General features: G+C 69.5%; 50 protein-coding genes and 1 pseudogene (1 of these 51 running past the window's edge). 14 read left to right on the plus strand and 37 right to left on the minus strand.

Annotated elements, in window-relative coordinates; all coding sequences use genetic code 11:
* The first annotated feature begins 31 nt into the window (after window positions 1-31).
* Complete coding sequence (locus NKG98_RS16875) at window positions 32-1324, plus strand: glycosyltransferase family 2 protein (RefSeq protein ID WP_254767298.1); 1293 nt, start codon at window positions 32-34, stop codon at window positions 1322-1324.
* 18 nt (window positions 1325-1342) lie between these two features.
* Here the strand turns inward: NKG98_RS16875 and ppsA are convergent, their stop codons facing one another.
* The gene (gene ppsA, locus NKG98_RS16880; RefSeq protein ID WP_254767299.1) at window positions 1343-3676 is read right to left on the minus strand and encodes a phosphoenolpyruvate synthase; all 2334 of its coding nucleotides are present in this window, start codon (window positions 3674-3676) and stop codon (window positions 1343-1345) included.
* A 177-nt stretch (window positions 3677-3853) separates the two neighbouring features.
* Here ppsA and NKG98_RS16885 point away from each other — a divergent pair, with 177 nt between their 5' ends.
* Window positions 3854-4345 (plus strand): hypothetical protein, encoded by a 492-nt coding sequence (locus tag NKG98_RS16885; protein WP_254767300.1) that lies wholly within the window; start codon window positions 3854-3856, stop codon window positions 4343-4345.
* 6 nt (window positions 4346-4351) lie between these two features.
* Here the strand turns inward: NKG98_RS16885 and NKG98_RS16890 are convergent, their stop codons facing one another.
* Window positions 4352-5251, minus strand: a complete 900-nt coding sequence (locus NKG98_RS16890; RefSeq protein WP_254767301.1) for a PhzF family phenazine biosynthesis protein — start codon at window positions 5249-5251, stop codon at window positions 4352-4354.
* 161 nt (window positions 5252-5412) lie between these two features.
* Between NKG98_RS16890 and NKG98_RS16895 the strand changes: the two genes are divergently transcribed.
* Window positions 5413-6108 carry a phosphoribosyltransferase gene (locus NKG98_RS16895; RefSeq protein ID WP_254767302.1) on the plus strand — a complete coding sequence of 232 codons (696 nt, stop codon included), beginning with the start codon at window positions 5413-5415 and terminating at the stop codon, window positions 6106-6108.
* A gap of 79 nt (window positions 6109-6187) precedes the next feature.
* Window positions 6188-6418 (plus strand): annotated as a pseudogene (locus NKG98_RS16900) (HD domain-containing protein); the annotation flags it as partial.
* Window position 6419: 1 nt separating this feature from the next.
* Here the strand turns inward: NKG98_RS16900 and NKG98_RS16905 are convergent.
* Both NKG98_RS16905 and NKG98_RS16910 read right to left on the minus strand, forming a co-directional pair.
* The gene (locus tag NKG98_RS16905; protein ID WP_254767304.1) at window positions 6420-7625 is read right to left on the minus strand and encodes a sensor histidine kinase; all 1206 of its coding nucleotides are present in this window, start codon (window positions 7623-7625) and stop codon (window positions 6420-6422) included.
* A 100-nt stretch (window positions 7626-7725) separates the two neighbouring features.
* Window positions 7726-9240, minus strand: coding sequence for an MATE family efflux transporter (locus tag NKG98_RS16910; protein WP_254767305.1), 1515 nt, complete (start codon window positions 9238-9240; stop codon window positions 7726-7728).
* 142 nt (window positions 9241-9382) lie between these two features.
* On the opposite strand from NKG98_RS16910, the gene mtnP reads away from it, so the two are divergent.
* Window positions 9383-10237 (plus strand): S-methyl-5'-thioadenosine phosphorylase, encoded by an 855-nt coding sequence (gene mtnP / locus NKG98_RS16915; RefSeq protein ID WP_254767306.1) that lies wholly within the window; start codon window positions 9383-9385, stop codon window positions 10235-10237.
* A 137-nt stretch (window positions 10238-10374) separates the two neighbouring features.
* Window positions 10375-10548 carry a hypothetical protein gene (locus NKG98_RS16920; RefSeq protein WP_254767307.1) on the plus strand — a complete coding sequence of 58 codons (174 nt, stop codon included), beginning with the start codon at window positions 10375-10377 and terminating at the stop codon, window positions 10546-10548.
* 5 nt (window positions 10549-10553) lie between these two features.
* On the opposite strand, the gene NKG98_RS16925 is transcribed toward NKG98_RS16920, so the two are convergent.
* From NKG98_RS16925 to NKG98_RS16945, 5 genes are all read right to left on the minus strand, one after another.
* On the minus strand, window positions 10554-11030 hold the full coding sequence (locus tag NKG98_RS16925) for a DUF8108 domain-containing protein (RefSeq protein ID WP_254767308.1): 477 nt from the start codon (window positions 11028-11030) through the stop codon (window positions 10554-10556).
* Window positions 11027-11527: a DUF8108 domain-containing protein gene (locus NKG98_RS16930; RefSeq protein ID WP_254767309.1), complete on the minus strand. Its 501-nt coding sequence runs from the start codon at window positions 11525-11527 to the stop codon at window positions 11027-11029. Before NKG98_RS16930 ends, NKG98_RS16925 begins: the two co-directional genes overlap by 4 nt.
* A gap of 90 nt (window positions 11528-11617) precedes the next feature.
* Complete coding sequence (locus NKG98_RS16935) at window positions 11618-12631, minus strand: segregation and condensation protein A (RefSeq protein ID WP_254767310.1); 1014 nt, start codon at window positions 12629-12631, stop codon at window positions 11618-11620.
* Entirely contained in the window at window positions 12624-16199 is a 3576-nt protein-coding gene (gene smc / locus NKG98_RS16940) for a chromosome segregation protein SMC (protein WP_254767311.1), read from the minus strand. The genes NKG98_RS16935 and smc overlap by 8 nt, the downstream gene beginning before the upstream one ends.
* Before the next feature lie 66 nt (window positions 16200-16265).
* Entirely contained in the window at window positions 16266-16586 is a 321-nt protein-coding gene (locus tag NKG98_RS16945; protein ID WP_254767312.1) for a DUF7518 family protein, read from the minus strand.
* 343 nt (window positions 16587-16929) lie between these two features.
* Here NKG98_RS16945 and NKG98_RS16950 point away from each other — a divergent pair, with 343 nt between their 5' ends.
* A complete protein-coding gene (locus NKG98_RS16950) occupies window positions 16930-18042 on the plus strand; it encodes a lipid II:glycine glycyltransferase FemX (protein ID WP_254767313.1) in 1113 nt (370 codons plus the stop codon).
* Window positions 18043-18485: 443 nt separating this feature from the next.
* Here NKG98_RS16950 and NKG98_RS16955 read toward each other — a convergent pair whose 3' ends face one another.
* Window positions 18486-19235 (minus strand): DUF4897 domain-containing protein, encoded by a 750-nt coding sequence (locus tag NKG98_RS16955; RefSeq protein ID WP_254767314.1) that lies wholly within the window; start codon window positions 19233-19235, stop codon window positions 18486-18488.
* A complete protein-coding gene (locus NKG98_RS16960) occupies window positions 19219-20832 on the minus strand; it encodes a DUF7096 domain-containing protein (protein WP_254767315.1) in 1614 nt (537 codons plus the stop codon). Before NKG98_RS16960 ends, NKG98_RS16955 begins: the two co-directional genes overlap by 17 nt.
* Window positions 20833-21004: 172 nt before the next feature.
* Here NKG98_RS16960 and NKG98_RS16965 point away from each other — a divergent pair, with 172 nt between their 5' ends.
* Window positions 21005-22144, plus strand: a complete 1140-nt coding sequence (locus NKG98_RS16965) for a helix-turn-helix transcriptional regulator (RefSeq protein ID WP_254767316.1) — start codon at window positions 21005-21007, stop codon at window positions 22142-22144.
* Between the two features lie 77 nt (window positions 22145-22221).
* Window positions 22222-23706, plus strand: a complete 1485-nt coding sequence (gatB, locus tag NKG98_RS16970; RefSeq protein ID WP_254767317.1) for an Asp-tRNA(Asn)/Glu-tRNA(Gln) amidotransferase subunit GatB — start codon at window positions 22222-22224, stop codon at window positions 23704-23706.
* A gap of 170 nt (window positions 23707-23876) precedes the next feature.
* Here the strand turns inward: gatB and NKG98_RS16975 are convergent, their stop codons facing one another.
* A complete protein-coding gene (locus tag NKG98_RS16975) occupies window positions 23877-25349 on the minus strand; it encodes an MATE family efflux transporter (RefSeq protein ID WP_254769490.1) in 1473 nt (490 codons plus the stop codon).
* A gap of 120 nt (window positions 25350-25469) precedes the next feature.
* Window positions 25470-25739, minus strand: coding sequence for a YgaP family membrane protein (locus NKG98_RS16980; protein ID WP_254767318.1), 270 nt, complete (start codon window positions 25737-25739; stop codon window positions 25470-25472).
* 205 nt (window positions 25740-25944) lie between these two features.
* Between NKG98_RS16980 and NKG98_RS16985 the strand changes: the two genes are divergently transcribed.
* Complete coding sequence (locus NKG98_RS16985; protein ID WP_254767319.1) at window positions 25945-28467, plus strand: DNA topoisomerase I; 2523 nt, start codon at window positions 25945-25947, stop codon at window positions 28465-28467.
* 1 nt (window position 28468) lies between these two features.
* On the opposite strand, the gene NKG98_RS16990 is transcribed toward NKG98_RS16985, so the two are convergent.
* Window positions 28469-29074: a TlpA family protein disulfide reductase gene (locus NKG98_RS16990; protein WP_254767320.1), complete on the minus strand. Its 606-nt coding sequence runs from the start codon at window positions 29072-29074 to the stop codon at window positions 28469-28471.
* A gap of 206 nt (window positions 29075-29280) precedes the next feature.
* On the opposite strand from NKG98_RS16990, the gene NKG98_RS16995 reads away from it, so the two are divergent.
* The gene (locus tag NKG98_RS16995) at window positions 29281-31098 is read left to right on the plus strand and encodes a formate/nitrite transporter family protein (RefSeq protein ID WP_254767321.1); all 1818 of its coding nucleotides are present in this window, start codon (window positions 29281-29283) and stop codon (window positions 31096-31098) included.
* Between the two features lie 25 nt (window positions 31099-31123).
* On the opposite strand, the gene NKG98_RS17000 is transcribed toward NKG98_RS16995, so the two are convergent.
* Together NKG98_RS17000 and NKG98_RS17005 are read right to left on the minus strand one after the other, a co-directional pair.
* A complete protein-coding gene (locus tag NKG98_RS17000) occupies window positions 31124-31876 on the minus strand; it encodes a DUF7847 domain-containing protein (protein WP_254767322.1) in 753 nt (250 codons plus the stop codon).
* Between the two features lie 59 nt (window positions 31877-31935).
* Window positions 31936-32250 (minus strand): carboxypeptidase regulatory-like domain-containing protein, encoded by a 315-nt coding sequence (locus NKG98_RS17005; RefSeq protein WP_254767323.1) that lies wholly within the window; start codon window positions 32248-32250, stop codon window positions 31936-31938.
* A 161-nt stretch (window positions 32251-32411) separates the two neighbouring features.
* On the opposite strand from NKG98_RS17005, the gene NKG98_RS17010 reads away from it, so the two are divergent.
* Window positions 32412-33089, plus strand: coding sequence for a LysE family translocator (locus NKG98_RS17010; RefSeq protein WP_256558435.1), 678 nt, complete (start codon window positions 32412-32414; stop codon window positions 33087-33089).
* Here NKG98_RS17010 and NKG98_RS17015 read toward each other — a convergent pair whose 3' ends face one another.
* The 13 genes from NKG98_RS17015 to NKG98_RS17075 form a co-directional block, all read right to left on the minus strand.
* Window positions 33090-33764: an HD domain-containing protein gene (locus NKG98_RS17015; RefSeq protein ID WP_254767324.1), complete on the minus strand. Its 675-nt coding sequence runs from the start codon at window positions 33762-33764 to the stop codon at window positions 33090-33092.
* Between the two features lie 138 nt (window positions 33765-33902).
* Window positions 33903-34727 carry a CheR family methyltransferase gene (locus tag NKG98_RS17020; protein WP_254767325.1) on the minus strand — a complete coding sequence of 275 codons (825 nt, stop codon included), beginning with the start codon at window positions 34725-34727 and terminating at the stop codon, window positions 33903-33905.
* On the minus strand, window positions 34724-35239 hold the full coding sequence (locus tag NKG98_RS17025) for a chemotaxis protein CheD (RefSeq protein WP_254767326.1): 516 nt from the start codon (window positions 35237-35239) through the stop codon (window positions 34724-34726). The genes NKG98_RS17020 and NKG98_RS17025 overlap by 4 nt, the downstream gene beginning before the upstream one ends.
* Complete coding sequence (locus NKG98_RS17030; protein WP_254767327.1) at window positions 35236-36480, minus strand: chemotaxis protein CheC; 1245 nt, start codon at window positions 36478-36480, stop codon at window positions 35236-35238. The genes NKG98_RS17025 and NKG98_RS17030 overlap by 4 nt, the downstream gene beginning before the upstream one ends.
* Window positions 36477-37073, minus strand: a complete 597-nt coding sequence (locus NKG98_RS17035; RefSeq protein ID WP_254769492.1) for a chemotaxis protein CheC — start codon at window positions 37071-37073, stop codon at window positions 36477-36479. The genes NKG98_RS17030 and NKG98_RS17035 overlap by 4 nt, the downstream gene beginning before the upstream one ends.
* Window positions 37074-37227: 154 nt before the next feature.
* On the minus strand, window positions 37228-40704 hold the full coding sequence (locus tag NKG98_RS17040; protein WP_254767328.1) for an Hpt domain-containing protein: 3477 nt from the start codon (window positions 40702-40704) through the stop codon (window positions 37228-37230).
* Window positions 40701-41819 carry a chemotaxis-specific protein-glutamate methyltransferase CheB gene (gene cheB, locus NKG98_RS17045; RefSeq protein WP_254767329.1) on the minus strand — a complete coding sequence of 373 codons (1119 nt, stop codon included), beginning with the start codon at window positions 41817-41819 and terminating at the stop codon, window positions 40701-40703. The genes NKG98_RS17040 and cheB overlap by 4 nt, the downstream gene beginning before the upstream one ends.
* Window positions 41816-42178, minus strand: coding sequence for a chemotaxis protein CheY (gene cheY, locus NKG98_RS17050; protein WP_254767330.1), 363 nt, complete (start codon window positions 42176-42178; stop codon window positions 41816-41818). Before cheY ends, cheB begins: the two co-directional genes overlap by 4 nt.
* Window positions 42179-42288: 110 nt before the next feature.
* Window positions 42289-42864 carry a chemotaxis protein CheW gene (locus NKG98_RS17055; RefSeq protein WP_254767331.1) on the minus strand — a complete coding sequence of 192 codons (576 nt, stop codon included), beginning with the start codon at window positions 42862-42864 and terminating at the stop codon, window positions 42289-42291.
* A 52-nt stretch (window positions 42865-42916) separates the two neighbouring features.
* On the minus strand, window positions 42917-43690 hold the full coding sequence (locus NKG98_RS17060; RefSeq protein ID WP_254767332.1) for a DUF5803 family protein: 774 nt from the start codon (window positions 43688-43690) through the stop codon (window positions 42917-42919).
* A 4-nt stretch (window positions 43691-43694) separates the two neighbouring features.
* Window positions 43695-44369, minus strand: a complete 675-nt coding sequence (locus tag NKG98_RS17065; RefSeq protein ID WP_254767333.1) for a DUF2110 family protein — start codon at window positions 44367-44369, stop codon at window positions 43695-43697.
* The gene (gene tfe / locus NKG98_RS17070) at window positions 44369-44887 is read right to left on the minus strand and encodes a transcription factor E (RefSeq protein ID WP_254767334.1); all 519 of its coding nucleotides are present in this window, start codon (window positions 44885-44887) and stop codon (window positions 44369-44371) included. Before tfe ends, NKG98_RS17065 begins: the two co-directional genes overlap by 1 nt.
* 61 nt (window positions 44888-44948) lie before the next feature.
* Window positions 44949-45611, minus strand: a complete 663-nt coding sequence (locus NKG98_RS17075; protein WP_254767335.1) for a DUF6517 family protein — start codon at window positions 45609-45611, stop codon at window positions 44949-44951.
* 121 nt (window positions 45612-45732) lie between these two features.
* Here NKG98_RS17075 and NKG98_RS17080 point away from each other — a divergent pair, with 121 nt between their 5' ends.
* Window positions 45733-46281 carry a metallophosphoesterase family protein gene (locus NKG98_RS17080; RefSeq protein WP_254767336.1) on the plus strand — a complete coding sequence of 183 codons (549 nt, stop codon included), beginning with the start codon at window positions 45733-45735 and terminating at the stop codon, window positions 46279-46281.
* A 16-nt stretch (window positions 46282-46297) separates the two neighbouring features.
* On the opposite strand, the gene NKG98_RS17085 is transcribed toward NKG98_RS17080, so the two are convergent.
* On the minus strand, window positions 46298-46846 hold the full coding sequence (locus NKG98_RS17085; RefSeq protein WP_254767337.1) for a tRNA (cytidine(56)-2'-O)-methyltransferase: 549 nt from the start codon (window positions 46844-46846) through the stop codon (window positions 46298-46300).
* A gap of 136 nt (window positions 46847-46982) precedes the next feature.
* Here NKG98_RS17085 and NKG98_RS17090 point away from each other — a divergent pair, with 136 nt between their 5' ends.
* Window positions 46983-47207, plus strand: a complete 225-nt coding sequence (locus NKG98_RS17090; protein WP_254767338.1) for a DUF8119 family protein — start codon at window positions 46983-46985, stop codon at window positions 47205-47207.
* 2 nt (window positions 47208-47209) lie between these two features.
* Here the strand turns inward: NKG98_RS17090 and NKG98_RS17095 are convergent, their stop codons facing one another.
* From NKG98_RS17095 to NKG98_RS17125, 7 genes are all read right to left on the minus strand, one after another.
* Window positions 47210-47668, minus strand: a complete 459-nt coding sequence (locus NKG98_RS17095; protein ID WP_254767339.1) for a universal stress protein — start codon at window positions 47666-47668, stop codon at window positions 47210-47212.
* 2 nt (window positions 47669-47670) lie between these two features.
* Window positions 47671-49299: a sodium:solute symporter family transporter gene (locus tag NKG98_RS17100; protein WP_425504414.1), complete on the minus strand. Its 1629-nt coding sequence runs from the start codon at window positions 49297-49299 to the stop codon at window positions 47671-47673.
* Window positions 49300-49310: 11 nt separating this feature from the next.
* Entirely contained in the window at window positions 49311-49721 is a 411-nt protein-coding gene (locus tag NKG98_RS17105) for a DUF4212 domain-containing protein (protein ID WP_254767341.1), read from the minus strand.
* Window positions 49722-49782: 61 nt separating this feature from the next.
* Window positions 49783-51759 (minus strand): acetate--CoA ligase, encoded by a 1977-nt coding sequence (acs, locus tag NKG98_RS17110; RefSeq protein ID WP_254767342.1) that lies wholly within the window; start codon window positions 51757-51759, stop codon window positions 49783-49785.
* 245 nt (window positions 51760-52004) lie between these two features.
* A complete protein-coding gene (locus NKG98_RS17115; RefSeq protein ID WP_254767343.1) occupies window positions 52005-54158 on the minus strand; it encodes a bacterio-opsin activator domain-containing protein in 2154 nt (717 codons plus the stop codon).
* Window positions 54159-54309: 151 nt separating this feature from the next.
* Window positions 54310-56289, minus strand: coding sequence for an acetate--CoA ligase (gene acs, locus NKG98_RS17120; protein WP_254767344.1), 1980 nt, complete (start codon window positions 56287-56289; stop codon window positions 54310-54312).
* 72 nt (window positions 56290-56361) lie between these two features.
* A protein-coding gene (locus NKG98_RS17125) for a BsuPI-related putative proteinase inhibitor (RefSeq protein ID WP_254767345.1) crosses the window boundary here: on the minus strand, window positions 56362-56613 show its 3' portion. Its footprint extends 81 nt past the window's final position; the window shows 252 of its 333 coding nt (coding positions 82-333); its start codon lies off the right edge, out of view — the gene reads right to left on this strand; its stop codon occupies window positions 56362-56364.

Here is a 56613-nt window from a genome sequence, read left to right on the forward strand (position 1 = left end):
ATCCATAACGCGATGATTTCGAACGTGAAACATGCGCCTGCTTCCGTCTCGCCTCCTCGAACGCGCGGGGACCGCCGTCGGCGTCGCCGTCCTGTCGATCGTCGGACTCCTCCACGGGACGGACGTACAGCGGTTGACGATCGACCTGTTCGTCGTCACCGTTCGCTTCGTCTTCCTCGAAGCGCTCTCGGCGGTCGCCGCGTTCACGCTGTTCGTGGCGCTCACCGGCGCGTTGCTCGTCCGGGAGGTGTGGACGCCGCGGGACGCGGTCGAACCGGTCGCCGAGGGGCCGCCGCTGACGGCGATCGTTCCGGTCTACCGCGATCACCGGGTGCTGGATACGAGCGTCGAGAGCCTCGTCGAGAGCGCGTACGACCCCCTCGACGTGGTCGTCGTCGTCGAACCGAACGACGACGCGACCCGCGAGCGCGCTCGCGAACTCGCGAGCGCCCACGACGCGGTCGAGGTGCTCGTCAACGGCGACCCCGGCTCGAAAGCCGGGGCGATCAACTACGCCGTCCGCGAGACCGACGCCGAGAACGTCGCCGTCTTCGACGCCGACGAGTGGATCGCCCCGGCGTTTCTCGCTCACGCGATGGGCGCGCTGGCAGACGGGGCGGACGTCTTCCAGGGCCGGCGGGTGCCGCGCCCGAACGGGGTCGTCGAGACGGTCGCCTACTGCGAGCGGATCGTCTTCCACGCCAGCTACAAGCTGGTCGAACTGTTCGGCTTCACGAACTGCCGGAGTTCCTCGACGGTGATGACCCGGGAGGCGTTCGAACGGGTCGACGGCTACGACGACGTCCTCACCGAGGACCTCGACTTCGCGCACGCTTGCTACCGCGAGGGACTCGACGTGCGGCAGGCCCGCCAGTGTACGAACACGATGGAGGCGCCCCACACGCTGGCCGACCTCTGGGGGCAGCGAAAGCGCTGGCGCGTCGGTCAGATCGAGGTGCTGCACGCGACGGTCGGCGACCTGCTCCGCGGGCGGATCGGCCGGCGCGGCCTCCTCTCGCTCGGCCGGATGTGTTCGAGCCTGTTCGGCAGTCTGGTGACGCTCGTGCTCGCCTCGAAACTGCTCTTGCTGCTCGTCCTCGACGTCGAGTCCGCGTTCCTGATCCCGTTTACGGTCCTCGTCGCGACGATCGGACTCGTCGCGTGGCGCGACGCGAGGGACGTCCGCATCGACGGCCTCCGCTGGAGCGTCCTCCTCGCGCCGCTGCTGTACCCCGCGTTCGGCATCCTCACGCTGAAGTCGCTGCTCGAGTACGGCCTGACCTGGGACGGACGCTGGTACCGCGTCGAGAAGACGGGGGCGTGACGGTCGGCGCGGCCCCCGTCAGCGGATCGACTCTAACAGCAGTTTCTGCTCGACGCGTTTGACCTCGTGCTGGACGTCGCGGACGGCGTCGATGTTCGCCGAGATGGAACTGACGCCCTCGTTGACGAGAAAGCGGACCATCTCGGGTTTGGAGCCGGCCTGCCCGCAGATGCTCGTGTCGACGTCGTGTTCGCGGCAGGTCTCGATCACGTCGCCGATCAGCCGCAGGACGGCCGGGTGGAGTTCGTCGAACCGGTCGGCGACGTTCTCGTTGTTACGGTCGACCGCGAGCGTGTACTGGGTGAGGTCGTTCGTCCCGAAGGAGGCGAAGTCGATGCCCGCCCCGGCCATCTCCCCGACCGAGAGCGCCGAGGCCGGCGTCTCGACCATCACCCCCCAGGTGCGCTTGTCGGGGTCGATGCCGGCCTCGGTCATGAGGCGCCTGGCCCGGTAGACGTCCTCGGCGTCGTTGACCAGCGGGAACATGATCTCGACGTTGTCGTAGCCCATCTCGTAGAGGCGGCGGAACGCCTCGAGTTCGTAGGCGAAGACCTCCGGCCGGTCGAGCGAGCGGCGGATGCCGCGGTAGCCGAGCATCGGGTTGTGCTCGTCGGGTTCGTCGGCGCCGCCTTCGAGTTCGCGGAACTCGTCGGTGGGGGCGTCGAGGGTGCGCACGCGGACGGGCCGGGGGTAGAACTCGTCGGCGACCGTCCGGACTCCCTCGACGAGTTCGCCGACGTAGGCGTCCTCGCCCTCGTCGGCGACGAACTTCGCGGGCGTCTTGCCGAGCGAGAGGATCATGTGCTCGATCCGTAGCAGGCCGACGCCGTCGGCCCCGGTCGCCGCGGCGCGCTGGGCCGCCTCCGGGATCGAGACGTTCACCTTCACCTCCGTCGCCGTCATCGGCTTGACCGGCGCCTGCGGGCGGACCTCCTCGACGGGTTCGCGCTCCTCCTCGGGGGTCCGGACACCCTCGAGGACGGTCCCCCTGTCGCCGTCGATCGTGATCGGCTGGCCGTCTTCGAGGGCGTTCGTCGCGTTCTGCGTGCCCACGACGGCGGGCACCCCGAGTTCCCGCGAGACGATGGCGGCGTGGCTGGTCATCCCCCCTTCGTCGGTGACGATGCCCGCGGCGCGTTTCATCGCCGGCACCATGTCCGGCGTCGTCATCTCGGTGACGATGATGTCGCCCTCGGCGACCTTGTCGAGTTCGTCGAGTTTCCGGACGATCTTCGCCTCGCCGCCGGCCGTGCCCGGACTGGAGCCGAGGCCGTCGACGAGCACGTCGCCACGCGAGTCGCGAGCGCCGCGCTCGTCGCCCGCCTCGGCGGTCTGGACGCCGCTGCCGTCGGCGATCCCGCGGTCGGCCTCCTCGACGTCGAAGCCGACGTCGCCGTCGTCGGCGTCGCCGATCGTCGTGATCGGCCGCGACTGGAGCATGAACACGTCGTCGCCGACCATCGCCCACTCGACGTCCTGAGGGGTCCCGTAGTGGTCCTCGACGCGCTCGCCGAGGTCGACGAGGCGGTCGATCTCGTCGTCCGAGAGGACGCGCTCGGTGCGTTTCCCCTCGGACACTTCCCGCTCGACGGTCTCGCCCGTCTCCTCGTCTTTGACGTGCATCACCTTCTTCTCGGCGACGGTGGCGTCGACCGAGCGGTCCTCGCGGTCGACGACGTAGTTGTCCGGCGAGACGGCCCCGGAGACGACGGCCTCGCCCAGCCCCCACGCGGCCTCGAGGATCATCGTCGGGTCGCCCGTCGAGGGGTGGCTCGTGAACATCACGCCCGACTTCTCGGCGTCGACCATCCGCTGGACGACGACGGCGATGTCGACGACGGAGTGGTCGAACCCCTTCTCCTGACGGTAGTAGATCGCCCGCTGGGTGAAAAGCGAGGCCCAGCACCGGCGCACCCGGTCGAGCAGGTCCTCCTCGGTGACGTTCAGGAACGTCTCCTGCTGGCCGGCGAAGGAGGCGTCCGGGAGGTCCTCGGCCGTCGCCGACGAGCGGACGGCGACGAACGCCTCCTCGTCGTCGTCGCCGACCTCGCGGTAGGCCTCGAGAATCTCCTCGCGTACCTCGTCGGGGAACGGCGTCTCGAGGATCAGTTCCTGTGCGCGCTCGGCCGCCTCGGCCAGCGCGGCCGAGTCGTCGGCGTCCACGTCGACCGCCTCGAACAGCGCCTCGTCGACCCCCGCCTCCTCGATGAACGATCGGTAAGTCCCGGCCGTGACGACGAACCCGGGCGGGACGGGCAACCCGGCCGCTGTGAGTTCGCCGAGGGAAGCACCCTTGCCGCCGACGGTCTCGAGGTCGTCGGCGTCTATCTCCTCCAGCCAGAGTACAGCCATCTGTATCTGCGTGGACACCGCTGTGGCTAAAGAACTTTGCGAACGATGCATATAAATTCGAACTCGAAACCGAATCAACTCGAAATATTACATCGCCGACGGCGCCGGGTCGGGCCGCTTCTGGCTCGAATTCGTTCCGTCACAGGGGTTATTACAGTTCGCGGAGTGGTCGCTGACGTGAACGCACGCGAGGCGCTGAAGTGGATGGTACTGTATCGCACGATCGCAACCGGGTCGTTTCTGGCCGGTCTCCTGTCGGTCGCCGCCGGACTGGTTCTGGGGCTCGACGGCGGCCCCCTCGCGTTCGTCGCCGACCCGTCGGCGGCGCTCGCGGACGCCGACGGCACGGTCGTCGTGGCCTTCGCGCTCCTCGGCTTCGTCGTCTGGCAGGGCGGCAAGACGCTGGCGCTTTTCCTGACGCTCCCGCGGGCGGCCGGACGCGCCGCCGCCGAGGAGTTCGACGTCTCTCACCTCAAAAGCGACCTCCTCCAGGGGCTCGACGAGCGGCTGACGGCGATGGAAGAAGACGTCCGGGAGACCCGCCGGCACGTCGCCGGCCCCCGACGCGAGGGGACCGCCGACGGGTCCGAGTCGCCGTCCCGGCAGTCGGCCGGCGCGGGTGGGTCGACAGCGACCCGCGACGACGGACAGTCCGATCCCCTCCCCTGACCGCGTTCAGGCCTCCAGAATCTCGTCCTCGTCGTCCGGCGGCACGGCCAGCGTCCCGTCCAGCGACGTCACGCCGCGGCCGCCGACCCTGACGCCGCCGTCCAGTCGGACCCGGACGAGCCCCGGCCGGTCGACGTAGTGGCCCTGTTCGAGGCGGAGTTCGTCGGGCGCGTCGCCGTCGAACGCGCCGTAGCGGTCGAGGTAGGCCGCGACCGCGCCGCTTGCCGTCCCCGTTACCGGGTCCTCGGGGACGCCGGCCGCGGGGACGAACGCCCGCCCGTGTAGCGTCGAGTCGGCGTCGAGCGCGTCGAACGTGAACAGGTAGACGCCGACGGCGTCGACCGACTCCGAGAGGGCTTCGATCGCCCCGAAGTCGGGGTCGGCCCCCCCGACGTCCGAGAGGTAGGTGATCGGGACCGCGAGGAACGGCAGTCCGGTCGAGGTGACCGCCAGCGGGAGGTCGGCGCTCGCCCCTTCGAGGGCCACCCGGTCGACGCCCAGCGCAGCGGCGACGCGGTCGTACCCGAGGTCGACCTCGCGGATCGTCGGCGCGTCCTGGTTCATCCAGACCGTGCCGTCGGTCTCGACCTCGATTTCGAGGACGCCCACGTTCGTTTCGAGGGTCGTGGTGCCCGGTTCCAGCCCCTCGTCGTGGAGGTGAGCGAACGACCCGATCGTCGCGTGCCCGCAGAGGTCGACCTCCTGAGTGGGCGTGAAGTACCGGATCCGACGGTCGGCGCGGTCGCTCGACCGGAGGAAGGCGGTCTCGCTGACGGCCATCTCGGCGGCGATCGCTTGCATCTGTTCGTCGGACAGGCCGTCGGCCCCGGGGACGACGCCGGCGGGGTTGCCCGCGAGCGGTTCGTCGGCGAACGCGTCCACCTGCAGGGCGCGGATCGTCTGCATACCGTCGGCGTCGGCGGGGGAGGGCATCAATCCAGCGTCGTCGGCCGGGCGCGTCGACCGCCGGCCGCGAGGCGGGCGGTTACCGCTCCCGCGGCACAGGGGCGTTTCACCCCACTTAAGAGGGCGGCGGTCCTCGAACCCCACTAGGTGGAGACCAGACCATGTCCGAACTCCCGGACGATTTCAAGTGTACGATCACCAACTGGGAATACATCTACAGCCTGTGCCGGGACGTCAGCGGCGAGGTCAGACGCGACGCGTTCGAACCGGACGTCGTCGTCGCCCTGGCGCGGGGCGGGTGGTTCGCGGGCCGGTGTCTCTGTGACTTCCTCGGACTGGACGACCTGACGAGTCTGAAGATGGAACACTACGTCGGCACCGCCGCGAAGTCCGGCGAGCCGACGGTCCGCTACCCGATGCCCGAGGGGAGCGTCGAGGGAAAGGACGTCCTCATCATCGACGACATCGCCGACACCGGCGGCTCGATCGAGCGCGCCCACGAGTACGTGACCGACCGCGACGCGGGCGAGGTGCGCACCGCGACCCTCCAGTTGCTCCAGACGAGCGAGTTCGAACCCGACTACATCGGCGAACGCCTCGAAGACTGGACCTGGGTCGTCTACCCGTGGAACTTCATCGAGGACATGGTCGACCTGATCGCGGGCGTCATGGAGAAAGCCGACGCGGAGACGTTCACCGCCGACGACGTCCGATACTACCTCAACGAGTACCACCAGATCGAGCGCATCGAGATGGAGATCGCCCAGCCCAACCGCCTCCCCGAGGTGCTCACCGAGATGGAGCGCCGCGACGTCGTCGAGCGGGCCGCCTCCGGCGAGTGGACCCTCGCCGAGTGAGGACGCCGCCGCGAGCGCGTGCCGGATAGTAGTTCGCGCAAGATTCTCCTCCCGACCAGCGTGACGTCCGACGATGAACGTCCACGAGGTGGACCTCGTCGACACGTGCCTGCAGGCGGTCCGCTACGAGCGCGGGGAGCGGTACGACCCCGCGGCCGACGAGCACTTCGCGGCCTACGACGACCTCGACGAGTTCTTCGCGACCGCCGGGCCCCGGGTCCGGACCGACGTCGGCCGCGAACTGTTCGAGGACGCCCGCGAACGGTACGAGGCGGCCAAACGCGACCGCGACGGGGATCGCGACCGCTGACCTACCCGCTGGTGGGCGCCGGGAACGGGAACGGTCCCGGACCGTCGGGGATCGTAAAGGAGAACATCGCGCCCTCGCCGGGGACGGAGTCGACGCGGATCTCGCCGCCGTGGCGTTCGACGATGCGTTTGCACATCGCGAGGCCGATCCCCGAGCCCTCGTGCTCGTCGGCCGCGTGGAGGCGCTGGAAGAGGCCGAAGATGCGCTCTTGCTCGTCGGGGGCGATGCCGATCCCCCCGTCGCGCACCGCGATCAGCCACCGCGCCCCCGCGCGCTCGGCCGAGACGTGTACCCGCGGCGGCCCGTCGGCGTATTCGAGCGCGTTGCCCACGAGGTTCTGGAACACCTGCCGTAGCTGACCCGCGTCGCCCTCGACGGTGGGGAGGGGAGCGGCGACGACCTCGGCGCCGGTCTCCCCGATCTTCACCCGCAGGTCCGCGAGCGCCTCCGCGAGCACGCCGTCGAGGTCGACCGACTCGAACGGCTCGCCCTGCGTCTCCACGCGGGAGTACGCGAGCAGGCCCTCGACGGTCGCGCGCATGCGGTCGGCGCCGTCGACGGCGTACCCGAGAAACTCCCGGCCGTCGGCGTCCAGTTCGTCCCCGTACCGCCGGTCGAGCAACTGGAGGTAGCTCGACACCATCCGCAGGGGCTCTTGCAGGTCGTGGCTGGCGGCGTAGGCGAACTGTTCGAGGCGCTCGTTCGAGCGCTCTAGCTGGGTCACCGCGGCTTCGAGTTGCGCCTGCGTCCGTCGCAGTTCCTCGTTTCGCCGCTCGACCTCGTGGGCCCGCTTCAGCGTCTCGTTCTGCCGTTCGAGTCGCCGCGCGTGCGTGGTCGCCCGGGCCTCGTGGACGCCGACCAGCAGGCCGGCGACGGAGCCGGTAGCGAGCGAGACCTCGATCGTCCCGAGCGCGAAGTCGACGCTCACGCCCGGGTGGAGCACCCTGAGGACGATGACGGCGAACATCACGGCGACGCCGCCGACCCCCCACGCCACGATGCGCGCGTGGAGGTCGGTGTCGATGTCGCTGTCGGGTAACCACCGCCCGATGTACACCAGCGCGAGCCCCGGGCCGCCGATCAACACGAGGTCGAGGGCGACCCGGAGGGCCAGCCCCTCGTCGGCGAGTCCGCGCGCCGTCTGGCCCACCGCGATTGTGATCGACAGGAGCCCCAGCGCGGCGATGAGGTGGGGCCAACGGAACATCCTCCGCCGGTACGCGGTATCGGAGTATCAACTCCTCGGTCCGGGCCGACGAGGGCCGTTCTGACGTGTCGACGGCCCGACGCCGCCGGGGGCGGGCCGCTCAGTCGTCGACGGACGCCGCGGGAGCCGTCGGTTCGGGCTCCTCGGGCTCCTCGGGCTCCTCGTCGACGATCGACCCCTTCCACGTGCCGCGGGTGAACCAGGCCGTGGCCGCGATTGCGCCGACGACGTCGCCGACGACGACGCCGAGCCAGATGCCGGTCGTCGCCCAGCCGGCGACGAACACGAGCAGGTAGGTCGCCGGCACGCGGGCGACCCAGAGGGTCACGACCGAGAACGCCAGCGCCGTCTTCGTGTTGCCCGCGCCACGGAACGCGCCGAGGAGTACCTGCAGGACCCCCATGAAGACGAACATGGCCGCGGCGAACCGGAGGTAGGTACTCCCGTGGGCGAGCGTCGCGGCGCGGCCCTCGGTCTCGGCGGTGAGGAAGACGCCGACGATCGGTTCGGGGAACGCGAACGCGATCAGCGCGCCGCCGAGCATGATCGCCGCGATCGTTCCCGAGGCGAGCCACGTCGCCCGCTCGGCGCGGTCGGGTTCGCCGGCGCCTAAGTTCTGGCCGACGATCGTGTCGGTCGCCTGTCCCATCCCCATCGCCGGGAGAAACGCCAGCGAGATGAGTCGGTTGCCAAGCCCGTAGGCGGCGACGACCGCGGGCGGGAACGTCGAGACCATCGCCGTCAGCGTGATCATCGCCAGCGAACTCATCGACTGCTCTATCGCCGTCGGCACGCCGAGGCGAACGATCTTCGAGACGTACTCGAACCGGGGCACGAGGTGGTCGACCTCGATCACGGGGCCGGCGTCCGTGTAGAACAGGACGTAGAGTCCGATGACCGTCGCAACCGCCCGCGAGAAGACGGTGGCGATCGCCGCCCCCTCGACGCCGTAGCCCCCGAACCCGGTGACGGCGTACAGCGCCGCCGTCAGCGCGTCGAGGCCGAGCCAGCCGAACAGCGGGTTGTCGGCGAAGCCGAAGATGAGGATCGGGTCGATCAGGACGTTGACCGCGACGCTCACCGCCATCACGCGCATCGGCGCGCGGGTGGTGCCGTAGCCGCGCATCAGCGAGACGAAGACGAAGAAGCCAAACAGGAACGGCATCCCGAGGAAGAACACCCGCATGTAGTCGGCCGCCAGCGGCACGATCCGGGCAGCCGTCTCGGGGTCCGCCGGCAGCAGGTCGAGCATCAAGCCCGTGACGAGGAAGCCGACCAGCCCGAGCGCGACCGCGACCAGCGAGATAAACGAGAGCGTCTGGCCGGCGATCAGCCCGCCCTCGCCGCTGTCGGCGCCGGTGTGCTGGGCGACGAGGATGGCGCCCGCGGCCGTGAAGCCGCCGCCGATCGAGATCAGAAAGAAGATCAGCGGAAACGCGAGGCTCAGCGCGCCGACGGCGTCCGGCGAGAGCGCACCCAGCCAGAACGTGTCGCCGACGTTGTAGGCGACCTGCAGCAGCTGGATGACCACGAGCGGCCACGCCAGCCTGAACATCGGGCGGACGAGGTCCCCCTCCGTGAGGTCGGCCTCGCCCGCGTCCCCCGCGGAAGGCATTACGAACCGAAATAGTCCCCCAGCTACTTGAACGCTCGTAGTGGGTGATATCACTCCACACGGGAACTGTCACGATCGATTCAGTTACACGGCACCGACCGAACCCGCACCGTTTACGTCGCCTCCGGCGCGAGACGACGACATGACAATCGGCGTCATCGGCGGAAGCGGAATCTACGAGGCACTGCCGCTGGAGAACACCAGAAAGGAGACGGTCTCGACACCCTACGGCGATCCCAGCGAGGCGATCACGCTCGGCGAACTCGCCGGCCGCGAGGTGGCGTTTCTCCCCCGACACGGCGAGGACCACCAGCACCCGCCCACCGACGCCTCCTACCGGGCGAACATCTACGCGCTGAAGTCCGTCGGCGTCGACCGCGTCATCGCCACGAACGCCGTCGGCAGTCTGCGCGAGGACCTGCCCCCGCGGACGCTCGTGATCCCCGATCAGATCTTCGACCGGACCAAACACCGCCAGCCCACCTTCTTCGGCGACGGGATGGTCGTCCACATGGGCTTTGCCGACCCCTACTGTCCGGCCATGGTCTCCCACCTCGCCGCGTCGGCCCGCGAGGCGGCCGACGCCGACGTCGAGGAGCGCGGCACCTACGTCTGCATCGAGGGACCCCAGTACTCCACGCGCGCCGAGAGCGAGTTCTACCGCTCGCAGGGCTGGGATATCGTCGGCATGACCGCGATTCCCGAGGCGAAACTCGCCCGCGAGGCCGAACTGAGCTACGCGACGGTCGCCGGCGTCACCGACTACGACGTCTGGAAGGCGGACAGCGAGGTCACCCTGGAGGAGGTCCTCGAGAACGCCGCGGCCAACCAGGAGGCGATCAACGACGTGATCGAACACGCCGTCCGCACCATGCCCGCGGACTTCGAGAGCGAGGCGTGGTCGGCCCTCGAAGGGACGATCAACACCCCCGCGGAGGCGATTCCCGAGGAGACCCGCGAGCGCGTCGAGTTGCTGGCCGGCGAGTACCTGGAGTGAGCGGCGTCGCGGGACGCGAGAGCGGGCGTCGCTCCCCGCCCCGGTCACGCGGCGAGCCGACCGACGCCCGAGCGGCGGGCCCGCGCGGACGGCACAGGGGGTTTTTGCCCGCGGCGGTGGTCCATCGGTCCACCGGTATGACGACGGGCGACGGGACACGGCCGGGTGCGGCCAGATGCGACAACTGCGGTACGATCGGCGCCGTGCGCGTCCTCCCGGACGGTCGGCTCCGGTCGCTCGGCGGGTCGACCTTCTGTCCGTGCGAGACCCCCGAGTTGCAACTCCTCGAGGCGGACCTCGACGAGGAGTGACGCCGTCACGGCCCCGGTCGGGAGCGGTCGGTGACGAGGGTCGCGTCACCCTCGCTCTCGTCCGCCGCGTGCCGCCGACCGTCGCTCTCCCCGTCGAGACAGGCCGGACAGTACGCGTTCTCGCCCCACTCGGGGACGGCGACGGTCGTCCCGAACAGGACGCGTCGCTTCGCGTAGCGGCGGTACTCGCCGCCCTCGGCGGACCGCCCGCACTCGTCGCAGGTGCGACCGGGGTCCGCGATCCGCGCCCGGTCGACCTCGCGTCGGGTCCCGATCACGTACACCGGGTGGGTCGACGCCGCCGCGGCCTGCCAGCAGACCAGCAGGCCCGCGACGAACGCGAGCGCGCCGACCCACCAGTAGCCGAGCAGCGTCGGGGCGAAGAACAGCGAACTCAGGATCCACCCCCACAGCAGCGCGAAGCCGACCCTGTCGGCGACGCGACGAAGCCGCCGGTCGAGACTGCGCGGGCGCCCGCTCATCGGTCCAGCGCCCGGTCGAGTTCCCTGGCGGCGCTCTCGTCGGATTCGAACACGCGTCCGTTCGCGGACCGCGGGTCGACGCCCGGCCCGCCGCCCGGGCGGGCGCAGTCGAGGCAGTAGTCGTTGACGCCCCACTCCAGCGTGTACAGCGGGACGCCGAGGACGACGAACTGGCGGGCGTACCGTCGCCTGAGCCCCTGCGTCGTCCGCTTCCCACACTCCGTGCAGTGCTTCCGGGGACCGTCGAAGGTGTCCTCGTCGACGCGGTGCTCGACGCCGAAGGCGTCGGCCGGGTACAGCGGCAGGGTCCGGCCCGTCGCCGTCGCGACCGCGGCGATCGCCGCGAGGAGCATTCCGAGGGGGACCCCCCACCCGGGCCCCAGCGCGAGCGCCGGCGCGACGAGCAGGCCGACGAGGAGGGCGAACGCGAGCGCGATCCGGAGGACGGCGAACGTCGCCGCGCGGACGCGGAAGGCGACGTCCTCTGGTCTCGTCATCGGTCGTACAGTTCGAGGGGGCGGGCTATATCCTTTCGGTGCTCGCCGGCCCGTCGCCTCGGGGGCCGTGGCACCCGCGGCGCCGGCCGCTCAGTCCGCCAGCGCCTCCTCCGGGTCCGCCTCGACGGTCGCCCGCCGGACCCAGAGGTCGCCGAACAGTTCGTCCTGTTCGAGGACCACGCGGCCGCGGTGGGCGAGAAACAGCAGCGCCAGGTACGTCATCACCCGCGAGCCGCCGATACCCTCGATCTCGGCGTACAGCACCTCCTCGCGGCCGTTCTCGTAGTGGCGTTCGAGTTCGCCGTCGACGTCGTCGATGACGGCCTCGATGTCCTCCTCGTGGGCGGTGTGGGTGACGTCGTCGGCCGTCGGTTCGTCGTCGACGCGGAGGTCGTCGCCGGAGTGGTAGCTGAGTTCCTGCATCCCCCGGCCGTAGCCGTGCGGGGAGTCGCTCGTGTCGTAGCTGCGGGACTTCTTCCACCACGAGTTGCGTTCGGCATCGCGGAGTTCGTGGACGAGTTCGTCCAGCGTCTCGGGCTTCCCGCGGGCGTGCTTGCGTTCGAGGCGGCGCTCCATCTCCGCTTCGAGGTTCTCGACCGGGTCGAACCCCGACCCCGGGCCGGCGTCGTCGGCCGCGCCGTCGTCGACGAACGGCGCCTCCCACGGCGGCAGTTCCGCCTCCTCCTCGGGTTCGTCGGGGGTGAACAGTTCGTCGCTTTTCATCCGCAGGAGGACGCTCGCGTAGAACAGCGCCCGCCCCGACGTACGCAGGTCCGTCTCGTCGAGTGCCGCGAGGAACTTGTCGGTGACCCGCACGACGTCGATGTCCCACGGGTCGATCTCGCCGTCTTTCGCCAACTGGACGAGCAGTTCGACGGGTTCGACCTCCTCGTCGACTTCCGAGTCGTCGTCTTCCGGGTCGTCGTCTTCCGGGTCGTCGCCGACGAACGCGAACGTCCCGGACTCGGCCCCCGGCCGCTCGCGGTCCTCGTGGCCGGCGATCTGCAGCGGGACGTCGTCGCCGTCGTCGCCGTCTCGCGGGTCGCTTCGCTCCCCGCTCGCGTCCCCCGGGGCACGTCGCGGCTCGCTTTCCTCGCTAGTCATCCGCCGGCACCTCCGCCCCGTCGCTCAGGTCGATGCCCGTCACCGCCGAGACGTTGTCCTGTTGCATCGTCACGCCGATCGCCCGCTCGGAGCGGTCGAGCATCGCCGACCGGTGTGAGACGACGACGAACTGGGCGTCGCCGGCGAGTTCGTCGACCATCTCGCCGACGCGCTCGGCGTTGACCGCGTCGAGGAAGGCGTCGACCTCGTCGAGCGCGTAGAACGGCGCCGGGTTGTACCGCTGGATGGCGAAGATGAAGGCGAGCGCGGTCAGCGACTTCTCGCCGCCGGACATCGCGTCGAGGCGCTGGATGGGCTTGTCACCCGGCTGGGCCTTCATCGTCAGCCCGCCGTCGAACGGATCGTCCTCGTTCTCGAGGTGGAGGCTGCCGGTCCCCTCCGAAAGCTTCTCGAAGATTTCGGTGAACTGCTCGTCGATCTCCTCGTAGGCGGCCATGAACGTCTCCTTCTTCTGGGTCTCGTAGCGTTCGATCCGCTCGCGGATGCCGTCGGCCTCCTCGACGAGCGTCGCCTTCCCCTCTTCGAGTTCCTCGAGGTCGGCGCGGACCTCGTCGTACTCGTCGATCGCGAGCATGTTCACCGGTTCCAGGGCCTCCATGTCGGCTTCGAGTAACTCGACCATCTCGACGACCGTGTCGTGGTCGGGCACGTCCTCGGGGTCGTACTCGCCGACCTCCGCTTCGAGTGACTCGATCTCCCACTCCAGGGCCTCCGCGCGCTCGCGGGCCGACTCGAGTTTGCTCTCGACGCCGTTGACCCGGTCGGCCTGCTGGTCGCGGGCCGTACGCGCCTCCCCGAGTTCCTCCTTGAGGTCGGCGCGCTCGTCTTTCAGCTCCGTCAGCTCCGCTTCGAGTTCCTCGACGGCCTCGCGTTTCTCCGCGAGCGCCCCGCGGTGGTCTTCGATGGCCTCCTCGTACTCCTCGATGCGCTCCTCGTACTCGGCCGTGCGGTTCTGGGCCGTCTCGATGTCGTCGTGGAGCTCCTCGATCGCCTCCTCGGCGTACTGCTTCTCGAGGCCGAGTTCGTTCAGCTTCGCGTCGAGTTCGTCGATGCGCTCCTCGCGCTCGTCGATCTCGTCGTCGAGGTCCTCGATGCGCGCGGTCAGCTCCGGGATCTTCGAGTCGGCGAGTTCGGCCTCGAGGTCGGCGATGTCGGCCTCGATCCCCTCTATCTCCTCGGTCTTTTCCTCGATCTCCGCGGAGATCTCGGTCATCCGCTCGTCGACGTCCTCGCGTTCGGCCTCGAGTTCCGCCAGGTCGGCTTCGAGCCCCTCGATATCGCCTTCGATCCGCTCGCGTCTGTCGTCGAGTTTCTCGATCTCGGTCTCGATCGAGCGCACCTCGTCGGCGGCCGCCGTCCGGCGGTCGCGGGCGTCGTCGAGGCGCTCCTCGACGCCGCGGAGGTCCTCGCGGATCGACTCCCGCTCGTCCTGTAGCTCGGTGATCCGCGTGGCGACACGCTCCAGTTGGCCCTCCCCGCCCCCGGAGAAGGAGTACCGCGACCCCGTCCGGGAGCCGCCGGTCATCGCGCCGGACTTCTCGACGAGGTCGCCGTCCAGCGTGACCATCCGGTAGTCGCCCATGTACGCCCGGGCGGTCTCGATGTCCTCGACGACGAGGGTGTCCCCGAGGACGTACGAGAAGACGCCGGCGTACTCCGCGTCGAACTCGACGAGGTCGTAGGCGAAACCGACGACGCCCGGATCGGACGGCGCCGACGGCAGCCCCCGCTCGCGCATCTCCGTGAGCGGGAGGAACGTCGCCCGGCCGGCGTTGCGCGATTTCAGGTACTCGATGCACTGCTGGCCGATCACGTCGTCGTCGACGACGACGTTCGCCAGCCGGCCGCCGGCGGCCGTCTCGCAGGCGACGGCGTACTCGCCGGGGACGCTGCCCAGCTGGGCGACCGCGCCGTGGACGCCGTCGATCCCCGAGTTCAGGATCGTCGTCACCGCCCGGCCGAACGAGGAGTCGCCGCTCTCGCCCGCCTTCGCCTCGAGTTCGGCGTACTCCTGTTGTTTCGCCTGGAGTTCGTCCTCGACGTCCTCGAGGTCGGCCTGCAGCCGCCGCTTCTCCTCGGTGAGGTCCTCGACGACCGCGGCGATGTTCTCGCGGTTCGCCTCGGCCTTGCGGCGTTCGCGCTCCAGATCGGCCCGCTCGTTCTCGATCTCCGGCAGTTCGGCGCGTTTCTCCTCGATCGCGTCCTCGGTCTCGCTGGCCTCGTTCGACCGGCGGCGGGCCTCGTCGAGCAGGCGGTCCTGCTCGCGCTGGAGGTCGTTGCGTTCGGTCTTGGCCTCTTCGAGGGCCGCCTTGCGATCCTGCAGTTCGGCTTTCACCTCGTCGTACTCGGTGTCGACCGCCTCGATCTCGCGTTCGAGCTCCTCGCGTTTCGCCTCGCGCTCCTGGACCTCGGTTTTCACGGAGGCCTTCTCGAGTTTGAGTTCGCGCATCTCGTCGGCGAGTTCCTCGACGCGCTCTTGCTTGCGGTCGATCGCGACGAACGCCTCCCGGCGGTTCGACTCGGCCTCCTCGATGCGCTCCTCGGTCGCCTCGATGCGGTCTTCGAGCCGCGAAATCTCGCCTTTGACCTCCTCGATCTCGCTTTTGATCCGGAGCTGTTCGTCCTCGCCTTTGCGTTCGATCTCGGCGTTCAGGTCCTCGAGGTCCTCTTCGAGCCGGAGTACCTTCCCCTGGCGCTCGTCGAGTTCGCGCTGAAGCTCCGCGAGTTCGCCCTCCAGCGAGTCGACGTTCCCCTCGACGCGGGCGAGTTCGTCGCGTTTGTCCTTGAGTTCGCTCGCCTTCAGGAACCCCTCGTACTCCTCTTTCTCCCGGCGGAGCCGGCGGTAACGCATCGCCGTCCGCCGCTCGTCCGCTAACTGGTCGAGACGCTCGCGTTTCTCCTCGATGCGCAGCGTGGCCTCGTCGATGCGCTCCTGGACGACTTCGAGTTCCTCGAAGGCGTCTTCCTTCTTGTCGTCGAACTCCGCGACGCCGGCGATCTCGTCGACGATGCCCCGCCGGGAGCCCGGGGTCATGTTGATGATCTCGGTGACGTCGCCCTGCATGACGACGTTGTACCCCTCGGGGGTGACGCCGGCCTGCGCGAGCAGGTCCTGGATGTCCGAGAGGTTGACCGAGCGGTCGTTGAGGTAGTAGTAGGAGTAGTAGTTGTCCTCGGTGCGCTTGATCCGCCGGCGGATGCGGATCTCGTCGACGTCGCCGACGTCCTCGCTGCCGGCGGCGTTGACCACCTGTCCCCGCGAGAGCGTCCCGTCGGCGTTGTCGAGGACGACCTCGACGCTCGCCTCCCGGGGGCCGGCGGTCGCGTCGCCGTCTTCGTGACCGGGGTTGTAGATGAGGTCGGTCAGCTTCTCCGCGCGGATCCCGCGGGTCCGGGCGAGCCCCAGCGCGAACAGCACGGCGTCGATGATGTTCGATTTGCCCGAGCCGTTCGGCCCCGTGACGACGGTGAAATCCTCGTAGAACGGGATCTTCGTCTTGCGGCCGAAGCTCTTGAAGTTGTCCAGGACGAGCGACTTGATGTGCATCTTCGTTGCGGGCCCTCCGTGCAGCGTCGGTCGACGGATCGCAGCCGTCGCGGCGGTCCGCGGCGGTTAGGCGACGATAATGTCGTCGACGCCTGACTCTTCTTCGTCCTCCTCGTGGCGCTCGTCGCCTTTATGAGCTTCGGCCGTCGCCTCCGCCACGTCGTCCGGTTCGGCCTCCAGCGACTCGGCCACCTCGTCGGCCTCGTCGGCCTCGTCGGCCTCGCCCGCCCGCCGCTCGGGGACCCGCGTCGGCGTCTCGGCGTCGAGCGCCGCCTCGAGGACGCGAATGCGCTCTTTCGCCTCGACGAGTTCCTCGGTCAGCCCTTCGACCGTCGACTCCAGTTCCGCTACGGTGGACTCGAGTCGTTCGACGCGATTTTTCGACATACCTACTAGGGCCCCGTCTCGTCACTTAAACGTACGTCAGACAGATATACGTTCTCTGTCACGTACAGTTCTCCGGGGCGTGTGGCTTCGGCCCGTGCCGGGACCGTCACCGTATCGAGAACGTTACTCGCGAAAGCGGCGCGTACGGCGGGCCGGGGGAGTCGGAGGCGAGTTGCGGTCGCCCGCCGTCGCCGACACCGGTCGACGACGGTTCGGTTCTGACGACTGTCGTCCGCGCGGGACCGTCACGGCGAGTATCGACGTACTACGTTTCTGAGCTTCTTCGACGCCTGAGTTCACTCGGTAATGACTAAACTGGGCGTCCGGCGTGGACACGGGTACGATGGCTCGAGAACCCGCGCGCCTCCCGCGCTCGGACGGCCCGGACGCGACGACGGACCCACGCGAGACGAGTCGAACGCTGGCGACGACCGAGTCGGGCCACGAGGTCGCCGTCCTCGAGACGATCCAAGCGATCGAGCGCGAGCGCTGGAACGCCGTCGTCGACGCCTCCCCGCGCGGGACCGTCTTCCACCGCTACGAGTGGCTCGACGCGATCGAGACCGCGCTGGGGTACGCGCCGAACCACCTCGTGGTCAGGAAAGACGGGAACCCGATCGGCGTCTTCCCGAACTTCGTCGTCGACCTGCCGACGGTGCCGGTGCGGCGGCTGACGTCGATCTACCCCGGGTTCGGCGGGCCGCTGGCGACGACCGACGTGGCGGAGACGCTCTCGCTGCTGACCGACGCCGTCCCCGACCTCTGTACCGGCAGGACGGTCGTCCACGAGATCCGTGCGTCCAACGCGGACTACCTCCGGTACGGCGACCACCTCCGCTCGCGGGGGTACCGGCCGGCCCGTCTCGGCTGTCGGTTCGTGATCGACCTCACCCGGGGCTACGAGGCGATCCGCGACGGGATGAGCAGGACGCGACGGAAGGGCATCCGGCGGGGAACGGAAAACGAGTACGAAATCGTCGAGGAGGCGGTCACGCCCGAGAACCTCGCGCGGTTCCACCGGGTGTACGAGCGCCACATGGAGCGCGTCGGGGGCGAGACCTACCCGCTCTCGTTCTTCGAGGCGCTGCTGGGGATGGAGTCGCGGCTCCTGTTGCTCACGATCCGGATCGAGGGGGAGTACGCGGGCGGCTTCCTCGAACTGCTCGACGAGGAACAGTCGTCGGTGCACGGCTTCTTCGCCGCCGTCCCCGAGGAGTACTACGAGTACCACGCCTCGGAACTCCTGTACGACCACGTGATCCGGTGGGGGATCGACCGCGGCTACGAGACGTACGACTTCGGCGGCTCGGAGGCGGACTTCGAGAGCGGCGTGTTCCGGTTCAAGGAGAGCTTCGGCGGCCGACTGGTCCCCAACGTCTACTGGGAGCGCGACTGCAGTCGGGTGTGGAACCTGCTCGACGCCGGCCGCTCGCTCTACTGGCGACACTCGAAGTGAGCCCGAGTCGGGGTCGACGCGGTTCCGACCGGTAGACGATCGGGACGAGCGGCACCCAGTACGATCTCGCGTTGCTCGTCGACCTCCGTGATGGTCCAGTGAGGCGCTGTCGACGTCGTCGAGCACAAACACTCGAGCCAGTTTTCGACCGGCGAATCGCCGTACTGAGAAGGTAACGCCGCACCGACGGCGGGTATCGACGCAGTCGATCGTCGACTTTCGGTCTTCTATTGCCGGCGTGGCATGTTAGCGTCGCTCCACCCGTTTCAAGACGACGTTTTGCCGACGAACTCCCCCTCGAAGATGGGCCGACGATTCCGGAAGTCAGGCGTGATCGCGGCCACACGGCTGACGACTCGTTCAGCGACGACGGCCGTCCCGGTCCGCACCACCTCCGCGTCGGCAGTCGAACGTACGGCAAAAAGGACGAACCGCCAATCAGGTCAGTGGCGCCGTCTACCGAGCGCCGTTCCGACGATCGCGATCGCAGCGATCGCTGTCGCGATTCCGAATCCCGGCTGGGGCTCCACGCCGCTCGTCTCCGCCGGCGTGACGACGGCTTCGTACCCCTCGAGCGAGGTACTCGAGTTCCAGACGAGGCGCCGATCGTCTCGGTCGGTCGGCGCCGGTGTCGCGCTCTCGAGCGCATACCCCTCCGGGAGGTGCACGACGACGGTTCGGTCGGGCGCGAACCCGGTGGCGAACGGCTCGCCGAGGGTCAACCGATCGCCCTCGACCGCCGCGAGGGAACGCCAGGTCGCCGAAACGGTGACGATACCGCGCTCGTTCGCCTCGTCGACCTCGAACGAGACGTCGGCGTCTTCGAGCGTCATCTCGCGGTCCGTCTCCTCGGTCGCTTCCGCCGCGACGGCTCGCAATCGGCGTTCGGTTCGGTTTTCGAGTCGCTCCCGTTTCGTCTCGTTCTCTCGGAGTGACTCGAAGGCGTCCCGGTCGGTCTCGGATTCGAGGTCGAAGCCGACGGTGACGGAGGTCGTCGCGTCGCCGTCGGCTTCGAGATCGACCACGAACGCGGAGTCCGTCGGCTGTGACGCGTCGTCCGTGGTCGCCGCGCGAGCGCCGACGCCGCCGATCACGCTCCCGAGCAGGACGACCGCGACGAGCGCGGCGGTCAGCGTTCGCGGAACGAGCGACGGCGAATCGGTTCGCCGAGCCCGGTCAGTCCGCCGATTCATCGTCGTCTTCGTCGTCCGTCTCATCACCGTCGGATTCCGATTCGACTTCGGTCTCGTCGTCCTCGCCGTCTTCTTCGTCTTCGCCGTCTTCGTCGTCCTCGCCGTCCTCGCCGTCCTCGTCGCCGTCTTCGATCACCTCTCCGTCGGGGCCTAGTTCGAGTTCGGTCTCGAGTTCGCCGCTGACGACCTCGATCTCGAGTTCGTCCTCGCCGTCGGAAAGCTCGAACGGGAACGACGCCGTACCGCTCTCGTCGGTGGTGCCGTTCCAGCCGTCCGTGGTCACCGTGGCACCCGAGACGGGCTCCCCGTCGAACGTCACGGCGATCGTCACGGTTCCGTTTTCGACCGTCGCGTTCGCCCCGAACCGCGAGTCGTTCTCGCGCTCGTCGTCGACGTCGAATTCGAGTTCGGCGTCGGCGTCGCCGTACTCGGCTTCGACGTCGACGTCTCCGCTGGGCAGAGCGACGGTGATCGTGCCGTCGTCGTTCGTTTCGCCGACCGACTGGTCGTCGACCGTGACGGTCGCGCCGGGTGCCGGCCGTCCGTCGGCGAGCACGACGAGCGTCACCTGTTCGCCCGGGTTCGGCGTCCCCTCGTCGACGAGGACGACCAGCCGCGTATCGCCGTCTTCGCCGTCCTCGTCGTCATCTTCGTCGTCGTCCTCGTCGTCATCTTCGTCGTCGTCCTCGTCGTCACCTTCGTCGTCGTCCTCGTCGTCGTCACGCGCAGCGATCTCTTCCTCGAGGGCGACGACGGTTCCGCTCTCGCCGTCGACGCTCACTTCGGCTTCGCCGACCTCGGAACCCGTGAGGACGAACTCGAACTCGTAGAGTCCGTCGTCGGTCTCCCCCTCCTCGACGATCCAGGTTCCGTTCGCATCCGAGAGGGCGTCCTCGGCGACGGCGAGCGCGTCCGACTGGCTGATCGCCAGCGTCCCGTTGCCGTCGTGTGGCCGCTCGAACTCGCGGCTTCGCTCGCCGTCCTCGCTTTCGACCTCGATCGACACGCCGTCGTCGACTTCGACCTCGACTTCGCCGCGTTCCTCGCCGGTGAACTGCCGGAGGAGCGCCCCGGACCCAGCGCCCGTCAGTTGCGTCGCCGACGCTTTCTCGTCGGCCAGCGCCGTCTCGTTCACGCCGGCCGCGGCGAGTTCGTAGTCGTCGACCTCCGCGGCTCGTTCCTCGAGTCGGTCGTAACTCTTCACGATGCCCTGTGCGCGGGCGTTCAGCGACGCGAGCCGCTTGGCGTACGCCGACTTGTCGAGTTCGCCGTTCCGGTAGGCCTCCGTGGCGGCCTCGTACTCCGCCCGAAGCGCCGCCGAGCGGTTCTCGAGAGCCGCCGCGCGGTCCGCGATCGCCGCCGCACGGGCGCTCTCGTTGCCGCGTTCCATCCGTTCGTCGAACGCGGTGTTCTCGAATTCGGTACGAACTTCGTCGCTCGTGGCGGTGACGACCGTCGACAACTGCGCGCCGGCGGTGACGTCGACGCCATCGTCGCCCTGTCGATCGTCAGTCGACGCCCCGGCGACGACCGCCGGGCCGACCATGCTCGTACAGAGCAACGCGGCCATCGCGACGAGTAGGATTGATCGTCTCATCGTCGATCCGGTCTCTCTCCGGGACCGACATAAACCGTCGTCACCGTTGTCGCGATTTCCGTCGAGTTGCACGACTTCCCCGTCTCCGTCGGACGTTTGTGCCGGATTGCAGCGGTTTGCAAGCGGTCGGTCAGCACGCTTATACTGCCCCTCTCGAAACTGTCACGTGAGCGTGAGAGTCACGACTGATCGAGTCGTCGTGGTCGTTCTCGTCGTGGCGGCCGTCCTCTCGCTCGCTCCCGTCGGGACCTCCGCTGCTCCCGCTTCGGACGGGACCACCCGGGCTGCGGTCGAGGACGTACCCACGGCTGACACGACCGTCACACGAATCGAGGTCGCGGCCGACGGGTCGGCCCGCTGGTCGGTGACGGTCCGAACGCGACTCGAGGACGACGCCGACGTCGCCGACTACGAGGCCTTCCAGGAGCGATTCCGTGCCGACCGGGAGGCGTACGCCGATCGGTTCGAACGGCGCATGACCGGCGTCGTCTCGAACGCGGCGGACGCGACCGGGCGGAACATGACCGCAACGGAGTTCCGCGTGCGGACGTCGATCCAGGAGGTCCCGAGACGGTGGGGCGTCGTCACCTACTCGTTCACCTGGACGAACTTCGCCGCCGTCGACGGAGAGGCCGTCGTCGTCGGCGACGTGTTCGAGGGCGGGTTCTACCTCGACGACGACGACAGCCTCCAACTCGTGCCGCCCCAGGGGTACGTGGCGACGTCGGTCTCGCCGTCGCCGGACGAGGTCGACGGCACGACGGCAGTCTGGATCGGCCCGGACAACTTCGCCGCCCGGCAACCGACCGCCCGCTTCGAGCCCACAGAAGCGAGCGACGGTTCGGACGGTTTCGGCCTCGGTCCGGTCGGGTCCGCGATCGTCGATGGCGGGGCCGTCCCCGTCGGCCTCGTCTTGGCCGTCGTGATAGTGGCCGTCGGCGTCTCCTTCGCGCGGCAGCGTGGCGTCGTCGCCCCGGTCGCGTCTCGGCTCTCGTCACCCGAGTTGGCGTCCGAATCCGCCGACGCCGACGCCGACGCCGACGACGACGACGAGGCGGCGGGCGACGCCGGGCAGCCGAGCGAACCGATCGGGCGGGCGCCGTCGCCCGACCTCGCGACCGACGACGACCGGGTTCTGGCGCTGCTCGAACGCAACGGCGGCCGAATGCGACAGGCGACTATCGCCGAGGAACTCGAGTGGTCCGCCTCGAAGACGTCTCGAGTCGTCTCCAGGATGGCAGACGAGGGCACCGTCGAGAAGCTTCGAGTCGGTCGCGAGAACGTCATCGACCTCTGCGAGGGGGACGACTGACCCGACCGCCGAGCCGTCGATCGGCGGGCCGCCCCATCCCGTTACGCTTTACCCCGCCGAAGCCGAACCGGGGCGCAATGACCGCGCAAACCGCCCAGCGGGGCGACCTCGTCACCGTCATCGGCCTCGAGGTCCACGTCCAGCTGGAGACGAACACCAAGATCTTCTGTGGCTGTCCGACCGAGCCGGCCGAGGAGCCCAACGTCAACGTCTGTCCGGTCTGTCTCGGGCTGCCCGGCTCCCTGCCCGTGCTCAACGAGGCGGCCGTCGAGGCCGCGGTGAAAGTCGGCAAGGCGATCGACGCCGACATTCCCGAGGAGACCCGCTTCCACCGGAAGAACTACTACTACCCCGACCTGCCGAAGAACTTCCAGATCACCCAGTACGACGAGCCGATCTGTCGCGACGGCGAACTCGAGATCTCCGTCGAGGGCGAGCGACACACGGTGACGATCGAGCGCGCCCATCTGGAGGAGGACCCGGGGAGCCTCCAGCACGTCGGCGGCGGCATCGACGCCGCCGACTACACGCTCGTCGACTACAACCGCGCCGGCGTCCCGCTGATGGAGGTCGTCACCGCGCCGGACTTCCGCTCGCCGTCGGAGGTGCGGGCGTTCCTCGCCGAACTCGAGGAGGTACTCGAGTATCTCGGCGTCTTCGACGCCTCCCGGGACGGCAGCCTGCGCGTCGACGCCAACCTCTCGATCATCGACGCCGACGAAGTGGGCGACGACGGCGAGATCGGCTCCGAGGCGCTGGCGGCGGCCAACCGCACCGAGGTCAAGAACATCTCGAGCCACAAGGGCGCGGAGAAGGCGCTGGCCTACGAGGAGACCCGCCAGCGAAACGCCGTCCAGCGCGGCCGCGCGGTCGAACAGGAGACTCGCCACTGGGACGAGGCCAAGGGGGTCACCGTCTCGATGCGCTCGAAGGAAGCCGAGAAGGACTATCGCTACTTCGAGGAGGCCGACCTCCCGCCGCTGCGCGTCTCCGGCTGGAAGGAGGAGATCGAGATCCCGGAACTGCCGCGGGCCCGCCGCGAGCGCTTCAGCGAGGAGTACGGCCTGAGCGAGGAGGCCGCCTCGAAGCTCACCTCCACCAAGCAGGTGGCGGACTTCTACGAGGACGTCGCCAGCGCGTTCGACCCCGACCTCGCGGCGACGTGGGTCGCCGACGAACTGCTGGGCGAACTCAACTACCGCGACATGGCGATCACGGACCTCGAAGGTCGCCTCGACGAGGTGACCCGGCTGGTCGAACTCGTCGCCGACGACGAGATCACGGCCAAGAACGCGAGGGAGGTCGTCCTGCGGGGGATGCTCGACGACGGCGACGACCCCGATACGATCGTCGAGCGCGAGGGCCTCGGCAAGACCGGCGCGGACGAGGTCGAGGCGGCCGTCCGCGAGGCCATCGAGGAGAACCCCGACGCCGTCGCCGACGTCGAGGCCGGCGAGGACGGCGCGATCAACTTCCTCGTCGGTCAGGTGATGCAAAAGACCGGCGGCAGCGCCGATCCGGGCGACGTGAACCAGTTGCTCCGGGCGGAACTGGAGTCGTAGGCGTCGGACGCGAGCGGGTTACTTTTCGGCAGATCGGCCGCCAGCCGAGCGCGCGAGGTCGCCGCCGAGCGGGTGACGGGGTTCGACCACGCGGCGACCTGCTGGAGGCGGGCCGGGAGTCGGGCGACGACGGCCGGGCGAGCGACTCCGGCGACTGAGCGGCGGGTCGATCAGTCGTCGACCGTCTCCGACTCGCTCCCCGCCTCCGCGGCCGGGACGTCCGGCGGGCCCGGCGCCCGCTCTTCCTCGATCACGCCCTCCTCCCAGTCGCCGGCGCGGAACCAGACCGCCGCGACGACGAACGTGGCGTAGGCGCCGACGGCGAACGCCCACCAGATACCGGTGACGCCCCAGTCGAGCGCGGAGACGGGGCCGACGACCGGGAGCGTGGCGGTCCACGCGAACGCGAGGACCAGCGCCGTCGGCACCCTGAAGATCCACCGCGAGAGAACGGACAGGACCATCGCGACCTTCGTGACGCCGGCGCCCCGGAACGCCCCCTGAATCACCATCACGCCGCCGAAGAACGCCCACGACGGCGCGATGATCCGCAGGAAACCGATCCCCTCGGCGATCACCGCGGCGTCGTCGACGAAGACGCCGATCGCCGTGGCGGGGAACGCGACGACGAGGGCGGCGGCCGCGGCGAGTGCCAGCATGGTGCCGCCGGTGGCGACGTGGGTGACCGTCCGCGCGCGGTCGGGCGTCCCGGCGCCGAGGTTCTGGCCGACGCCGGTCGCGGTCGCCTGGCCGACGGCGCCCGAGACCGACCACGTCACCGACATCAGGCGGACGCCGATGCCGTAGGCGGCCGTGGCCGCCGGGCCGAAGCGGGCGACGAAGCCGGCCATCACGACGGCGGCGAAACTGCGCGCCCAGCCGTCGAGCGTCGCGGGGTAGCCGACGCCGACGAGGCTGTGCAACACCGGCGGGTCGGGGTCGAGGTCGCCGACGTGCAGTTTCACGCCGAACCCGCCCCGGAGCAGGACGTAGATCCCCGCGGCCGTAGCGAACCCGCGGGAGACGAACGTCGCGACGCCGGCCCCGCGGGTGCCCATCTCGGGGAAGAAGAACGTCCCGACGTACGGGATCGAGAGCCCCCACCCGAGGATGAGAAACGGGTCGAGGACGACGTTCAGCCCGGCCGAGAGCACCATCAGCCACATCGCGGTCTTGGTGTCGCCGGCGCCCTGCAGGGCGGCGCGAAAGGCGAAAAAGAGGAACGTGAACGGCAGCGCGAGGAAGATGACCTCGACGTAAGCCAACGCCTCGACGAACACCTCCCCGCGGGCGCCGATCAGCGCCAGCAGTTCGTGGCGGAAGGCGAGGCCGAGCGCGGCGAGGGCACCCGAGACGACGAGCGTGAGCAGGATCGTCTGGGCGACGACGTTGTCGGCCGCGCGGTCCTCGCCGGCGCCGACGTGCTGGGAGACGAGCGCGATGGTCGCGGCGGTGATCCCCATCGCCGTCGAGACGAACATCCACGACAGCGGGAACATCAGCGAGACGGCGGCGACGGCCTCGGCGCTCACCCGGCCGACCCAGAACATGTCGGCGAGGTTGTAGACCGTCTGCAGCAGGTTACCGAGCACCAGCGGCCACGCTAGCCGGAGGAGGTTCGGCGGGATCGCTCCCGTCGTCATGTCGACCCGCTTGCGCTCGGCGTCGGCCACTCGTGGGATCGTCGCGGGGCGGCCCCAAAAGAGCTCTCCCTCCCGTCCGGGGTTGCCGGGGGCCGCGCGGCGGTTCCCGGACCAGAACCCCTAGCTCGGCCGCCGCGCCGAGACCTCGTCTACCGGGTCGGACGACTCGTCGGCCGCGCCGCGGTAGGTGTCGATTCCCAGCAGCCGGCTGAGGACGCACGTCCGCAGGAGGCCCGTCGCGAGGACGACGGCACCCGCGACGAGCGCGACTGCGGCGGGGACGGTTCCAATGGCGACGACCCCGGCGAGGGCCGCTACTCCGACGACGATCAGGACCGGCCCGACGACGAGGCGCCAGGTCCGGTCGAATCCACCGACGTTCTTCTTCACGGGTATCACTCCGCGTCCGAGAGACGCGTGAGGGGGGTACGCCGCCGCGGGAGATAACCTCGCCGCCGCGACGGCCGCCTCGCGAGCGCGACGCGCACGCCGCGCACACCCGCGCTGTCGTGTGATTTCGTGCGAAAACGTTATCCGACCCTCGGCCGTAGCCGGCGACGATGACCGAGGCTCGAGGAGCGCGAGGTGACCCGCCGTGGAGCTGATAATCACGGAGAAGGACAACGCCGCGCGGCGGATCACGGACATCCTCAGCGGCGGGTCGATGGACGCCAGCCGGGAGAACGGCGTCAACGTCTACGAGTGGGGCGGCAAGCGGTGCGTGGGGCTGTCGGGCCACGTCGTCGGCGTCGACTTCCCGCCGGAGTACTCCGACTGGCGGGACGTCGAGCCGGTCGAACTGATCGACGCCGAGATCGAGAAGACGCCGACGAAGGAGAACATCGTCGCGACGCTGCGGATCCTCGCGCGGCAGGCCGACGCGGTCACCATCGCGACCGACTACGACCGCGAGGGCGAACTCATCGGCAAGGAGGCCTACGAGATCGTCCGGGACGTCAACGAGGACGCCCCCATCCGGCGGGTGCGCTTCTCCTCGATCACGGAGAACGAGGTCCAAAACGCCTTCGCCGAACCCGAGGACCTCGACTTCGACCTCGCGGCCGCCGGCGAGGCCCGCCAGATCATCGACCTGATGTGGGGGGCGGCGCTCACGCGCTTTCTCTCGCTGTCGGCGGGGCAACTCGGCGAGGACTTCATCTCCGTCGGCCGGGTCCAGTCGCCGACGCTGAAGCTGATCGTCGACCGCGAACACGAGATCGAGGCGTTCGAGCCCGAGACCTACTGGGAACTGTTCGCCGACCTCGTCAAGGAAGGCGAGTCCTTCGAGTCCCAGTACTTCTACCGCGACGGGGACGACAACGAGGCCGAGCGCGTCTGGGACGGAGACGCCGCCGAGGCGGTCTACGAGACGCTCTCGTCGGCGTCGGCGGCGACGGTCGTCGACGTCAACCGCCGGACGCGCACCGACGCGCCGCCGGCGCCGTTCAACACGACGCAGTTCATCCGCGCGGCAAGCGCCGTCGGCTTCTCGGCCTCGCGGGCGATGTCGATCGCCGAGGACCTCTACACCGCCGGTTACATCACCTACCCGCGAACGGACAACACGGTCTACCCCGACGACCTAGAGCCCGAGGACCTGCTCGACGAGTTCGTCGGCCACCCGACGCTCGGCGAGTCCGCCGAGTCGCTGCTGGAGGCCGAGGAGATCGTTCCCACGGAGGGCGACGAGGAGACGACCGACCACCCGCCGATCCACCCGACGGGCGAGATTCCCGTCCGGGGCAACGACGTCGACGAGGACGAGTGGACGGTGTACGAACTCGTCGTTCGGCGTTTCTACGCCACCGTCGCGGAGGCGGCCGTCTGGGAGCACCTCAAGGTCGTCTCCGAGGTCGACGGCGAGCGGCTGAAGGCCAACGGCAAGCGCCTGCTCGAGGCGGGCTACCACGAGGTCTACCCCTACTACAACACCTCCGAGAACTACGTCCCGGCCGTCGAGGAGGGCGAGGAACTGGCGATCACCGACGCCGAGATCGAGGAGAAGGAGACCCAGCCGCCCCGCCGGTACGGCCAGTCGCGGCTCATCGAGACCATGGAGAAGATGGGCATCGGGACGAAGGCGACCCGCCACGAGACCCTCCAGAAGCTCTACGACCGCGGCTACGTCGAGGGCGACCCGCCGCGGCCCACCCGGCTCGCGATGGCGGTCGTCGAGGCCGCCGAGAACTACGCCGACCGCGTCGTCAGCGAGGAGATGACCGCTCAGCTCGAAGCCGACATGAGCGCCATCGCGGGCGGCGAGGCGACCCTCGAGGACGTCACCGACGAGTCCCGGGAGATGCTGGAGACGATCTTCGAGGAACTGGCCGACTCGCGCGAGGAGATCGGCGACCACCTGCGGAAGTCGCTCAAGGAAGACAAGCGCCTCGGCCCCTGCCCCGAGTGCGGCGAGGACCTGCTCGTCCGGCGTAGCCGCTACGGCTCGTACTTCGTCGGCTGCGACGGCTACCCCGACTGCGAGTACACGCTGCCGCTGCCCTCGACGGGCAAGCCGCTGATCATGGACCGCGAGTGCGAGGAGCACGGTCTCAACGAGGTGAAGATGCTCGCCGGCCGCAACACGTTCGTCCACGGCTGTCCGCTCTGCAAGGCCGAGGAGGCCGGCGAGGGGCCGATCCTCGGCGACTGTCCGGAGTGTGGGGAGAGCGCAACGTCGGAGACGTCACGAGACGGTGACACAGTCGACGAAGGCGGCGAACTCGCGATCAAGACCCTCCGGAGCGGCTCGCGGCTCGTCGGCTGTACGCGCTACCCCGACTGCGAGTACTCGCTGCCCCTGCCCCGTCGCGGCGAGATCGAGGTCACCGACGAGCGCTGTGAGGAACACGACCTGCCCGAACTCGTCGTCCACAGCGGCGACGAGCCGTGGGAACTGGGCTGTCCGATCTGCAACTACCGGGAGTTTCAGGCCCGCGAGAGCGAGTCGGGGTCGGACCTCGAGAGCCTCGACGGCATCGGCGCGAAGACCGCCGAGAAGCTGGCGGCGGTCGGCATCGAGAGTATCGATGATCTGACCGACGCCGATCCCGAGACGGTCGCCGCCGACGTCGACGGGATCAGCGCCGACCGCGTCCGGAGCTGGCAGGCCAACGCCTGACTCAGCCGTCGAGGACGCGCTCGACGGCGTCGACGAACTCCTCCGGCTCCTTCACGCCGATCTCCTGCCACCGCTTCTCGCCGTCCCCGTCGACGACGAGCGCGACCGGGTAGCCGACGACCCCGTGCTGGCTCGCCAGCCCCGGCGTCGGATCGTAGCCGACGGGCCAGGTTCCGCCGTGGCGGTCCCACCAGTCGGCGAGTTCGGCGGGCGGGACGGCGTCGGGGGTCTGGTAGGTGACCGAGAGGAACTGCACCTCGTCGTCGATGCGCTCTCGTGCCTCCGCGAGGCGGGGCATCTGTGCCTGACAGTTCCCACAGCCGGTGACGAAGAACTCGACGAGGGTGGCGGGGGCGTCCCCGGGAACGCGCACGAGCCCGCCGTCGCTGCCGGGGGCCTCGACCGTCTCGACCGCGACCGAGCCGTCGGCTTCGATCCCGCCGCCGACTGCGGTCTCGTCGTCGGTCCCGTCGCCGTCGTCGCCCCCGCCGTCCGGGTCCGACGCGGCGCCCGTCGCGAACGAGGGGAGCCCGCGGACCATCACCGCGCCGCCGCCGACGAGGACGCCGGCGCTGGCGAGGCCCGCGAGCGCGTCGCGCCGTCTCACGGCCGCTCACCTCCCCCGCTCGTCGGGGCCGTCCCCGCGGCGGGACGCGTCGATCGACCTCGGCGGACGTGCATACACGGCCCTACGACGTCCGATCAAAAGTCTCCACTGGTTCGGCCGCCGTCGCGGCGGGGTCGGTCGGGATCGTTCGTGCGGAACGTCGTAGATGGCAAACGCTTAGGCGTTCGGCCCGTCTGATCCCGACAATGATCGAATCCGAGGACCCCGACGAGGAGACGTCCGTTCGGGACGCGGTCGATCGGTCCAGAAGCGGCGCGCCCGCCGCCGGCGCGGTCGTCCGCGACCGGTTCTCCTCGGACGAGGTCTTCCAGCGCATCGTCGCCGCGGCCGACGAGGAGATCACCTCCGGCAGCCGCGAACTGTTCTTCAGCGGCCTCGCCGCCGGCTTCGCGATCACGATCACGTTCCTGCTGTACGCCTCGCTGTACGCCTCGACCGGGGGCGACCCGATCCTCAGCGCGCTGCTGTACCCGCTGGGGTTCGTCTACATCATCATCGGCGGCTACCAGCTCTACACCGAGAACACGCTGCCGCCGGTGGCGCTGACCCTCGAACGGCTGGCGAGTATCCCCGCGCTGTTGCGCCACTGGTCGATCGTGCTCGCCGGCAACTTCACCGGCGGCGCCCTCGGCGCGGCCACCCTCTCGTGGGGCGGGGTCTTCTCGCCGGAGGCGGCGACTGCGGCGTTCGACATCGCCCAGCACGGCGTCGAGACCGGCTGGTGGGACCTGTTCTTCAAGGCCGCCTTCGCCGGCCTGATCGTCGCCGGCGTCGTCTGGGTCGAGTACGCCGCCCGCGACACGATCTCGCGGCTCGTCGTCGTCTACCTCGCGTTCCTCGCGATCCCGCTCGGGAACCTCTTTCACGTCGTCGTCTCGTTCACCGAGATGCTCTATCTGGCGTTCGCGGGCCAGATCGCGGTCCACGTCGGACTCGTCGAGTTCGTCCTGCCGGTGTTGCTCGGGAACACGCTCGGGGGCATCGTCCTCGTGACGGTCGTCAACTACTTCCAGACGAGCGAGCGTCGCCTCGAATCGGCCCGCTTCGACGGCGTCGACCGACAGCTCTCGCCCCGGGAGTGGGTGTTCGGCAGCTTCGCGGGTCGCTCGTACGTCCCGCTGATCGACACCGCGGAGTCGAGCGGCCACGACGACACCGGTCCCTACCGGATCGTGGTCCCGATCGCGAACCCGCGCACCGAGACCCACCTCGTCGACCTCGCCTGCACCCTCGCGCGCGACCGGGAGGGGGCGACCGTCCACGCCGTCCACATTATCCAGATGCCCAATCGGGCGGCGATGCGTTACGACGCCGGCCAGAGCCAGCGGATCGTCGCCGAGTCCGAGGAACTGATGGAGGGCATCCGCGAGACGGCACGCAGCTACGACGTCGCCTGCGACACCTCGACGATCGTCTCCCACCGCTCGTTCGAGGACATCATCGACACCGCCGAGCACCAGGACGCTGATCTGGTCGTGATGGGCTGGGGCAACGACCGGCCGTGGGGCGCCGCCCGGGCCGAGCGCCCGATGGACGAGTTGACCAGCCAGCTTCCCTGCGACTTCCTCGTGCTGGAGTCCCGGGGGCTCGACGTCTCGCGAGCGCTCCTGCCGACCGCCGGCGGGCCGGACTCGGACCTGAGCGCCGAGGTCGCGGAGACGCTCCGGACGGTCGTCGGCACCGAGGTCACCCTGCTGCACGTCGTCGACGGCCCCGAGGAGCGCGAGGCCGGCGAGCAGTTCCTCTCCGAGTGGGCCGCCGAACACGGCCTCGAAGACGCCACGTTCGTCGTCGACGACTCCGGCGACGTCGAGGGGGCGATCTGTCGCGAGGCCGACGACCACTCGCTGATCCTCATCGGCGCCACCGAGGAAGGGTTGCTCTACCGGCTGGTGACCGACTCGCTGCACATGGACGTCGTCAACGAGGTCGACAGCTCCGTACTGCTCGCCGAGCGGCCGGGCGAGCGCAGCCTGATCCAGCGGCTGTTCGGCCACTGGTAGCGTCGAAAACGGAACCCGGTCGCGGCTAGTCGCCGGGTTCGACCGTCACGGTCGAACTGGCCGAGGGGCTGGCGTCGCCGTCGCGCAGTTGCAGGTACGCCGCGGCCATGATCCCGTAGACGAAGACGAACAGGACGCTGTTGAGGAGCACGGAGGCGAGGTCGCCGAGGGACGGCGCGCCGGCCGCGGCGAACAGCGGCGGAACGATCCCGGCGACCATCCCGGTGCCGGCGAGGAAGAGGACGACGAGCCCCAGCCTGAGCCGGTTCCCCCGCGCGAGGGCCCAACTGCGCCGAAGGCCGCCGACGACGCCGCGGTCCTCGACGCCGACCGCGAAGATGAAAAACAGGAACGAGACGGCGAGGAACAGCCCCGGAACGACGAGCACGAGGGTGCCGACCGCGACCGCGACGCCGACGACGACGCCGCCGACGAGCGTTCGGAGCGTCGCCCGGCCGACGTGGCGGGTGTACAGCTCCGAGGGGAACGTCGACAGCGCCGACAGCGGCCGCGCGAACCCCCGGGCGACGAGCACGCCGTAGACGCCGGTGAAGGCGTACGTCGCGCCAAGCAGGACGGCCGCGGCGGTCCCGGAAAGCGGGAGCGTCAGCCCGACCTGAGGGGCCGCCTCCGCCGGCAGGGCGTCCTCGATGAGCGTGTTCGTCGACGCCACGGTCAGCAACTGCGTGAGGAGCAAGAGCCCGAACAGGACCCCGCCGGTTCGCGTCGGTACGCGTCTGATACCGTCTCCGATCGCACGCGATAGCTGGAGGGCCATCGCTACCGTCTCTCGTTCACCAGCTCTTATATGTTTCTGAAATGATCTATCGGGGCCGCCTAGTCGGACCGCGCGTCCATCCGGCCCGCGAGCCGTCGCGTGGACGCGGGGACGGCCCGCACGAGCGCCGAGGTGGGCTCGTAGGCGACGCGCTCGCCCGGTTCCTTGGCGGCGACGACGCGCCTGAATCCGGGCGCCCGGAAGGTGAGCCGACACCGGCCGTCGGGGCCCGTCCGCGCCTCCGAGCGGGCGCTGGCGACGAGGGCGTCCGCGACCGGTTTGCCCCGGCCGTCGCGGACGCGGACGGCGAGCGGTTCCCCCACTGGCACGTCGTCGCGGTCGAGGTCGAGAACGAGCGGCCGGACGGTTTTCATGCGGGCCGTTACCACGGGAAGGGGAAGAAAGTACGACCTGCCGTTTCAAGCGTCGCGCTCGCGTCGCCCGTGTCGGCTCCAGTCGACGGCGGAACCGGTGATACCGCCCTGCCGACTCCGGAGCGTTTTTCTTCCTCCCCCGCCGACTCGCGTACCGACTCGTGACCTCCGCCGTGACATCGCTGTTCGCCGGCGTCGTCTTCGGCGTCGCGCTGGCGGCCCCGCCGGGGCCGATGAACGCCATCATCGCCGGGGAGAGCGTCGTCCGCGGGTGGGGCGCGGGCTTTCGCGCCGGCGTCGGGGCCATGCTCGCGGACGTGGTCTTCTTCGTCCTCGCGTTCGCGGGCGTCGCCGCGGTCGTCGGCGAGAACCCGACCGTCGAGCACCTGCTGTACGTCTGCGGGGGCGTGCTCATGCTTGCGTTCGCCGTCGACGCCGTCGGCGAGGCCCGCGAGGCGTCGTTCACCGGCGGCGTCGACGACGCCTCGACGGGCTTCCGGAAGGCGTTCGCGCTCTCGCTGACGAACCCCTACCAGATCGGCTTCTGGCTCACCGTCGGCGTCGGCCTGCTCCAGCCGGGGGTCGTCGACGTCCTCTCGCGGGTGCCGGCCGTCGGCGCGAGCCTCGAAGGTCTGCTGGTCGTCCAGACGGGGAGCCCGGCGCTGCTCGTGGGCTTCTTCGCGGGCATCCTCGTCTGGATCGTGACCTACCCGGCCGCGCTCGTCGCCGCCGGGCGGCGCGTCGACGCGTTCGCGCCGGTCGTCGCGCTGCTGAGCGGGGTCGTCCTCGCGGGGTTCGGTGCGCTCTTTCTCGCGCTGGGCGCCCGCGGGTTCGTCTGATCAGTCCCCGAGTTCGGCGATCTCGTCTTCGAGCCACTCCCCGAACCACTTCACGCGCTTGAGTCGCTGGTGGGCGATGCTCTCGGCCGTGTCGCTCTCGACGCGCGAACCGGCCTCGCGGCCCCGTTCGAGGACGCGCTCGATCATCTCGTCGGCGTCCATGTGCGTCCGGGCCTCGTAGCCCATCCGCAACAGCATGAGCGCCGTGCCGTTGGCGCCGACCTTGTCGAGCAGGTCGGCCTCGATGAGAGACTGCGTCTCCAGCGAGACGTCCGACAGATCCCCCTGATAGGAGTGGTTCTCGACGGCGCGACACACCTGATCGACGAACGACTCGGGGTACTCCCCGCGCGATTCGAGGTACTTGCGGGCGACGCGAGCGCCGGCCTCCGCGTGCAGTTCCTGGTCGGCTTCGAGTTTGGCCACGTCGTGAAAGAGCGCGGCGACGCGCGTGACGTCGACGTCGGCGCCCTCCTTGCGGGCGATCTCCTCGGCGAGGGAGACGACGTTGAGGATGTGGTTGTGCCGGTACTCCGCGGAGTGCCACGGGTACCAGCGCATCCGTCCCCCCTCGTCTTCCTTCTCGACGCTGGCCGCGAGGTACTCGAAGACGAACTCGGTCATCGCCTCGAACTCGGCGTCGGAGACTCTGGTCTCTTTTATCTCGACGCCCACGATAGATCCCTCCGCAGCAAACGAGCGATAGTCATTGGGTACTGGTTCGGTTGTTTCGCTCTTTAGCCTTTGGTTCGACCGAACGAGCGCGCGAGTCGGCCGTCAGGACGCCGCTCACGGTGTCGCGGCGCCGTCCCGTCAGCGCCGCCGCCGACGGGCGTCGGGGTCGCGCCGGTAGATCCGCAGGCGGCTGTCGTGGATCTCGAACTCCGAGCCCGTCTCGGGCGGGATCGTCTCGGCTTTCCCGATGACGAGGTACCCTCCCGGGAGCAGCGACTGCGAGATGGTATCCAGCATCGAGCGCTTGTAGTCGGCGTCGATGTAGATAAACAGGTTCCGGCAGATCACGAGGTCGAACCCGGCCCGGGGCTCGTCGTTGATGAGGTCGTGGCGCTCGAACGTGACGTTCCGGCGGACCGCCCTGGAGACGTGGTAGCGCCGGTCGTCGCGCTCGACGTACCGTTCGGGGTCGTCGAGGAACGCGAGCTGGTCGCGGAGGTCGACGGTGCGTGACTCCTCGTAGACGCCGCTGCGGGCGGTTTCGAGGGCGGGTTCGCTGATGTCGGTCGCCAGCACGTGGACGGACGTCTCGTCGATCTCGGGGTCGTCGTGGGCGAGCATCGACAGCGAGTAGGGCTCGCGGCCGTCGGCGCAGGCGGCGCTCCAGACGTGGACGCTCTCGTTGGCCGCCGAGAGGTCGCGCATGACCTCCCGGATGCCGGCCCAGACGTCCGGGTTGCGAAAGAAGCCGGTGACGTTGATGCTCAGCGCACCCAGCAGCGCCTCCCGCTCGTCGGGGTCCTCGCGGAGCAACTCGAGGTAGGCCTCGTAGCTCGGGGTGTCGGTCCGTCGCATCCGCGAGGTGACCCGCCGGTCGAGGTAGCTGTCGTTGTAGTGGCTCGTCGCGAACCCCATCTCCGATTCGACGTACGCGAGCACCCGCTCGAACGCGTCGTCGCTCACAGCTCCGTCACTCCGCCGCCGTCGCTTGCGGTCTTGACCACGAGGAGTCCGGTTCCGGGGGTGAACTCGACGGTCCGGCCGTGTTCGCCGCCGACGTCCTCGGCGACGAGCGGGACGCCGAGTTTCTCGAGTTCCTCCTTGGCGGCTTCGACGTTGCGCTGGCCGACGCCGTCGCCGAAGCTGTCGAACTCGAACATGTCGCTACCGCCGGCGATCTTCGCCTCGACGTCGGTGTAGGTGGCCCCGCGTTCGACCATCCGGCGCAACAGCGCGCGGATGGCCGTGTCGGCGTACTTGCCGGGTTTGGCGTCGCTGCTCTCGGACTCGTCGCCGTCCGGAAGCATGACGTGGGCGAGGCCGCCGACGTCCGTCCCGGGATCGTAGAGGGCGATGGCCAGACAGGAGCCGAGGCCGTAGGACTTGAGCGTGTCCTCGCCCTCGCTGACGACGAGTTCGGAGATCCCGACCTGTACCGGTTCGGGGGCGCCCGGTTCGGAGCCGTAGGTTTTCATGTGCCTTCGATTTCGTCGAACTCGGCGGTCGTCGGCGTCTCCTCGATGCGGCCGACGTCGAGGTTGTTCAGCGCTCGTTCGAGGTCCTCTTCGTCGGGGATCGCGTACACCTCGCAGTCGAACTGGCGGCCGGCGGCGGTGATGACGGTGTCGAAGACGAACGCGAACTCCTGGTTCTGGCCGAGGCCGACGACGACGGGGTCGACCGCCGCGGCGCCGATGTCGTGGATGAACTCCGGCGTCGAGTGGTCGATCGTCGTGTCCAGCACGTTCGCCCAGCCGTCGAGGAAGCCGCTTGCCATGATGTTCCCGAGTTCCATGATGGCGCTCTTGCCCATCTCGTCGAAGCCCTCCTCCTCCGGACTCTCGGTCCCGGTCGGCACCATCGCCTTGACGACCTCGCGGGCGGACTCCTCGTCGAACATGAACAGGAGGTAGCCGCTTGGGGTCCCGTCGAACTCGAAGGCGACGCCGACGAGTTTCCCGCCGACGAACTCCTGGGGGATGGCCTCCAGCGAGACGAAGTTCAGCCGCCGGATCTCGACGCCGGTCTCGATCCCCGTCAGCGACGTCGCCGTCTTCGCGACCTCCTCGGCACCCTGTTCGGCCATCCGGTCGAAGCCGTCCAGTTTGTCGTACTCGATGCCGTCGTTCTCGCGCAGGCGTTCGAGCAACTGGGCCATCGACTCCCGTTCCGGGAAGAGGTAGTGGCTGAAGGCGATTTCGGTGCCGACGGCCTCGATCTGGCTCTCGAAGAGCAACGCGAGGTCGCCCTCGTCGGGCGTCTCGTCGACGTCCGCGAGGAACGGTTCGGCGGAGGTCCCCTCGATGAACCCCGGCGTCGAGACGTCGATCACCGTCTCCAGAACGTCGGCCCAGCCGTCGATGAAGCCGTTGTTGATCACCTGACCGACCTCCTTGGCGGCGCTGCGGCTCATCTCGTCGAACGCCTCCACCTCGTCGTCGGCGACGAGCATCTCGACGATCTCGAGGGCGCTCTGGCGGTCGAAGACGACCACGGCGTGGCCCTCGAGGCCGCCGGAGATGTCGACGCGGATGCCGACCTTCTCGACGCCGTCCTCGAAGTTGCGGCGGATCTCCGAGCCGCGCATGAAGTTGAGCTTCGTGACGCCTACCCGGGTGTCGACGCCGGCCATCTTCGTGAGCCGGCCGGCCGACAGGCCCGCTCCCTCGCGGGCCATGCGGTAGAACGTCCCCAGCGCGTTGACGTCCAGCCTCATGCCGCGTTCGATTCCATTCCGTTGATCATCCGGACGAACTCTTCCAGGTCGGGGAAGGCGTAGATCTCGGCCTCGATCTGGTAGCTGGGCACCGTCAGGTCCGAGTCGAAAAACAACGCGAGGTCGTCGCTGCCGAGGCTCGCCGTCCGGACGACGACCTCGCTGGCCTGCGCGTAGACGAGCTGGGGCGCGGCGGTGTCGATCGCCCGGCCGAGGACGTCGGCCCAGCCGTCGATGAAGCCGCTTGCCATCATGTTGCCCATCTCCTCGACGGCGCTGCGGGCCATCTTGCTCGAGACGTTCGACATGTCGTCGACGACGTCCCGGAGCATGATCGCCGTGATCTTCTTCGCGCTGTCCTCGGGGAACAACACGAGGATGTGGCCGTGGGGCGGGTCCAGCAGCCGGACGCGGACGCCGACGCGCTTGCCGGGTTCGACGCCCGATTTGATCTCCGCGACGTCGACGAAGTTCGTCTTCGTCACCTCCATCTGGGCGTCCTGACCCGTGAGTTTGCTCATGTTGTCCGCGACGCCGTTCGTCCCGACTTTCGCCATCTCGTCTACGAAGCTCAGCTTCCGGATGTCGACCATCATGCTCGTTCGCTCCTCCGTGATCGTGCGTTCTCGTTCGCGGTGTCGTCTCGAGCCGATGCGTTCGTCGCGTCCGTTCGCGGGGACGACGCGGACGCCGTGTGGATGTGAGTGGGTCGAATCATGGGTGTGTCTCGAAGTAGTACGGATGCGGTCATAGTGTCGTTACGTCGAGGATGGTGACGACCTCGCCCCGGCCGCGGACGGTCGCGCCGCTGAGGCCGGGGATGCCGCCCATGAACCCCTCGAAGGGCTTGACGACGACCTCCCGCTGGTCGTGGACCTCGTCGCAGCGGAGCGCGATCGGTCGGACGTCGTCGCGGATGCGGACGACCATGCCGACGTCCGCCTCGCCGCCGTCCGTTCCGAGGGCCTCGTCGAGGTCGACGACGGGAACCTCCTCGCCGTCGTCGCCGACGAAGACCTCCCGGCCGTCGACGCGCTCGACGGCGGTCGAGTCGCCGATGTCCCGGACGGCCTTGACCGGGACGCCGAACTCCTCGCCGCCGCTCTCGAGGAACAGGATCTCGTCGATCGCCACGGTCACCGGCAGGGACATCGTCACCGTCGTCCCCTCGCCGGGTTCGCTGTCGATCTCGATCGACCCGTCGAGGTCCTCGATCGTCCGCTCGACGACGTCCATCCCGACGCCGCGGCCGCTGACGTCGGTGACCTCCTCGGCCGTCGACAGCCCGGGGTGGAAGATCAGTTCGTAGGCCTCCGCGTCGTCGAGCGCGTCGGCCTCGTCCTCGTCGAGGACGTCCGCCTCGACGGCCGCCTCGCGCAGCGCGTCCGGGTCGAGGCCGCGGCCGTCGTCCTCGACGTCGATTGTGACCCGGCCGCGCTCGCGCGCCGCCCGGACGGCGACGGAGCCCGTCGCCGGCTTGTCGGCGGCCTCGCGCTCCTCGGGCGCTTCGATGCCGTGGTCGACGGCGTTTCGCACGAGGTGGATCAGCGGGTCGCCGATCCGGTCGAGGATCCCGCGGTCGAGTTCGACGTCCTCGCCGCGCAGGTCGAACTCGACGTCTTTCCCCTGGTCGCGCGCGATGTCGCGGACGACCCGCGGGAGCCGGTTGGTGACCGACCCCAGCGGGACCAGCCGGACGTCCATCACGGCCTCCTGGAGGTCCGTGGTGATGTCCTCGAGCTGGTCGAGTTCGTCGTCGAGCGTTCCGTAGTCGGCGCCGGAGTCGACCGCGTAGCGGAGCCTGACGCGGCTCGTGACCAGCCCTTCGACGAGGTTCAGAAGCGAGTCGATCTGTTCGGCGTCGACCCGGATCGACCCCGGTCGGTCGTCCTCGTCGTCGCCGGACTCCTCGTCCGGGATCGCCGGCACGTCGACGTCCGGAACCTCCATCTCGGGGACGTCCTCGTAGACGCGCTCGGCCGCGGCGTCGCCGCCGCTCGCGTCGCCGAAGCCGTCGTCCGTAGCGGCGTCGGCCTCGGCGGTCTCGAGGGCGCCGAGGGCTCCGGCGTCCGCCTCGAACTCGCCGACGTCGAAGTCGTCGTCCGCCTCCACGTCGAGGTCGCCGAGGTCGTCGTCGTCGAAAGAGTCCTCGAAGTCGTCGTCCGCGTCGCCGAAGTCGTCGTCCGCGTCGCCGTCGAACCCGTCGAGGTCGTCGTCGAAGTCGGCGGCGGCGCCGCGCTCGAACGCGACCTCGTCCGCGCCGGGGTCGAACCCGGCGTCGGCAGTCCCGGAGTCGGCGTCGGACTCGAACCCGGCCTCGGGCTCGGCGCCCTCGTCGGTCGGTTCGGGCTCGTCGACGCCCTCCGCGTCGGCGGAGACGCCGTCGCCGGCCGGTTCGTCGGGCTCGATTGCCCCCTCGTCGACCTCGGAATCCGGCTCGTCGGTCCCGTCGGTCGACTCGTCGCCGGCCGCCTCATCGACCTCGGCGGTCGATTCGTGGCCGTCGCCCGCCGGTTCGGGTTCGTCGCTCGCTTCGGTCTCGTCTGCCTCGGCCGCGTCCGCGGGCTCCTCGACCGTCCCGACGGCCTGTTCGTCCGTCGCCCCGTCGTCTCCCGCCGACGTCGAGGAGACGTCGGGTTCGTCGTCCGCGGCCGGTTCGGCCGTCGCCGCGCCGTCGTCCGACCCTGACGCGGGGGTGGCGACCGACTCGAACGAGAACGTCTCGTCGACCGGGGGGTCCGGTTCGTCCGCGTCGGCCGCGCCGTCGTCGTCCGCCGGGTCCGGTTCGTCCGCGTCGGCCGCGCCGTCGTCGACCGGGGGGTCCGGTTCGTCCGCGTCGGCCGCGCCGTCGTCGACCGGGGGGTCCGGTTCGTTCGCGTCGGCCGCGCCGTCGTCGACCGGGGGGTCCGGTTCGTTCGCGTCGGCCGCGCCGTCGTCAACCGAGAGGTCGGGCGACGAGTCGACGGCGGTCCCGGCGTCGGCGGCGGTCGAGTCGGCGGCTGGCGACGCGTCGGCGTCGCCGCCATCGTCGGGGTCGTCGGCCGCGTCATCGCCGAGAAACGAGCCGTCGTCGTCGAAGTCGTCGCCGAGGAGTTCGTCCATGCCGACCTCCTCCTCGTCGAACTCGTCGAACTCGAGTTCCTCCAGTTCCTCCTGGAGTTCGTCGAACTCGACCATCTCGACTTCCTCTTTCAGCTCCGCGAAGACGGCGCTGGCGTCGTCGACCTCGTCGGCCTCCTCGTCGGGTTCGTCGTCCGGCTCGTCGTCGGCCTCCTCCTCCTCCGTGAGGTCCTCCTCGTCGAGCAGGTCGTCGAACGAGCCGGCCTCGCCCATGTCGTCGAACGCCTCGAGGTCGTCGTCGTCCTCGACGTCCTCGACCATCGCGTCGAGGTCGTCGAACGCCTCGAACTCGTCGAGCAGTTCGTCGACCGACAGCTCCTCGGCCTCGTCGGGCGAGATGTCGACGTCGGCGTCGGGCTGGCCGATGGTGATCCCGCCGTCGCGCTCGATGCGGTCGGTGACGCTGACGATCTCGTAGTCGGCGACGGCGTCGATCGGGTCGAACGCCGCCGCGATGGCGGCCTCGCCGACGGCGCTGCCGAAGACGGCGTCGAACGTCCAGTTGTACTCCTCGTTCTCGATCGCCTCGCGCGAGGGTTCGGTCCCGATGAGGTCGAAGGCGTCCGCGAGCGCGTCGGCGACCAGCCTTCCGTTGTTGACCTCCTCGTCCGGCTCGATCGAGAGGCGAGCGAGGAACGCGTCGTGGTCGTCGTCGGTCGGCGCCTCGAACCGCGCGAGCGTGGCGTCTATCTCGTCGTCGGTCGGCGCGCGGATCGCCGGGGCCTCCGTCGCCTCTTCGAGGTGGTCCCGGAGCGCCTCGATCGTCGCCGTCGGGTCGGTCCGGATCTCCTCGTGGACCGCGACCTCGTCGACCATCCCTTCGAGTTCGTCGACGGCGTCGAAGACGACGTCCATGAGTTCGGGGGTCACCGGCACCCCGCCGGCGCGTACCGCGTCCAGCAGGTCCTCGATCGCGTGTGCGAGGTCGCTCGCCCGCGTCAGCCCCATCGCCCCGCAGTTGCCTTTCAGGGTGTGGGCGATGCGGAAGATCTCCTCCATCGCCGCCTCGTCGCCGGGGTCGCGCTCGAGCGCGAGTAGCGCGTTGTTCAGTTCCGTGATGTTCTCCTCGCTCTCCTGAACGAACTCCGTCCAGTAATCGGTCATCGTTCTCCCTCCGTGTCGAACGCGTCGACGATGCTCTCGGCGACCCCCTCGGCGGGGACGACCTCGTCGACGCGACCGGTCTCGATGGCTTTCGCCGGAATGCCGAAGACCGGGCTCGTCCGCTCGTCCTGGGCGATGGTCCGGCCGCCGGCCTCCTTGACGGCCTCGATCCCCGCCGCGCCGTCGCGGCCCATCCCCGAGAGGACGACCCCGCACAGCGGGTCCGACACCCGCTCGGCCGCCGTCCGCATCGTCACGTCGATCGCCGGGCGAACCCCGTGGATCCGCTCGCCGTCTTCGAGGCCGACCCGGACGCGGCCGCCGACGTTGTTCCGCACCGCGAGGTGGTAGCCCCCGCGGGCGACCAGCGCCTCGCCGGGGCCGATCCGGTCGCCGTCGCGGGCCTCGCGCACCTCGTACTCGCTGATCGCGTCGAGTCGCTCGGCGAACCGCGCGGTGAACTCCGAGGGCATGTGCTGGACGACGAGCAGTTTCGCCCCGAGGTCGGCCGGCAGCGTCGCGACCAGTCGCTCGACGATCCGCGGCCCGCCCGTCGACGCGCCGACGACGACCGTCGGGTCCCCGCTGGGTTCGCCGTCGAGCGCGACGGTCTCGGCGTCGCCTTCCCGCGCGACCGTGCCGGCGACCCCTCGCCGGTCCGCGGTCTCGGCGGCGACGCCGGCCGCGTGGGCCGCCGCCGTCGTGCGTGCAAGCGCCAGCGAGGAGATACTCGCGGCCGCGAGGTCGTCGACCTTCTCGACGACCGCCGCCGCGAAGTCGTCGATGTCCCGGCCGTCGGTGTTCGCCTTGGGGAGGAAGTCGACGGCCCCGCGCTCCAGCGCGTCGAGGGTGGCCTCCGCGCCGTCTGCGGTGTCGGCGCTGAGCATCAGCACGGGCGTCGGGGCCGCGGACATGATCCGTGCGACCGCCTCGATGCCGCTCATCCCGGGCATCTCGACGTCCATGGTCACGACGTCGGGGTCGTGTTCGTCGACCGCCTCGACCGCCGTGGCGCCGTCGGCGGCGGTCACGACGTCGTAGCCGGCGTTCGTGAGCGCGTCGTCGACGACCCGGCGGATGAACCGCGAGTCGTCGACGACGAGTACGCGCGTCATGCGGGAACGACGTCTGCCAGGGCCTTCCGAACGCTGGGTTCTTCGAACGGCTTCGTGACGTATCCGTCCGCACCGGCTTTCACGGCCAGTTTCATCTTCTCGCGCTGGCCGACGCTCGTACACATGATGACCCGCGAACCGGGATCGAGTTTCTTGATCGCCGCGGTCGCCTTGATGCCGTTGCACTTCGGCATCACGATGTCCATCATGACGATGTCGGGCCGGTGTTCCTTGTACAGCTTAACGGCCTCGGCGCCGTTGGCCGCCTCCCCGACGATATCGTACTCCTCTTCGAGAATCTGTCGGAGGAGGTTCCGCATAAAATGTGAGTCGTCTACGATGAGGACCCCTGTCGACATTCAGTTGTACACCAAGGTTCGATACCGATACGACTACCATAAATGCTGTCTCTCGGTTATCAGACGTGATAACCAACGAACTCGACGCCGGCTCTCGATCCGACCGCCGCTCAGGCCGGCCGCCCGGCGGCCAGCAATAACCGGTCGACGTCGACCAGCGGGGTGACCTCGACGACGATCCGCCCCGCGTCGGTCCCGTCCGCTCGCTCCCGCTCGACCAGTCCGACGACCAGCGGGTGTTCGAGCGCGCCGCCGGCGACGTCCGCCGCCACCTCGTCGGGGTCGCGGACGTCGCTTTCCGGAACGGACTCGACGCCGCGGACCTCGTCGACGATCATCGCCGCCGGCTGGCGGTCGGTCGGCCGGTCGAAGACGACGAGGCGGGGTTCGTCGCTCGGCGCCGCCTCGGCCGGGAACAGTTCCCGGGGCTCGATCACCGCGGTGATCTCCCCGCGGAGGTCGACCACGCCCGTAATCGCCTCCGGCGAGCGGGGGACGCGCGTCGGCGACGTCGGCGGGTCGACGATCGTCTTCACCTCGTCGACGGACACCGCGAGCCGTCGCTCGCCGATCGAGAAGAACAGGAAGCGTTCGAGTTCCTCCTCCGGTTCGTCGTCCCCCTCTCGTTGCTCCTCGGAGTCGTCGATGTCGATCCCGAGGAGTTTCTCGGGAAGGTCCGCGGACATGTTCTCAGCTGAGTATCTCAGCCCTCGGATAAAACGTTGACCCCCGGCTCGCTCAGCCGAACCCCGGCGGCCCCCGGTCGGAGTCGTCCTCGATCTCGACGTCGAGGCCCATCTCCTCGCGTCGCCGCCGCAGGCGCAGGATCTGGCGGTAGTAGTAGGCGATCCCGGCGCCGCCGAGGGTGAGCGCGACGGCGATCAGGCCGGCGAACAGCCTGAGGTCCCGTGTGGCGTAGTACTGCAGGGTGATCGTCGAGTCGACGTGCTCCCACGCCAGTCGCTCGCGGTCGTCGACGACCTCCCGCTCGTAGCCGCCGGGGCTCGCGTCGCCGATCAGGAAGTTCGAGGTCCGATAGCCCGCCGGGAGGGTCACCTCGTAGGAGCCCTCGACGTACGCCGGCAGCTGGAACGTCTTCCCGTCGGCGGGGCCGGAGAACGCGAGCGTCCCGTTGCCGTCCGGGACGCGGACCTCGGTGGCCGACCGGCTCCGATCGATCTCGAGTTGCGAGCCGGTCAGTTCGGTCCCGTTCGGGTGCCAGTAGCGGACGGCGCGGATATCGAGGGGCTCGTCGCGGAAGAAACCCGACCGGTACAGCGACAGCTCCTCGGTGTCGTTGAGGTCGTAGACCGCCCGGAACTCCCCGCTGCTCAGGAGGCCGCCGCTCTCGACGTCGACGACGACGTCGGCGTCACGCTCCCTGAGGTCGGCGTAGTCGGCCTCGCTGTCGAGTTCCTCGTCGGGAATGTCGCCGTCGAATAACGCGGCACAGCCGGCGCTGGTCACGAGCAGGGCGGCCACGACCGTCGCGAGGGCGAGTCGACGATTCATACGGTCAGGGGACGACGGCGCGCAGTTCCGCCGGGAGGTACTCGCCGACGCTGGCGATCAGCCCCGGCGGGTCGGTGTCCTCGGTACAGATCACGCTCTGTTCGAGCAGGCCGAGTCGCTCGACGGTGACGTAGTCGCGGGCGTGGCCGGCGCGGTTGAGCGTCGCGCGCACCTCCGCGCGGGTCGCGCTGTTGACGTTCAGTCGGCCGTTCCCGCGGGACCACTCGTAGAGCCGGTCGCGCTCCTCGTCGGCCAGCCGGGCGGGCTCGTCCTCCCCGCCCCGGACGAACCGCAACGGCAGGTGCTGGACGAGGCCGAACCGCTCGCGGATCTGGGCCGGGGAGCCCGGGCCGAGGCCGAGTTCGTCCGCCGGGATCCGGACCGGCTCCCCGGCGTCGAGGGTGAACCCCTCCTCGTCCCACGATTCGAGGGTCCCGACGTAGGTCTCGCCCGGTTCGAGGTCGGGGACGACCTCGCCCCACTCCTCGCGGAGGACGTTGCGGGCGACGACGGCGTCCTCGCCTTCGACCGTCACCGACGGGAAGTCGTCGTGGCGGACCCCGACCTCGTAGTCGACGTCGAGGTCGCCGACGGCGTTGTCGACCAGCGAGCGCAGCGAGTTCAGCGCCCGCTCGCGGGCCTCGCCCTCGACGTACAGTTTCGTCGCGAGTACGACCATCAGACGTCGATGTTGAGTTCGTCCTCGAGCTCGGCGATGCGCTCCTCCATCGCGTCGACGAGCCGGTCGTTGTCCATCGATTCCAGCGGCGAGCCACACTCGGGACACTCGAAGCCGAAGTCCATCGCCTCCCCGAACTCGAAGCGGATCGAGCAGATCTCACAGAGGTAGAACTCGTGGGTGCGCTCGTACTCCTGGCGCTCCTCGAGGGCCTCGTGGAGCCGGTACATCTCCTCTTCGAGGTTCTCCGGGATGTTGTCGTACTCGAACGTCCAGAGATACGTGAGCCAGCCCGAGTCCTCGTCGCGCAGCCGTCGGTAGCTCGCCAGATCGTTCTCGTAGAGGATAAACAGCGCCCGACGGACGTCGTTGAGTTCGAGGTCGAGTTCCTCCGCGAGTTCCTCGTCGGTCACCTCGCCGTCCGGCGGTGCCGCCGCGACGGGCATCCCCTTGGGACCGACCAGCTCGTGTAAGTACTTCTGGATGACCGGGTCCTCGAGCAGGTCCTCAAAAGCCATTAACTGTCCGTAAGGCCATGCGGCCATTAAGTCTTGTCAACCGTTTCGGCCGCTCGCCCGCTCACTCCCGCTCGCCGTCGGCCGTCCCGACAACGGACTCCATGAGTTCGATCACGTTCCCCTCCTCGACCGGGCGCAGTTCCCGCGGGTAGGCGCCGACGGTCACGAGCAGGTCGCCGTCGGCCGCGACGGCCTCGGTGACGTGGAGGTCGACCGGGAGGTCGACTCCGGCGAACGTCGCGTCGGCGGTGAACCGCGAGCGGGTCGTCTCCTGGTCGAGGATCGTCACCGTCCCGTCCTCGTCGTGCTCGGGGTCGCCGATGTCGTCGTAGTTGTCCCCGACGAGGTCGACGAGGTCGGCGGTGGACATCTCCGCGACGGGGTTGAACTCCTCGCCGAGCACCTCGACTTTCGGCGTCGACAGCACGACGAAGACGGCCGCCGGCTGTCGGAGCAGCGACCCCACCTCGACCGCCTTCTCGTGTTCGGTCACGTAGTTGATCACGACGACCGTCGCCGACTGGCCGGCGGCCTCGAACTCCCGTTCGACCCGCGCGTCCTCGACGCCGGTCTCCTCGTAGCCCGTCTCCTCGCGGGTAGCCGCGGCGACGCCGCCGGGGGAGGCCTCGAACGTCGTCGGCCCGTCCCGGAGCAGGCTTGTACAGCCGGCGAGGCCCGCGAGTCCGACGCTCCCGGCGCCCGCGATCACGGTTCGGCGCTTCATGTCCGCAGGACTCGCCGGTCGGTTCCCATGAGTGTATCGGGTTCGGACGGACGTCGCCGGCGTGCTGTCAACGTAGACGAATTATCGCCAGCTATTTACTGGTACGCGACACGTGTCGCTCGTGGAACTCGCACTTATCTCCGACACGCACGTCCCGGAGCGAGCGACGTCGATCCCCGAGCCGTTCCGGGAGCGGATCGCGGCGGCCGACCACGTGATCCACGCCGGCGACTTCGAGACGCCCGACGTCCTCGAGGAGGTCCGCGACCTCGCGTCGGATCTGACCGCCGTCCACGGCAACGCCGACCCGGCCGGGATCGGTCTCCCGGCGGTCGCGGACGTGGCCGTCGACGGCGTCACGTTCGTCGTCACCCACGGGACGATCGACCCGGTCGAGTCGGCGGTCTACGGCCACGACGGGCTGGTCATGCGGGACGACGACTGGCTGAACGCGATCGCGGACACCGCTCGCGCCCGGACTCGCGCGTGGGACGGCGAGGGAATCGTGGGGATCGGCGGCCACTCCCACCGCGTCGAGGACGAGGTTCACGACGGCGTTCGCGTGCTCAACCCCGGCTCCGCGACGGGGGCGGAGCCGGCCGAGGTCGCGACGATGATGACCGTCGACGTCGACGACGGGGCAGTCGACGTGACGGTTCACGAGGCCTGAGCCGGCTGCGACGACCTCAGGAGTCGTCGACGTCGACGACGCGCTTGCCCGTCTCCCGGGGCACGACCCGGCGGTCGGCGTCCTCCCACTCGCGGTCGAGTTCGCGGCCCTCGAACAGCCGGTCGAGGAACACCGCGAGGCCGGCGACCTCCGAGTGGGGCTGGTTCGTGACGCCGACGTTCCAGTCGGCGGCCTCGTAGACGTCGAACGGCACCTTCTCGGCGCCGACGACGACCAGCAGGGGCTCGTCGGCGTCGGCCCGCGCGGCGCGGAGCTCCGCTTCGACGTCCTGGACGCGCTCGCCGTACATCGTCAGGTGGACGACCAGTCCCTCCCAGTTCCGGACGACGCCGCGGGGGGAGTCGGTGAGTTCGGCCTCGAACGGCCCGCCGAAGCGGTCGGTGATGTCCGCGACGGTCTCCAGCGCGCCAGCGGCGTTCTCGGGGAAGAGGACGCGGTCGGCCCCGAGCGCCCGCGCCGTCAGGCCGACGTGAGTCGTCATGCGCTCGTCCCGGCCGGGCCGGTGGCCGAGTCGGAGCACCGCGACCTCGGGTTCCTCGTGCATGGTCGAGACGAGTCGCGGGCCGGGTTAGGCGGTTTCGCTTTCCCGACGACGACGGTTTTTTGCCGGTTCGGTGCGCTCGCCCAGCTATGACGCGACGGCTATCGACCGGCGGCGACCGCGGGCGGGGGAGACGACGATGAGTTCTGGCGCGCTCGACGCGGTACGCGAGTACGTCGCCGAACACCGCTACGGCCTGCTGACGGACCTCGCGTTCGCGGTCGTCTGGGTCACGATGGTGTCGATCCTGTTCGAAGTCGTCGACGGCCCCCGCTGGGCTTACTACATGTTCATGCTCGCCGGGGTCGTCGCTTACTACGGGCTGTTCGGCTTCGAGCCGACAGAAAAAGGGTCCGAGTCGTAGCGTTACTCGTCCTCGGCGTCGACGACGAGCACCGGTACCCGGGACGTCCGCAGGACGCGCTCGGTCACGCTGCCGAGCAGCGCCCGGCGGACGCCCGAGCGGCCGTGCGAGCCGATGACGATCAGGTCGATCCCGTTCGCCTCGGCGTAGTCGGCGATCTCGATGTGCGGGCGGCCCGCGACGACCGACTCGATCACCTCGATGCCGTACTTCCCGGCGCGGTCGGCGACGACGTCGGTGGCCTCCAGCGCGCGGGACTCCAGTTCGGGCATCTCGTCGAACCGGCCCGCCTTGATGCGTTCGACCTGTTCGGTACCGAGGCCGACGTCGACCGCGTCGGTGTCGACGACGTACAGTGCGTGCAAGTTCGCGCCGTAGCGTTCGGCGAGGTCGACCGCGTGGTCGATGGCGGCTTCGGCGACGTCGCTTCCGTCAGTCGGGATGAGGATCGTGTCGTACATGATCAGTCGTCAGAGGGGGCGTTGCCGCCGACGACGTCCTCGGCGGAGTCCGTGCGCTGCATCGGTTTCGGGCTGTGACACTGCCGGACGAGGCGCTTGACGTCCTCGGGCGGGTCGTTCGTCACGAGCGAGACGACGACGATGACTCCCATGACCAGCGGGGCGCCGACAAGCGCCGACGAGGTCGCCGGGAGCACCGCCTGGATCGCCCCGTCGCCGAGGTTGAGGAACCACGCGTCGAGTATCGACCCGAACGAGAGCGTCAGACCGACGAGCATGCCGGCGATCGCCCCCTCGCGGGTGGTGTTTTCCCACCACAGTCCGAGGAAGAACACCGGGAAGAAAACGGTTCCGGCGATGGCGAACGCCGCGGCGACGAGTTCGGCGATGAGCCCCGGGGGATTCAACGCGGTGATCGTGACCAGCAGGCCGACCACGAGGATCGCGACCCGGCCGACGATCAACTGCTCGCGCTGGGAGGCGTCCTCCTTGATGAGGTTGGTGTAGATGTCGTGTGCGGCGGCCGAGGAGGCCGTGATGAACAGCCCCGCGACCGTCGCCAGCGCGGCCGCGACCGCACCGGCGGCGACCAGTCCGACCAGCCACTGGGGAAGGTCGGCGAGCGCGGTGGTCATCACGACGGTCGCGTCCGCCTCCACGCCGGTCATGCCGGTGTAGCTGCCGTAGCCGCCGTCCTCGTACAGGATCGCGGCGAACGCGGCGTACGCGGCCGTGCCCCAGTAGAGGAGGCAGATGAAGAACAGCCCCCACACCGTCGACCAGCGCGCGGTGCGCTCGTTGTCGACCGTGTAGAAGCGCACGAGGACGTGCGGGAGTCCGCAGGTGCCGACGATCAGGGTGAAACACGTCGCCACCCACGTGTAGTAGCCGGCGTTGGCGAACGGTTCGGTGAACTGCTCGTCGAGGCTGGCGACCTGGGCCACCTCGTCGCCGAACTGCAGGTACGGCAGGACCGACGAGAAGCCCTGCGACCAGCCGACGGCGTACAGCCCGATCAGGAACGCGCCGATCAGGATGACGTACTGCAGCGCCATGTTCTTGGTCGCGCCGAGCATCCCCGAGAGGGCGACGTAGCCGACCGTGACGAGCATCAGCAGGACGACGCCGACCTCGTAGGGGACGCCGAAGATGTACTGAGCCATCAGCCCCATGCCGCTGCCCTGACCGACCGCGTAGACGTACGCGATCAGCAGCGTCGTCAGCGCCGCGAGGCCGCGACCGAAGTCGGAGTAGAACCGATCACCGATGAAGTCCGGCGCGGTGTACTTCCCGAATCGGCGGAACTGCGCGGCCATGAAGATCAGCAGGATGAAGTACCCCGTCGTCCAGCCGACGAGATACGCCAGCCCGAAGTAGCCGGCCAGCGCGATCAGCGACGCGACCCCGAGGTAGGAGGCGGCGCTCATCCAGTTCGCGCCGATCGCCATCCCGTTCTCGATGGGCCCGATCGAGCGGCCCGCGACCCACAGGTCGTCGACCGCGGCGACGCGGAAGAACCAGCCGACCGCGAGGAAAAGCACCAGCATCCCGACGAGGATCAGCGCCGGGAGCAGTTTGAAGCCGCCCTCGGCGACGTCGAACGCCTCCCCCTGCAGGAGAATCTCTACCATCGGGATCTCTATCATTGTTCACCTCCGTCGGCGGCCATCGCGCCGCTCGACTCGGCTTCCCCTTCGTGGCTGATGCCGTACTTCTCGTCGAGGCGGTCGCGCTGCCAGGCGTACGCCGCCGAGAGGGCGAGCGCCCCGGCCGGCGCGACCAGCGCCGTCAGGAAGAAGTGCAGCGGATAGCCGCCAAGCACCTCGGTTTCGGTCATGACCTCCGGCGCGACCGCGGCGGCGGTCACGGGGCCGAACACGAACAGGGCCCAGATCGCGAAGAAGCCCCAGATCACCTTCAGGTGATCCCGCATGAACGGGGTCGCGGGCTTGAACATGTTTATCTCCGCGTTCAGGTAGTCTGCGGTCTGTACGCCTCCGTCCGTCTCGACGGCGCGTTCGCCGTCGGATTCGTGGGTGGTATTGTCTGTCATTATTTCTGATACGTTTGGTCCGCGGCCGGTCACTGAGTCACGTGCAAAAACGACCCGGGGGCTAGTTCCCCTGGACCTCCGCGGCGATTTCGTCTACGATCTCGGGGTTGCGAAGCGTCGACGTGTCACCGAGTTCGTTGTCGCTGGCGATGTCTTCGAGCAGGCGGCGCATGATCTTGCCCGAGCGGGTCTTGGGCAGTTCGGGCGTGAAGACGACCTCCTCGGGCCGGGCGATCGGTCCGATGGCGTCCTCGACGCCCTCGACGATCGCGGCCTCGAGGTCGTCGCCGCCCTCGTAGCCGTCCTCGGGGATGACGTAGGCGTAGACGGCCTCGCCTTTGATCTCGTGGTCGCCGCCGACGACGGCGGCCTCGGCGACGCCCTCGGTGCCGACGATGGCCGACTCGATCTCCATCGTCCCGAGGCGGTGGCCGGAGACGTTGATCACGTCGTCGACCCGGCCGAGCACGGTGATGAAGCCGTCCTCGTCGATCTTGGCGCCGTCCTCGGGGAAGTAGACCCACTCGTCGGCCTCCTCGTCGGAGTACTCGCGCCAGTACTCGTTGAGGAACCGCTCGTCGTTGTTGTAGAGCGTCCGGAGCATCCCCGGCCACGGCTTCTGGACGGTGAGGTAGCCGGCGTTCCCGGCCTCGACCGTCTCGCCCTGGGCGTCGACGACGCGGGCGTCGATGCCCGGCAGCGGCGGGCCCGCCGACCCCGGCTTCATCGTGTTGATTCCGGGTAGCGTGGTGACCATCATGCCGCCGGTCTCGGTCTGCCACCAGGTGTCGACGATGGGACACTCGCCGCCGCCGATGTGCTCGTAGTACCACTTCCACGCCCGCGGGTTGATCGGTTCGCCGACCGTCCCCAGCAGGCGCAGCGACGAGAGATCGTGTCGGTCGGGGTACTCCGTCCCCCACTTCATGAACGCGCGGATCGCCGTCGGCGCCGTGTAGAAGATGTCCACGTCGTTCTTCTCCACGAGTTCCCACATGCGGTCCTTCTCGGGGTAGTCCGGCGTCCCCTCGTACATGAGGGTGGTCGTCCCGAGCGCGAGGGGGCCGTAGACGATGTAGGAGTGGCCGGTGATCCAGCCGATGTCCGCCGCACACCAGTAGGTGTCCTCGGGCTTGACGTCGAGCACCGCGTGGGAGGTCCACGCCGTGTACGCCAGATAGCCGCCCGTGGTGTGCTTGACCCCCTTGGGCTGGCCCGTCGTCCCCGACGTGTACATCAGGAACAGCATGTCCTCGGCGTCGCGCGAGACGGGGTCGACCGTTTCGCCCCGGTGAGCGTCGACGAGGTCGCCGTAGTCGTGCTGGTTCCCCGCGAGGTCGTGGTCCATCGCGTCGCCGAGACGGTCGACGACCACGACGTCCTCGACCTCGTGCTCGACGTCGCCGAGGCCCTCGTTGGCCTTCGAGAGGTGGTCGAGCGCGTCGCCGCGGCGGTAGTAGCCGTCGCAGGTGACGAGGTACTCGCTGTCGGCGGCGTTCATCCGCGTCGCGAGCGCGTCCGCGGAGAAGCCCGCGAACACGACGGAGTGGGGAGCGCCGATGCGCGCGCAGGCGAGCATCGCGATCGGCAACTCGGGGATCATCGGCATGTACAGCGTGACGACGTCGTCCTCCTCGACGCCGAGGTCCCGGAGCGCGGCCGCGAACGCCTCGACCTCGTACAGGAGGTCCCCGTACGTGTACGTGCGCGTCTCGCCGAGTTCGCCCTCCCACTTGATCGCCGCGCGGTTCTTCGCGCCGTTCTCGACGTGTCTGTCGAGGCAGTTCGCCGAGGCGTTCAGCCGCCCGCCGGTGAACCACTCGTAGAACGGCGCGTCGTCGTCCTCCAGCACCGTATCGTACGGCTCGTCCCAGTCGAGCAGGTCGGCCGCCTGCTCCCAGCACGCCGGCCAGTTCTCCTCGAACTCGTCGTAGATGCCCTCGTCGGCGACGTTCGCCTGCTCGACGAACGACTCCGGTGGCTCGAACGACTCCTGTTCTGCGAGTCTCGCCTCCAGGCCAGCATTTTCCCGTGTCATGGTACAGAGAATCAATGTTGGATAACCATGGTAAACACCGGATCTAGGTGTACAAAACGAGCGATAATTTCCTATACTATGATGATTACTTTTGCGTATTCTAAATGGAATAATTCGTTCGGCTCGCCTACGGCGGCCCCCGGGTGGGCCGTCGCGGACGGGTCGGACCCGGGTTTCGGCCGCCGAGCGCGGTCGCGGCGGGCCGGCCTTCTAGATGCTTAGTTTCACCGCGTCGACGCGAGAGACTACTGGCGATCCTCGGCGGGCGGGGCGTCGAAGAACGTCCGGAGGAGTTCGCGCTGGCCCTTCCGGAGGTGGCTGTGGAGCGTCGGCGAGGTGATCCCCATCGCGTCGGCGATCTCCTCGGCGGTGCTCTCGCGGGGCCAGTCGTAGTAGCCGCCGAAGTACGCCGCCCGCAGGGCGGCCTCCTGCCGGTCGGTCAGGCGATCTTCGAGGCCTTCGCGGAACTCGCGGGCGGTCTGGACCGACCGCTCGACCTCGCGTTTGCCGAGCAGTTCGGAGTCGGGGAACGCCGACCGGAGGCCGCCGACGAGCGTCCGGAGGTCGGCGTCGGCGGCACACTCGACGGCGATCGTCGCCTCGCCGTCGGCGACCGTCATCTCGACGACGGTCGCGCCGTACTCGGTCAGCGTCAGCGTCGGCGAGGAGCCCTCGACGACGAACTCGACGCGCCAGCCGTCCTCGTAGGTCTCGATCAGCCGGCAGTCGTCGATGCCGGGGTCCTCGGCGGCGAGGTCGAAGACCTCCGCCGGCGGGGCTTCTTCGAGGTGGACGTAGTAGAGCTGGGTCGTCTCGGAGACGGGGACGAGCGAGTCGAGTTCGAACCGGCAGTCGAGGCGCGCGGAGGCGTCGACGAAGAACGAGCGGCCGTCCCGGCAGGCGAACTCGAGTTCGACCAGCGTGTCCGACAGCAGCAGGTTGCGCCGCCGGACGGCGGCGACGGCGTAGCCGACCTGCCGGCCGAGCGTCTCGAGCCACTCGCGCTCGTCGTCGGCGAACGCGTCCGGGCGGTCGGCCCCGACGTGGAGGGTGCCGTAGACCGTGTCGCCGTAGCCCAGCGGGACCGACGCGACGGCCCCGTCGAACGCGACGCCCTCGACCTCCTCGCGGACCGCGACGCCGTCGTCGCCGGAGTCGTCGAGCGCGTCGGCGAGTCGTTCGACCTCCGCCGGCGAGACGCCGGCGGTCGCCCGCCAGGAGCGCGCCCCGCCCGAGAGGGTCGTCCGGTCGATCCAGGCGAACGCGTAGGCGTCGCCGTCGGCCAGCGCGACGCACGTCTCCGTCTCGACCTCCTCGTGGGTCGAGGCCTCGAACAGCGCCGTCGCGACCGCGCGACTCCGGCGGGCGACCTCGTGGGCGCGTTCGAGGGCCGCGTGCTCCTCGCGGAGGGATTCGAGGCGGTCGTGGAAGGCGGTGACGTCGCAGACGAACAGCGCGAATCCCCGGTGGCGGCCGGCCTCGCCGCGCAGCGGCGTGACGACCTCGGTCGCGCGAAAGCGCGACCCGTCCTTGCGGACGAGCCAGCCGTCCTCCTCGACGCCGCGGCCGTCGAGTGCCGCCTCCAGCAGCCGTTCGGGGACGCCCCGGTCGACGTCCTCGTCGGTGAACAGGGCGGAGACGTGGGTGCCGACGACCTCGCCGGCCCGGTAGCCGAAGGTGGTCGCGGCGCTGCGGTTCCAGCGGTCGACGTAGCCGTCCTCGTCGAGGCGGACCAGCGCGCAGCGGTCGGTCGCCGAGAGCAGCGAGCGCACGACGCCGGCGTCGGCGACGCCCCCGGACGGGACGTCGGCGCTCGCCTCCGCGCCGGCGCCCGTCTCCGGGTCGGCGGCCGCGAACGCGTCGACGACCTCCTCGTCGGTCGGTTCGGGCAGGTAGGCTTCGAGCGCCTCGAAGCTCCGCCAGCCGCCGGCGGCTTTCACCGCGCGGGGGTTGACGTCGGCGGCGAGCGCCCGCCGGGCGAAGAACCGCCGGAGGTCGCTCGTCGAGGTCGACGAGAGCGAGGGGTCGTCGGCGCGGTCGGCCACCTCGGCGACCAGCATCTGGAGGCGCCGGGGCGTCACGGGGAACAGCCGTTCGTCGTCCCCGACGCCGTTGCTGCGCGCGTAGCGGCGCAGTTCGCGTTCGAGCCGCGCCGGCAGGTAGGCGGCGCGGTCGATTTCGTCCCCGTCGGCCGCCGGCACGCACAGCAGATACCGCGGCGGGTCGGTCCGGACCCGGTCGACGGCGCCCGGGGTCAGCCGCGACAGTTCCGCGGGACGGAGGCCGACTTCCGCACAGAGGCGGACGACGAGCGCCTCGCGGTAGGTCTCGGCGGCGTCGAGCAGCGCCTCGTACCCCGCCTCGGTCAGCCGCTCGCCCCGCCCCGTCTCCGCGCTCATGCTTCGGGGTATCCGCGGGGGCGAACATAATAGTGCCGCCGTGGCGCGCCGGCCCGTCCGCTCGCCGGTACACCCAGCGCGAGCGTGGTCCCGAGGCCCCGTCTCGTCCCCGCACTTCGATTTCGCGAGTCTCCGATTCGCGAAATCGAACTCACTCCTCCCGGATGGCCGCCTGCAACTCGCCGACGATTTCGGGGTTGCGAAGCGCCGAGGTGTCGCCGAGTTCCTCGCCGTTGGTGACGTCCGCCAGGAGGCGGCGCATGATCTTGCCCGAGCGGGTCTTGGGCAGTTCGGGCGTGAAGACGACCTCCTCGGGCCGGGCGATCGGTCCGATGGCGTCCTCGATGGCCTCGTGGATCGCCTCGCGGATCGCCGCGGCGTCGGCGTCGCGCTCGGTGCTGACGTAGGCGAAGATGCCCGTGTCCGTGCCATCGCTCCCGCCGGTCGCGCCGACGACGGCGGCCTCGGCGACGCCCTCGACCTCGACGATGGCGCTCTCGACCTCCATCGTGCTCAGGCGGTGGCCGGAGACGTTGATCACGTCGTCGACCCGGCCGAGGACCGTGACGTAGCCGTCCTCGTCGACCCGGGCGGCGTCGCCGGTGAAGTAGCGCCACTCGTCGGCGTCGGGGTCGGAGAGCCGACGCCAGTACTCGTCGACGAACCGGTCGTCGCCCTCGTACAGCGTCCGCAGCATGCCGGGCCACGGCCGGGCGAGCGCGAGGTAGCCCGCCTCCTCGGGGTCGACCGCCTCCCCGGCGCCGTCGACGACGCGGGCGTCGACGCCGGGCAAGGCCGGCCCCGCCGCCCCCGGCTTCATGTCGTCGACCCCCGGCAGCGTCGAGATGGCGATGCCGCCGGTCTCGGTCTGCCACCAGGTGTCGACGATGGGACACTCGCCGCCGCCGACGTGCTCGTGGTACCACTCCCAGGCGCGGGGGTTGATCGGTTCGCCGACGGTGCCGAGTAGCCGGAGCGAGGAGAGGTCGTGCCGGTCGGGGTACTCTTCGCCCCACTTCATGAACGCGCGGATCGCCGTCGGCGCCGTGTAGAAGACGTCGACCGCGTTTCGCTCGATGATCTCCCAGAGGCGGTTGCGGTCGGGGTAGTCGGGAGTCCCCTCGTACAGCAGCGTCGTGGTCCCGAGCGCGAGGGGGCCGTAGACGATGTAGGAGTGGCCGGTGATCCAGCCGATGTCCGCCGCACACCAGTAGGTGTCCTCGGGCTTGACGTCCAAGACGGCGTGGCTCGTCCACGCCGCGTACGACAGGTAGCCCCCGGTCGCGTGGACGACGCCCTTCGGTCGGCCCGTGGTGCCGGAGGTGTACATCAGGAAGAGCATGTCCTCGGCGGCACGCGAGACGGGGTCGACCGTCTCGCCCCGGTGGGCGTCGAGCAGGTCGTGGTAGTCGTACTCGCTCGCGCCGAGGACGTGGGGGAGTTCCTCGCCGAGGCGGTCGACGACGACCGTCGTGACGTCCTGGTCGAGTTCGAGGAGGGCGTTGTCGGCTTTCCCCTTCTGGTTGAACGCGTCGCCGCGGCGGTAGTAGCCGTCGCAGGTGACGAGGTACTCGCTGTCGGCGGCGTCCATCCGCGTCGCGAGCGCGTCCGCCGAGAGGCCGGCGAACACGACGGAGTGGGGGGCACCGATGCGCGCGCAGGCGAGCATCGCGGTCGGCAACTCGGGGATCATCGGGAGGTAGATGGTGACGACGTCGTCCGCCTCGACCCCGAGTTCCCGCAGCGAGGCGGCGAGTTCGTTCACCTCGACGTACAGTTCGCGGTAGGTGTACGTCGTCGACTCCCCGCGTTTGCCCTCCCAGCGGATGGCGGCGTGGTTCTTGCGGCCGCCCTCGACGTGTCTGTCCAGACAGTTGTAGGCGGCGTTCAGCCGCCCGCCGGTGAACCACCGGTAGAACGGCGCGTCGTCGTCCTCCAGCACCGTGTCGTACGGCTCGTCCCAGTCGAGCAACGCCGCCGCCCGCTCCCAGCACGCCGGCCACTCGTCCGCGAACTTCTCGTGGACGGCCTCGTCGGCGACGTTCGCCTGCGCGACGAACGACTCCGGGGGGCGGCGCGGCGATGCGTCGGAGACGGGGACCTCTCCGTCCCACCCGTTCCGGTCGACCATGTCTCGTCCGAACCGACGGAGGTGAGACGAATAAACGTTCCTCCGATTCGCAAGCCGGCCCGGCGATCCGGCTCAGACCGTGAGCGTCGTACTGGCCTCGCAGTCCTCGTTGCGCGCCCGGAGTTCGGCGCGGGCGACGTACCGACCGGGGTCGAGCGCGTCGCAGTCGGCCTCGTAGGTCGCCGTCTCGCCGGCGTCGAGCGTCTCCGACCCCAGCACCTGAGCGAACATCCGGCCCTCGGTGAACCGCCACACCTCTTCGTCGTCGGCCTCGACGACGAACTCGGCCTTGCAGGCGTCCGGGAAACGGAGTTCGACCGGCTC

Origin of the sequence: Salinilacihabitans rarus (assembly GCF_024296665.1) — an archaeon.
In the GTDB taxonomy this organism is placed as follows: Archaea; Halobacteriota; Halobacteria; order Halobacteriales; family Natrialbaceae; genus Salinilacihabitans; species Salinilacihabitans rarus.

What these genes read in the sequence shown, in the direction of transcription:
- NKG98_RS16960 (WP_254767315.1), bottom strand. Translation starts at nt 20,832, where the DNA reads ATGAGACGATCAATCCTACTCGTCGCGATGGCCGCGTTGCTCTGTACG.
- NKG98_RS16920 (WP_254767307.1), top strand. Translation starts at nt 10,375, where the DNA reads ATGACGACGGGCGACGGGACACGGCCGGGTGCGGCCAGATGCGACAAC.
- mtnP (WP_254767306.1), top strand. Translation starts at nt 9,383, where the DNA reads ATGACAATCGGCGTCATCGGCGGAAGCGGAATCTACGAGGCACTGCCG.
- NKG98_RS17085 (WP_254767337.1), bottom strand. Translation starts at nt 46,846, where the DNA reads ATGCACGAGGAACCCGAGGTCGCGGTGCTCCGACTCGGCCACCGGCCC.
- smc (WP_254767311.1), bottom strand. Translation starts at nt 16,199, where the DNA reads ATGCACATCAAGTCGCTCGTCCTGGACAACTTCAAGAGCTTCGGCCGC.
- NKG98_RS16910 (WP_254767305.1), bottom strand. Translation starts at nt 9,240, where the DNA reads ATGCCTTCCGCGGGGGACGCGGGCGAGGCCGACCTCACGGAGGGGGAC.
- NKG98_RS17060 (WP_254767332.1), bottom strand. Translation starts at nt 43,690, where the DNA reads ATGAATCGTCGACTCGCCCTCGCGACGGTCGTGGCCGCCCTGCTCGTG.
- NKG98_RS17030 (WP_254767327.1), bottom strand. Translation starts at nt 36,480, where the DNA reads ATGAGGCTGGACGTCAACGCGCTGGGGACGTTCTACCGCATGGCCCGC.
- tfe (WP_254767334.1), bottom strand. Translation starts at nt 44,887, where the DNA reads ATGGCTTTTGAGGACCTGCTCGAGGACCCGGTCATCCAGAAGTACTTA.
- NKG98_RS16945 (WP_254767312.1), bottom strand. Translation starts at nt 16,586, where the DNA reads ATGTCGAAAAATCGCGTCGAACGACTCGAGTCCACCGTAGCGGAACTG.
- NKG98_RS16995 (WP_254767321.1), top strand. Translation starts at nt 29,281, where the DNA reads ATGATCGAATCCGAGGACCCCGACGAGGAGACGTCCGTTCGGGACGCG.
- NKG98_RS17090 (WP_254767338.1), top strand. Translation starts at nt 46,983, where the DNA reads ATGAGTTCTGGCGCGCTCGACGCGGTACGCGAGTACGTCGCCGAACAC.
- acs (WP_254767344.1), bottom strand. Translation starts at nt 56,289, where the DNA reads ATGGTCGACCGGAACGGGTGGGACGGAGAGGTCCCCGTCTCCGACGCA.
- NKG98_RS17025 (WP_254767326.1), bottom strand. Translation starts at nt 35,239, where the DNA reads ATGAAAACCTACGGCTCCGAACCGGGCGCCCCCGAACCGGTACAGGTC.
- NKG98_RS16930 (WP_254767309.1), bottom strand. Translation starts at nt 11,527, where the DNA reads ATGACGAGACCAGAGGACGTCGCCTTCCGCGTCCGCGCGGCGACGTTC.
- NKG98_RS17115 (WP_254767343.1), bottom strand. Translation starts at nt 54,158, where the DNA reads ATGAGCGCGGAGACGGGGCGGGGCGAGCGGCTGACCGAGGCGGGGTAC.
- NKG98_RS17040 (WP_254767328.1), bottom strand. Translation starts at nt 40,704, where the DNA reads ATGACCGATTACTGGACGGAGTTCGTTCAGGAGAGCGAGGAGAACATC.
- NKG98_RS17100 (WP_425504414.1), bottom strand. Translation starts at nt 49,299, where the DNA reads ATGGTAGAGATTCTCCTGCAGGGGGAGGCGTTCGACGTCGCCGAGGGC.
- NKG98_RS16895 (WP_254767302.1), top strand. Translation starts at nt 5,413, where the DNA reads ATGTCCGAACTCCCGGACGATTTCAAGTGTACGATCACCAACTGGGAA.
- NKG98_RS16890 (WP_254767301.1), bottom strand. Translation starts at nt 5,251, where the DNA reads ATGCAGACGATCCGCGCCCTGCAGGTGGACGCGTTCGCCGACGAACCG.
- NKG98_RS17065 (WP_254767333.1), bottom strand. Translation starts at nt 44,369, where the DNA reads ATGGTCGTACTCGCGACGAAACTGTACGTCGAGGGCGAGGCCCGCGAG.
- NKG98_RS17075 (WP_254767335.1), bottom strand. Translation starts at nt 45,611, where the DNA reads ATGAAGCGCCGAACCGTGATCGCGGGCGCCGGGAGCGTCGGACTCGCG.
- cheY (WP_254767330.1), bottom strand. Translation starts at nt 42,178, where the DNA reads ATGTCGACAGGGGTCCTCATCGTAGACGACTCACATTTTATGCGGAAC.
- NKG98_RS16955 (WP_254767314.1), bottom strand. Translation starts at nt 19,235, where the DNA reads ATGAATCGGCGGACTGACCGGGCTCGGCGAACCGATTCGCCGTCGCTC.
- NKG98_RS16875 (WP_254767298.1), top strand. Translation starts at nt 32, where the DNA reads ATGCGCCTGCTTCCGTCTCGCCTCCTCGAACGCGCGGGGACCGCCGTC.
- cheB (WP_254767329.1), bottom strand. Translation starts at nt 41,819, where the DNA reads ATGACGCGCGTACTCGTCGTCGACGACTCGCGGTTCATCCGCCGGGTC.
- NKG98_RS17035 (WP_254769492.1), bottom strand. Translation starts at nt 37,073, where the DNA reads ATGGTCGACATCCGGAAGCTGAGCTTCGTAGACGAGATGGCGAAAGTC.
- NKG98_RS17000 (WP_254767322.1), bottom strand. Translation starts at nt 31,876, where the DNA reads ATGGCCCTCCAGCTATCGCGTGCGATCGGAGACGGTATCAGACGCGTA.
- NKG98_RS16975 (WP_254769490.1), bottom strand. Translation starts at nt 25,349, where the DNA reads ATGACGACGGGAGCGATCCCGCCGAACCTCCTCCGGCTAGCGTGGCCG.
- NKG98_RS17105 (WP_254767341.1), bottom strand. Translation starts at nt 49,721, where the DNA reads ATGACAGACAATACCACCCACGAATCCGACGGCGAACGCGCCGTCGAG.
- NKG98_RS16950 (WP_254767313.1), top strand. Translation starts at nt 16,930, where the DNA reads ATGGCTCGAGAACCCGCGCGCCTCCCGCGCTCGGACGGCCCGGACGCG.
- gatB (WP_254767317.1), top strand. Translation starts at nt 22,222, where the DNA reads ATGACCGCGCAAACCGCCCAGCGGGGCGACCTCGTCACCGTCATCGGC.
- NKG98_RS16925 (WP_254767308.1), bottom strand. Translation starts at nt 11,030, where the DNA reads ATGAGCGGGCGCCCGCGCAGTCTCGACCGGCGGCTTCGTCGCGTCGCC.
- NKG98_RS16935 (WP_254767310.1), bottom strand. Translation starts at nt 12,631, where the DNA reads ATGACTAGCGAGGAAAGCGAGCCGCGACGTGCCCCGGGGGACGCGAGC.
- NKG98_RS17095 (WP_254767339.1), bottom strand. Translation starts at nt 47,668, where the DNA reads ATGTACGACACGATCCTCATCCCGACTGACGGAAGCGACGTCGCCGAA.
- ppsA (WP_254767299.1), bottom strand. Translation starts at nt 3,676, where the DNA reads ATGGCTGTACTCTGGCTGGAGGAGATAGACGCCGACGACCTCGAGACC.
- NKG98_RS17055 (WP_254767331.1), bottom strand. Translation starts at nt 42,864, where the DNA reads ATGTCCGCGGACCTTCCCGAGAAACTCCTCGGGATCGACATCGACGAC.
- acs (WP_254767342.1), bottom strand. Translation starts at nt 51,759, where the DNA reads ATGACACGGGAAAATGCTGGCCTGGAGGCGAGACTCGCAGAACAGGAG.
- NKG98_RS16905 (WP_254767304.1), bottom strand. Translation starts at nt 7,625, where the DNA reads ATGTTCCGTTGGCCCCACCTCATCGCCGCGCTGGGGCTCCTGTCGATC.
- NKG98_RS17005 (WP_254767323.1), bottom strand. Translation starts at nt 32,250, where the DNA reads ATGAAAACCGTCCGGCCGCTCGTTCTCGACCTCGACCGCGACGACGTG.